Origin of the sequence: Sphaerisporangium sp. NPDC005288, from assembly GCF_040607475.1 — a bacterium.
Taxonomy (GTDB): Bacteria; Actinomycetota; Actinomycetes; order Streptosporangiales; family Streptosporangiaceae; genus Sphaerisporangium; species Sphaerisporangium rhizosphaerae.
This window is the reverse complement of the sequence record NZ_JBEXGT010000032.1, coordinates 1-57,290: the sequence shown is the minus strand read 5'-3', so window position 1 is coordinate 57,290 and position 57,290 is coordinate 1. Positions and strand designations below refer to the sequence as shown.

Annotated in this window: 49 protein-coding genes and 1 pseudogene; 31 read left to right on the top strand and 19 right to left on the bottom strand. The window is 72.6% G+C overall.

From position 1 onward, the window contains the following. Positions 1-213: 213 nt before the first annotated feature. A complete protein-coding gene (locus ABZU32_RS27225) occupies positions 214-930 on the bottom strand; it encodes an ABC transporter permease (protein WP_354926349.1) in 717 nt (238 codons plus the stop codon). A 284-nt stretch (positions 931-1,214) separates the two neighbouring features. Between ABZU32_RS27225 and ABZU32_RS27220 the strand changes: the two genes are divergently transcribed. Beyond that, on the top strand, positions 1,215-2,069 hold the full coding sequence (locus tag ABZU32_RS27220) for an NAD(P)H-binding protein (RefSeq protein ID WP_354926347.1): 855 nt from the start codon (positions 1,215-1,217) through the stop codon (positions 2,067-2,069). 63 nt (positions 2,070-2,132) lie between these two features. Here ABZU32_RS27220 and ABZU32_RS27215 read toward each other — a convergent pair whose 3' ends face one another. Next, positions 2,133-3,011: an alpha/beta fold hydrolase gene (locus ABZU32_RS27215; RefSeq protein WP_354926345.1), complete on the bottom strand. Its 879-nt coding sequence runs from the start codon at positions 3,009-3,011 to the stop codon at positions 2,133-2,135. A gap of 333 nt (positions 3,012-3,344) precedes the next feature. Between ABZU32_RS27215 and ABZU32_RS27210 the strand changes: the two genes are divergently transcribed. After that, positions 3,345-5,603: a BTAD domain-containing putative transcriptional regulator gene (locus ABZU32_RS27210; protein WP_354926343.1), complete on the top strand. Its 2,259-nt coding sequence runs from the start codon at positions 3,345-3,347 to the stop codon at positions 5,601-5,603. 161 nt (positions 5,604-5,764) lie between these two features. After that, positions 5,765-6,184: a DUF4158 domain-containing protein gene (locus ABZU32_RS27205; protein WP_354926341.1), complete on the top strand. Its 420-nt coding sequence runs from the start codon at positions 5,765-5,767 to the stop codon at positions 6,182-6,184. Between the two features lie 167 nt (positions 6,185-6,351). Here the strand turns inward: ABZU32_RS27205 and ABZU32_RS27200 are convergent, their stop codons facing one another. Beyond that, the gene (locus ABZU32_RS27200) at positions 6,352-7,185 is read right to left on the bottom strand and encodes a helix-turn-helix transcriptional regulator (RefSeq protein ID WP_354926339.1); all 834 of its coding nucleotides are present in this window, start codon (positions 7,183-7,185) and stop codon (positions 6,352-6,354) included. 167 nt (positions 7,186-7,352) lie between these two features. Between ABZU32_RS27200 and ABZU32_RS27195 the strand changes: the two genes are divergently transcribed. The 3 genes from ABZU32_RS27195 (at position 7,353) to ABZU32_RS27185 (ending at position 9,432) form a co-directional block, all read left to right on the top strand. Then, a complete protein-coding gene (locus ABZU32_RS27195; protein WP_354926337.1) occupies positions 7,353-8,372 on the top strand; it encodes an aldo/keto reductase in 1,020 nt (339 codons plus the stop codon). Between the two features lie 61 nt (positions 8,373-8,433). Further along, complete coding sequence (locus ABZU32_RS27190) at positions 8,434-8,805, top strand: WD40 repeat domain-containing protein (RefSeq protein ID WP_354926335.1); 372 nt, start codon at positions 8,434-8,436, stop codon at positions 8,803-8,805. A gap of 105 nt (positions 8,806-8,910) precedes the next feature. Further along, positions 8,911-9,432, top strand: a complete 522-nt coding sequence (locus ABZU32_RS27185; protein WP_354926333.1) for an N-acetyltransferase family protein — start codon at positions 8,911-8,913, stop codon at positions 9,430-9,432. A 206-nt stretch (positions 9,433-9,638) separates the two neighbouring features. Here the strand turns inward: ABZU32_RS27185 and metE are convergent, their stop codons facing one another. Beyond that, on the bottom strand, positions 9,639-11,975 hold the full coding sequence (metE, locus tag ABZU32_RS27180; protein WP_354926331.1) for a 5-methyltetrahydropteroyltriglutamate--homocysteine S-methyltransferase: 2,337 nt from the start codon (positions 11,973-11,975) through the stop codon (positions 9,639-9,641). A gap of 498 nt (positions 11,976-12,473) precedes the next feature. Here metE and ABZU32_RS27175 point away from each other — a divergent pair, with 498 nt between their 5' ends. Both ABZU32_RS27175 and ABZU32_RS27170 read left to right on the top strand, forming a co-directional pair. Next, entirely contained in the window at positions 12,474-12,839 is a 366-nt protein-coding gene (locus ABZU32_RS27175) for a hypothetical protein (RefSeq protein WP_354926329.1), read from the top strand. A 39-nt stretch (positions 12,840-12,878) separates the two neighbouring features. Then, the gene (locus ABZU32_RS27170; RefSeq protein WP_354926446.1) at positions 12,879-13,175 is read left to right on the top strand and encodes a dihydrofolate reductase family protein; all 297 of its coding nucleotides are present in this window, start codon (positions 12,879-12,881) and stop codon (positions 13,173-13,175) included. Positions 13,176-13,249: 74 nt separating this feature from the next. On the opposite strand, the gene ABZU32_RS27165 is transcribed toward ABZU32_RS27170, so the two are convergent. Further along, the gene (locus tag ABZU32_RS27165; RefSeq protein WP_354926328.1) at positions 13,250-13,639 is read right to left on the bottom strand and encodes a helix-turn-helix domain-containing protein; all 390 of its coding nucleotides are present in this window, start codon (positions 13,637-13,639) and stop codon (positions 13,250-13,252) included. Between the two features lie 102 nt (positions 13,640-13,741). On the opposite strand from ABZU32_RS27165, the gene ABZU32_RS27160 reads away from it, so the two are divergent. From ABZU32_RS27160 to ABZU32_RS27150, 3 genes are all read left to right on the top strand, one after another. Then, positions 13,742-14,383 carry an NAD(P)H-binding protein gene (locus tag ABZU32_RS27160; protein WP_354926326.1) on the top strand — a complete coding sequence of 214 codons (642 nt, stop codon included), beginning with the start codon at positions 13,742-13,744 and terminating at the stop codon, positions 14,381-14,383. 56 nt (positions 14,384-14,439) lie between these two features. Continuing rightward, on the top strand, positions 14,440-15,339 hold the full coding sequence (locus tag ABZU32_RS27155) for a LysR family transcriptional regulator (RefSeq protein ID WP_354926324.1): 900 nt from the start codon (positions 14,440-14,442) through the stop codon (positions 15,337-15,339). A gap of 133 nt (positions 15,340-15,472) precedes the next feature. Continuing rightward, positions 15,473-17,023, top strand: coding sequence for a PLP-dependent aminotransferase family protein (locus tag ABZU32_RS27150; protein ID WP_354926322.1), 1,551 nt, complete (start codon positions 15,473-15,475; stop codon positions 17,021-17,023). A gap of 124 nt (positions 17,024-17,147) precedes the next feature. Here ABZU32_RS27150 and ABZU32_RS27145 read toward each other — a convergent pair whose 3' ends face one another. Continuing rightward, the gene (locus tag ABZU32_RS27145) at positions 17,148-18,395 is read right to left on the bottom strand and encodes a glycosyltransferase (protein WP_354926320.1); all 1,248 of its coding nucleotides are present in this window, start codon (positions 18,393-18,395) and stop codon (positions 17,148-17,150) included. 1,232 nt (positions 18,396-19,627) lie between these two features. Here ABZU32_RS27145 and ABZU32_RS27140 point away from each other — a divergent pair. After that, on the top strand, positions 19,628-20,608 hold the full coding sequence (locus tag ABZU32_RS27140; RefSeq protein WP_354926444.1) for a tyrosine-type recombinase/integrase: 981 nt from the start codon (positions 19,628-19,630) through the stop codon (positions 20,606-20,608). A gap of 35 nt (positions 20,609-20,643) precedes the next feature. Here ABZU32_RS27140 and ABZU32_RS27135 read toward each other — a convergent pair whose 3' ends face one another. Continuing rightward, positions 20,644-21,531, bottom strand: coding sequence for a LysR substrate-binding domain-containing protein (locus ABZU32_RS27135; protein ID WP_354926318.1), 888 nt, complete (start codon positions 21,529-21,531; stop codon positions 20,644-20,646). Positions 21,532-21,856: 325 nt separating this feature from the next. Between ABZU32_RS27135 and ABZU32_RS27130 the strand changes: the two genes are divergently transcribed. Next, positions 21,857-22,741, top strand: coding sequence for an NAD-dependent epimerase/dehydratase family protein (locus ABZU32_RS27130; protein ID WP_354926316.1), 885 nt, complete (start codon positions 21,857-21,859; stop codon positions 22,739-22,741). Between the two features lie 79 nt (positions 22,742-22,820). On the opposite strand, the gene ABZU32_RS27125 is transcribed toward ABZU32_RS27130, so the two are convergent. Beyond that, positions 22,821-23,219, bottom strand: a complete 399-nt coding sequence (locus ABZU32_RS27125; RefSeq protein ID WP_354926314.1) for a RidA family protein — start codon at positions 23,217-23,219, stop codon at positions 22,821-22,823. Positions 23,220-23,622: 403 nt separating this feature from the next. On the opposite strand from ABZU32_RS27125, the gene ABZU32_RS27120 reads away from it, so the two are divergent. Next, positions 23,623-24,639 carry a tyrosine-type recombinase/integrase gene (locus ABZU32_RS27120; protein ID WP_354849375.1) on the top strand — a complete coding sequence of 339 codons (1,017 nt, stop codon included), beginning with the start codon at positions 23,623-23,625 and terminating at the stop codon, positions 24,637-24,639. A gap of 55 nt (positions 24,640-24,694) precedes the next feature. Beyond that, a complete protein-coding gene (locus ABZU32_RS27115; protein ID WP_354926312.1) occupies positions 24,695-25,672 on the top strand; it encodes an aldo/keto reductase in 978 nt (325 codons plus the stop codon). Between the two features lie 89 nt (positions 25,673-25,761). Here ABZU32_RS27115 and ABZU32_RS27110 read toward each other — a convergent pair whose 3' ends face one another. The 3 genes from ABZU32_RS27110 to ABZU32_RS27100 all read right to left on the bottom strand — a co-directional run bounded on the left by ABZU32_RS27110 (position 25,762) and on the right by ABZU32_RS27100 (position 28,009). Then, on the bottom strand, positions 25,762-26,583 hold the full coding sequence (locus ABZU32_RS27110; protein WP_354926310.1) for an alpha/beta hydrolase: 822 nt from the start codon (positions 26,581-26,583) through the stop codon (positions 25,762-25,764). 19 nt (positions 26,584-26,602) lie between these two features. After that, positions 26,603-27,172: a DJ-1/PfpI family protein gene (locus ABZU32_RS27105; protein ID WP_138666282.1), complete on the bottom strand. Its 570-nt coding sequence runs from the start codon at positions 27,170-27,172 to the stop codon at positions 26,603-26,605. 93 nt (positions 27,173-27,265) lie between these two features. Next, positions 27,266-28,009 (bottom strand): GntR family transcriptional regulator, encoded by a 744-nt coding sequence (locus ABZU32_RS27100; protein ID WP_354926308.1) that lies wholly within the window; start codon positions 28,007-28,009, stop codon positions 27,266-27,268. A gap of 433 nt (positions 28,010-28,442) precedes the next feature. Here ABZU32_RS27100 and ABZU32_RS27095 point away from each other — a divergent pair, with 433 nt between their 5' ends. The 8 genes from ABZU32_RS27095 (at position 28,443) to ABZU32_RS27060 (ending at position 36,901) form a co-directional block, all read left to right on the top strand. Continuing rightward, positions 28,443-29,825: an extracellular solute-binding protein gene (locus tag ABZU32_RS27095; protein WP_354926306.1), complete on the top strand. Its 1,383-nt coding sequence runs from the start codon at positions 28,443-28,445 to the stop codon at positions 29,823-29,825. An 80-nt stretch (positions 29,826-29,905) separates the two neighbouring features. Beyond that, positions 29,906-30,772 carry a sugar ABC transporter permease gene (locus tag ABZU32_RS27090; RefSeq protein WP_354926304.1) on the top strand — a complete coding sequence of 289 codons (867 nt, stop codon included), beginning with the start codon at positions 29,906-29,908 and terminating at the stop codon, positions 30,770-30,772. Next, a complete protein-coding gene (locus ABZU32_RS27085; protein ID WP_354926302.1) occupies positions 30,772-31,683 on the top strand; it encodes a carbohydrate ABC transporter permease in 912 nt (303 codons plus the stop codon). Before ABZU32_RS27090 ends, ABZU32_RS27085 begins: the two co-directional genes overlap by 1 nt. After that, positions 31,683-32,750: an ATP-binding cassette domain-containing protein gene (locus ABZU32_RS27080; protein WP_354926300.1), complete on the top strand. Its 1,068-nt coding sequence runs from the start codon at positions 31,683-31,685 to the stop codon at positions 32,748-32,750. The genes ABZU32_RS27085 and ABZU32_RS27080 overlap by 1 nt, the downstream gene beginning before the upstream one ends. After that, positions 32,750-33,826, top strand: a complete 1,077-nt coding sequence (locus tag ABZU32_RS27075; protein ID WP_354926298.1) for an ABC transporter ATP-binding protein — start codon at positions 32,750-32,752, stop codon at positions 33,824-33,826. The genes ABZU32_RS27080 and ABZU32_RS27075 overlap by 1 nt, the downstream gene beginning before the upstream one ends. 43 nt (positions 33,827-33,869) lie before the next feature. Then, positions 33,870-34,046, top strand: a complete 177-nt coding sequence (locus tag ABZU32_RS27070) for a hypothetical protein (RefSeq protein WP_354926296.1) — start codon at positions 33,870-33,872, stop codon at positions 34,044-34,046. A gap of 76 nt (positions 34,047-34,122) precedes the next feature. Beyond that, the gene (locus ABZU32_RS27065; RefSeq protein ID WP_354926442.1) at positions 34,123-35,583 is read left to right on the top strand and encodes an NAD-dependent succinate-semialdehyde dehydrogenase; all 1,461 of its coding nucleotides are present in this window, start codon (positions 34,123-34,125) and stop codon (positions 35,581-35,583) included. Between the two features lie 82 nt (positions 35,584-35,665). Next, a complete protein-coding gene (locus tag ABZU32_RS27060) occupies positions 35,666-36,901 on the top strand; it encodes an iron-containing alcohol dehydrogenase (protein WP_354926294.1) in 1,236 nt (411 codons plus the stop codon). A 114-nt stretch (positions 36,902-37,015) separates the two neighbouring features. On the opposite strand, the gene ABZU32_RS27055 is transcribed toward ABZU32_RS27060, so the two are convergent. Further along, positions 37,016-38,065 carry a DUF4037 domain-containing protein gene (locus ABZU32_RS27055; protein WP_354926440.1) on the bottom strand — a complete coding sequence of 350 codons (1,050 nt, stop codon included), beginning with the start codon at positions 38,063-38,065 and terminating at the stop codon, positions 37,016-37,018. Between the two features lie 366 nt (positions 38,066-38,431). Between ABZU32_RS27055 and ABZU32_RS27050 the strand changes: the two genes are divergently transcribed. The 3 genes from ABZU32_RS27050 to ABZU32_RS27040 all read left to right on the top strand — a co-directional run bounded on the left by ABZU32_RS27050 (position 38,432) and on the right by ABZU32_RS27040 (position 43,279). Continuing rightward, positions 38,432-39,073, top strand: a complete 642-nt coding sequence (locus ABZU32_RS27050) for a helix-turn-helix domain-containing protein (protein WP_354926292.1) — start codon at positions 38,432-38,434, stop codon at positions 39,071-39,073. Then, positions 39,070-40,428, top strand: a complete 1,359-nt coding sequence (locus tag ABZU32_RS27045) for a hypothetical protein (RefSeq protein WP_354926290.1) — start codon at positions 39,070-39,072, stop codon at positions 40,426-40,428. Before ABZU32_RS27050 ends, ABZU32_RS27045 begins: the two co-directional genes overlap by 4 nt. A 298-nt stretch (positions 40,429-40,726) precedes the next feature. Further along, positions 40,727-43,279 carry an ATP-binding domain-containing protein gene (locus tag ABZU32_RS27040; RefSeq protein WP_354926288.1) on the top strand — a complete coding sequence of 851 codons (2,553 nt, stop codon included), beginning with the start codon at positions 40,727-40,729 and terminating at the stop codon, positions 43,277-43,279. A gap of 121 nt (positions 43,280-43,400) precedes the next feature. On the opposite strand, the gene ABZU32_RS27035 is transcribed toward ABZU32_RS27040, so the two are convergent. From ABZU32_RS27035 to purB, 3 genes are all read right to left on the bottom strand, one after another. After that, positions 43,401-44,201 carry an SAM-dependent methyltransferase gene (locus ABZU32_RS27035; RefSeq protein WP_354926286.1) on the bottom strand — a complete coding sequence of 267 codons (801 nt, stop codon included), beginning with the start codon at positions 44,199-44,201 and terminating at the stop codon, positions 43,401-43,403. A 102-nt stretch (positions 44,202-44,303) separates the two neighbouring features. Then, on the bottom strand, positions 44,304-44,825 hold the full coding sequence (locus ABZU32_RS27030; RefSeq protein WP_354849328.1) for a GNAT family N-acetyltransferase: 522 nt from the start codon (positions 44,823-44,825) through the stop codon (positions 44,304-44,306). A gap of 220 nt (positions 44,826-45,045) precedes the next feature. Continuing rightward, a complete protein-coding gene (purB, locus tag ABZU32_RS27025; protein ID WP_354926284.1) occupies positions 45,046-46,473 on the bottom strand; it encodes an adenylosuccinate lyase in 1,428 nt (475 codons plus the stop codon). Positions 46,474-46,921: 448 nt separating this feature from the next. Here purB and ABZU32_RS27020 point away from each other — a divergent pair, with 448 nt between their 5' ends. After that, entirely contained in the window at positions 46,922-48,046 is a 1,125-nt protein-coding gene (locus tag ABZU32_RS27020) for a lipase family protein (RefSeq protein WP_354926282.1), read from the top strand. A 110-nt stretch (positions 48,047-48,156) separates the two neighbouring features. Here the strand turns inward: ABZU32_RS27020 and ABZU32_RS27015 are convergent, their stop codons facing one another. Continuing rightward, complete coding sequence (locus ABZU32_RS27015; protein ID WP_354926280.1) at positions 48,157-51,441, bottom strand: efflux RND transporter permease subunit; 3,285 nt, start codon at positions 51,439-51,441, stop codon at positions 48,157-48,159. Between the two features lie 130 nt (positions 51,442-51,571). Between ABZU32_RS27015 and ABZU32_RS27010 the strand changes: the two genes are divergently transcribed. The 3 genes from ABZU32_RS27010 (at position 51,572) to ABZU32_RS27000 (ending at position 53,979) form a co-directional block, all read left to right on the top strand. Then, a complete protein-coding gene (locus tag ABZU32_RS27010; RefSeq protein ID WP_354849317.1) occupies positions 51,572-52,021 on the top strand; it encodes a MarR family transcriptional regulator in 450 nt (149 codons plus the stop codon). A gap of 34 nt (positions 52,022-52,055) precedes the next feature. After that, complete coding sequence (locus ABZU32_RS27005; RefSeq protein ID WP_354926278.1) at positions 52,056-52,862, top strand: SDR family oxidoreductase; 807 nt, start codon at positions 52,056-52,058, stop codon at positions 52,860-52,862. Positions 52,863-52,995: 133 nt separating this feature from the next. Further along, entirely contained in the window at positions 52,996-53,979 is a 984-nt protein-coding gene (locus ABZU32_RS27000) for an aldo/keto reductase (protein ID WP_354926276.1), read from the top strand. 81 nt (positions 53,980-54,060) lie between these two features. Here ABZU32_RS27000 and ABZU32_RS26995 read toward each other — a convergent pair whose 3' ends face one another. Beyond that, positions 54,061-55,167 carry an epoxide hydrolase family protein gene (locus ABZU32_RS26995; RefSeq protein WP_354926274.1) on the bottom strand — a complete coding sequence of 369 codons (1,107 nt, stop codon included), beginning with the start codon at positions 55,165-55,167 and terminating at the stop codon, positions 54,061-54,063. 114 nt (positions 55,168-55,281) lie between these two features. Between ABZU32_RS26995 and ABZU32_RS26990 the strand changes: the two genes are divergently transcribed. Then, the gene (locus ABZU32_RS26990) at positions 55,282-55,755 is read left to right on the top strand and encodes a MarR family transcriptional regulator (RefSeq protein ID WP_354926272.1); all 474 of its coding nucleotides are present in this window, start codon (positions 55,282-55,284) and stop codon (positions 55,753-55,755) included. 275 nt (positions 55,756-56,030) lie between these two features. Here the strand turns inward: ABZU32_RS26990 and ABZU32_RS26985 are convergent, their stop codons facing one another. After that, complete coding sequence (locus ABZU32_RS26985; RefSeq protein WP_354926271.1) at positions 56,031-56,648, bottom strand: NUDIX domain-containing protein; 618 nt, start codon at positions 56,646-56,648, stop codon at positions 56,031-56,033. Between the two features lie 228 nt (positions 56,649-56,876). Beyond that, positions 56,877-57,290: pseudogene (locus tag ABZU32_RS26980) on the bottom strand (RNA polymerase subunit sigma-24); the annotation flags it as partial.

Below are 57,290 nucleotides of genomic sequence, written 5' to 3'. Positions count from 1 at the left end.
TCGACCAGGCCACCGTCGCGCCGTCAGAGTCAGCAGCGCCACGGCGAGGGTGACGGTCGCCGCGGCGACCAGTTTGCGGCGGATCACGTGGCCGTGTAGCCCACGCCGCGGACCGTGACGATCGCCGAGGGTTATCCGATTTCGGCGAGTTTTCGGCGGATGCGCATCAGGTAGGAGTCGAGGGTGTTGGCGAGGACGCGAGAGGCGGGTGGCTCACGTAAAGCACCCACGCGCGACCATCTCGGTCGTCACCAGGGTCGCCACCGCCTCGGCGGCCAGCAGAGCCACCAGGACAACGAGTTGCACGACTCCGGCCTCGACCGGGCTCGCCCCACCGAGCAGCACCCCCACGAAGGCGCCAGGAAGAGTGACCAGCCCCACAGTCCGGGTCTGATCCAGCGCGGGTAGCAGTGCCTGGGCCGCCGCCGGGCGGCAGATCTCCACCGCCGCCTCCCTGGGGAGGAAGCCCAGCGCCAGCGCCGCCTCCACTTCTCCTCTTCGCTGGACCAGCTCCTCCACGGCTCGGCGTCCGGCGAGGGAGGTAGCGCTCAGACAGCCACCCAGCACGATCCCCGCGATCGGGATCACCACGATGCCGTCCATGGAGATCGTCCCGCTCGCGGCGAGCATCGACAGCACCGGCGCGGCGCCCGCCGCGATCGGCACCGCCGCCCACCATGCCTTCCGGCCGCGAGTGATGCGCCGGCCCGCGGTGAACGCGGCCACGCCGTACATGAGCACGACGAACCCCGCCGCGTCCGTGAAGGAGGCGACCACCCAGGCGATCAGCACCGATACCGCGCCGAGTTGGGCGGCCGCCCGCAGGCAGGCGGTGAGGACCGCTCGTCCATGTCCGAGCCGGCCGAGCCAGGCCGCCAGGGCGCCCGTCACGACCAGGGCGATCAGGACCACCGGCAGGAGAGGGGTCACAGAGATCAACGCAGAGGAACGCACAGCAGGTAGTGTGCCGCGGTTCATCATCTCGGCGACCGCCGCGGCGGTTCCCACAGCACCTTGACCCAGAGAGCACCTCCCGCATGCACAGGCGGCCGCCGGGCCGGCCCCGGGCGGCCAGGGGCGGCCAGGGGCGGGGGCGTGGTAGGTTCTGCCGCGTAAGGTGCGGCGCCCGTTCGCGGGCGTGTCGGGACATCCGGCCGGCACGGCGGCTCCCTTTGACGGGCCGTCTGATCTCTCACGAGAGAGCGTGCTTCGTCATGTCCGAGAACACCTGCCCGATCCTTCTCACCGGCGGCCGCGGCGCGGTCGCCACCCACCTGCTGGCCCTGCTGCACGCCGGCGGGCACCCCGTGCGCGTCGCCTCCCGCGCCCCCGAACGGCTGCGGGTCCCCGCCGGAGTCCCGGCCGTCGCCTGCGACCTGCGGGATCCGGCGACCTTCCCCGCCGCCCTGTCCGGCGTCGGCGCGGTCTTCCTGTACGCCGAGGCCGCCCGCATCGGCGAGTTCGTCGACGCCGCCGTCACCGCCGGCGTCCAGCACATCGTCCTGCTGTCCTCCGCGTCGGTCCTCGGAGCGGGCGCCGCCGGCGACCCGCTGGCGAGGGCGCATCTGGACGTGGAGACCGCCCTGCTGGCCGCGCCGATCGCCACCACGCTCCTGCGCCCGGGCTCGTTCGCCTCCAACGCCGCCGCGTGGTCCTGGCCCATCAGGGCCGGCCGCCCGGTCAGCCTGCCCTACCCCGACGCCCACACCGACCCTCTGCACGAACGCGACCTGGCCGAGGCCGCCCGCACGGTGCTCACCGACCCGCGCCACCGGGGCGGGCACTTCCACCTGACCGGCCCGCAGTCGCTCACCTTCCGCCGGCAACTCGACATGATCGGCGCGATCACCGGCCGGTCCGCCACGATCGCGCACGTCAGTCCCCAAGAGTGGAAGCGTGAGATGTCCGACCACATCCCCGGCCCCTACGCCGACGCCCTGGTCAACTTCTGGCGCTCCCATGACGGCCGTCCCGTCCCCCTCACCGACGCCGTCGAACGGCTCACCGGCCACACCCCTCGCACCTTCGCCACCTGGGTGGGCGACCACGTGGCCGACTTCACCGGCTGACCGGCCGGGCACCGCCGTCCCGCCCCCGTCCTCGCCGCCGCGCGCGCGAACCGGTCCCGCCGGTCAGCGCGACAGCAGATCGCGCAGCGCCCCGGCGACGCCGGCGGGGGCCTCCTCGGCCATGAAGTGGCCCCAGCCGACCGTGCTGTGCCGCAGGTCGGCGGCCCAGGCGCCCCACAGGGCCGCCGCGTCGAACCCCAGCGCGGCCCCCCAGTCCTGCTGAAGCACGGCGACCGGCATCCCCAGCCGGTGACCGGCGTCCCGATCGGCCTGGTCGTGGACGACATCGATGCCGGCGGAAGCGCGGTAGTCGGCCACGATCGAGTCGACGGCGCCCCGGGACGCCTCCAGGTAGGCCGCGCGGACCTCGGCCGGGATCGCCCCCGGGTCGCCGGCCCAGATGTCGAGAAAGTGGCCGAAGAACGCGTCCGCGGCACCGGCGATCATCCGCTCCGGCAGGCCGGGCGGCTGGGACATCAGATAGAGGTGGAAGCCGACGGCGGCGCCGACGCCGTGCATCGCCTCCCACATGTCCAAGGTCGGCAGCACGTCCAGGCAGGCCAGGTGGGTGATCGCCTGAGGGTGGTCGAGCCCGGCGCGGAAGGCGACCAACGCCCCGCGGTCGTGCCCGGCCAGCGCGAAACGCTCGTGACCGAGCGCGCGGGCCAGGGCGACGATGTCGGCGGCCATGGTGCGCTTGGCGTAGACGGCCGGGCCGGTCTCGGCGGGCTTGTCGCTGGCGCCGTAACCTCGCAGGTCGGGACAGATCACGGTGTGGCCGGCCGCCAGGTCGGCGGCGACGTGCCGCCACATCAGATGGGTCTGCGGGAAGCCGTGCAGAAGCACGACGGGACTGCCCGAGCCGCCGACGGCGACGTTGAGATGGACGCCGTCGGCGACGGGGACGCGCTGGTAGTCGAAACCGGAGATGACAGGGACCATGATCGAGCCCTTTTCTGTTGACGACCGGTGCCGGTCGGGGTGAGCGGTGGACGCCGTGTCCACGCGGCGGCCGCCGATCGGCCCGCTGCCGATCGGTCTGCGAGGGCGATGGCCGCCGCCGGGTGGAACGGGTGCCGGTCGATCCGCGGAGGGATGGACCCCGTTCGGCTGATCGCACCCCGGGGGACCGGCACTGACCAGCGTGCCGGGCCCGGATGAGCATCCGGTCAGCGCGCTACCGTGGCCAGGGGCGACACCCCCGGAGGGGGCCGGACGCCTGGAAGGACGGGAGACTCCAGGCCAGGTGGATGTCCAAGGAAGGACGGTCGGAAGGTGCGGGTCGTGTTCGGGGTGCTCGGGCCGGTGACGGCCTGGGACGGCGCTGGGTCCGCGATCGCCCTGAAGGGCCCCCGGCACCGCGCGGTGCTGGCCCGGCTGGTCGTCGCCCGCCGCCGCGTCGTCCCGGTCACCCATCTGGTCGACGACCTGTGGGAGGACCCGCCCGCGGGCGCGGTCGGCGCCGTGCGCACGTTCGTCGCCGCGTTGCGCCGCGCCCTTGAGCCCGAACGCCCGCCCCGCGCGCCCTCCCGGCTGCTGGTCACCGAGGGCCCGGGGTACGCGCTGCGCGCCGATCCCGGTTCGGTGGACGCCTGGCGCTTCGAACAGGCGGTGGCCGCCGCCGCCACGCTGCCCCCCACGCAGGCTCTCGTCCGGCTGGAGGAGGCGCTCGGCTGGTGGCGTGGCCCTGCCTACGCCGACTTCACCGCCGAGCACTGGGCCCGCGCCGAGCGTGCCCGCCTGGCCGAGCTGCGGCTGCACGCCGTGGAACGCCAGGCCGAGACCCGCCTGGCGCTGGGGCCGGCCGCCGAGGCGGTGCCCGATCTGGACGCCCACGTGACCGAGCACCCCTGGCGCGAGGACGCCTGGCGGCTGCTGGCCCTGGCGCTGTACCGCGCCGGCCGGCAAGGCGACGCCCTGGCCGTCCTGCGGCGGGCACGCACACTGCTGGTCGAGCAACTCGGCGTGGACCCGGGCCCCGCGCTCCGCCGGCTCGAAGCCGACATCCTCCACCAGGCCGACCACCTCACTCCCGCACCACCTGCCCTGGACGTGGCGCCGCCTCCAGCGCCCGGTTCGCCGCAAGAGCCGCCCTCGACCCCGGACGAGCCCTTCGACGCGGTCCCCGCTGCGGCGCCTGCGGCGATCACCGATCCGGTCCTCGATGCGGCACCTGACGCGGCGTCCGATGCGGCGTCCGATGCGATCGCGATGACCGATGCGATGACCGGTGGGGCGGCCGTTGGTGCCGCCGGGGCGGCCGAGCCGCCCGATCCCCCGGGAGTGTCCGGCTCGGCGGCGGAGGTGTGGGCGCGGACGGCCGCGGTGTACGACCGCGCCGTGCCCTCCGGTGCCCGGGCCCGCCTGGAGTCGACGGTGGGCCTGCTGCGCAGCCTCGCGGTCACCGGAGGCGGCGGCCTCCAGGCCGCCCGCAGGCACCGGGTGGCCGCCGTGACGGCGGCGGAGGAACTGGGCGACCCCGAGCTGACCGCCCGGGTCATAGGCGCCTACGACGTCCCGGCCATCTGGACCCGTCTGGACGACCCGCCGCAGGCGGCGCGGGTCGTGGCGGCGGCCGAGCGCACGCTGGCCGCCCTGCCGCCGGGAGCGCACGAGGCGGCCCGGGCCCGTCTGCTGGCCACGATCGCGCTGGAGTCACGCGGCACCCGCGCGGCGCGGGGCCCCGAGGCCGCGCGCCAGGCCGAGCGGATCGCCCGCCGTCTGGACGATCCCGCCCTGCTGGCCTTCGCGCTCAACGGCGCGTTCATGCAGAGTTTCGCGCGTGCGGGGCTGGCACCGCGCCGCGACGAGATCGGCGCCGAACTGGTCACCCTGGCGGCCCGGCACGGTCTGGCCACCTACGAGGTGCTCGGGCACCTCATCCGCCTGCAGGCCCGGTGCGCGCTCGCCGACTTCGCGGCGGCCGACGCCCACGCTCGCGCCGCGGACCGCCTGGCCGAACGCCACGAGCTGCCGCTGCTGGGCGTGTTCACCGAGTGGTACCGGGCGCTGCGGCTGGATGTGACCGGGCAGGCGCCGGTGGCCGAGGTGGAGGCGGCCTACCTGCGGGCCGCCACCCGGCTGGAGGGCGCGGGGATGCCGGGGCTGGAGCGGGGACTGCTGCCGCTGGCGCTTCTGTGCCTGCGCGTGCGGCATGGGCTGCCGCCTGTGGCCGCCGGCGAACGCGCCGGCTGGGGCCCGTACGCTCCCTGGGCCCGTCCGGTGGTCCTGGTGGCCGAGGGCCGGTGCCAGGAGGCCGCCGCGGCGTTGCGCGAGATGCCCGACCCGCCCCGCGACCTGCTGTTCGAGGCCCTGTGGTGCCTGGCCGCACGCGCGGCCGCCGCCGTGGGTGATCGGCCGTTGATGCGCCGCGCCATCGCCGAGCTCACCCCGGCGGCGGCCGAGTCGGCCGGCGCGGGCAGCGGGCTGCTCACCCTGGGCCCGGTCTCCCGGCACCTCGCCGACCTGACCACCGCCCTGGCGCACGATGCCCCCCACCCCGGGGAGCGGACCAAGTACGGGAGAAAGGGATAGTGGAGCGTTGAGGCGCTGCTCAGAGGGCTCGTTCGTCCGATGATGTGACCCTCCGCTTGGGGTTGGTTGCGGTTTGGTGAACACGCCATCCGGTGGGGGTTGATCGTCGCTACGGTTCCGGCGTCTTGGATGCCGGGATCGATGCGAGGGACGGCCCTGGGATGACGTGGATCGAGCGGACCGCCTATCCGCAGTTCAAGCGGCTGACGTCGGCGCGGATGCTGCACGTGTTCTTCACGCCCTCGCCGGAAGAGGTGGCCTGGGCCGAAAAGCGCACTGGCAGCCCCGAATCGTGCTTTGCGCTGGTGCTGGCGTTGAAGTGTTTTCAGAAGATGGCGCGCTTCCCGTCCCCGGACGAGATCCCCGAGGTGGTGGTCGACCACGTCCGGCGTTGCCTGGAGTCGGCCGAGGACGTCTGGCCGGACCATGGCTCTTCCGGCAGCGCGAAGGCGCATCGCAAGCTGGTGCGCCAGCGTCAGGCTTCGCCACGATCCTGCGGCGGATGGGCGAGGCCGGCCAGGCCCGGATGGAAGGTCTGCTCGTCGTCGGGCCGGACGGCGAGTCGACGTTCAACCGGCTGAAGAAGCCCGCCCGGCGGGCCACCTGGTCGCGCTTCCGTGAGCAGGTGAGATGGCTGGATCAGGTGGATGCGCTCGGCGACACCGACGCAGCTATCTGGCCGACCCGGCGCTGCGGGCCCACATCTGTCCGTTCCGGCGCCCGTCGAGCCCGGACGCGACGACGCCCGTCAGCCCTGGACGCCGACGACCTCCAGTAGCCGCAGCCGCTCGGCGGTCTCGCTACCCTCCGCCACGGTGAAGGCCATGATCCGCAGATCGGTGCCGAGCGCCGCGAGGATGTCGCAGTCGAGGGTGAGTTCGCCGACGCTCGAGTGCCGGACCGTCTTGGTCAGGGGCTCGTGCACACCTACCACCCCGGAGCCCCACAGCGCCGCGAAGTCACCGCTCCGGGCAAGGAGCTCATCGATCAGTGCGGCCAGTCCGGCATCCTTCGGATAGCGAGCCGACGCCGCTCTCAGGTCGGACATGAAGGCGGCGCGGTGACCCGTCTCCCTGCTCACCGCCCGGGGGTATCCGGCGGGTGGTTCCACGAAGGACCACCACACCGCATTCCTCCCGAAGCCGCGTGACGCGGGCGGGTTGCCGAACAGCGCGGCCCACAACCGGTTCCACGTGATGAGGTTCCATGCGGCGTCGTACACGCTCAGCGGTGTGCCGGTCAGCCGATCCAGCAGGCGCTGGACGCCTGCCGGCACATGGTCGGAAATCTGCCCGGGGCCCGGCACCGCCTGACCGGCGAGCACGAAGAGGTGCTCACGCTCCGCCGTCGTCAGCCGCAACGCCCGAGCCAGCGCGGACAGTACTTGGGGGGACGGATTCGTCGACCTGCTCTGTTCGAGCCGCACGATGTAGTCGACGGACAAGCCGGTGAGCAGGGCGAGCTCCTCACGCCGTAGTCCCGGCGCGCGCCGGCGTCCGTCGTCCGGCAGACCGGCCTCGGCCGGCTTCGTGCGATCCCGCCAGGCGTGCAAGGACCTGCCAAGATCGGTGGATCCGGTCATCTCCCCAGTATGGGCAATCGGCCGCGTCCCGTCGTGGTACTCCGGGTCCACTGGCTGCGGCGGGTACTGGTTGATGCCCGCGGGTCCGCGGAAGGTGGATGTACCGGCCGACGGGCGGTGGTCGGCGGGGGGACCCACTCGCCGGTCGGGACCGAAGGAGCACGTTCATGAAGTATCGCAACCTCGGGCGGACCGGGATCAAGGTCAGCCCCTACGCACTTGGCACGTTGATGTTCGCCAGCCAGATGGGCAACGACCCGGACGAGTCGGTCCGGATCATCCACAAGGCGACCGACGCCGGGATCAACCTCATCGATACCGCCGACCGCTACGCCGACTCCGAGGACATCGTCGGAAAGGCCCTCAAGGGCCGCCGCGACGAGGTGGTCCTGGCCACCAAGGTCGGCATGCCCATGGGCGAGGGCGTCAACCAGCAGGGTGCCTCCCGCCGCTGGATCACCACCGCCGTCGAGAACTCCCTGCGCCGGCTCGGCACCGACTACATCGACATTTATCAGCTCCAGCGGCCTGACCCGGACACCGACCTGGAGGAGACCCTTTCCGTTCTGACCGACCTCGTCAGGGCCGGCAAGGTGCGCGTGATCGGTTCCTCGACGACGCCCGCCTCGGTGATCGTCCAGGCGCAGTGGGCCGCCGAACGCGCCGGCCTGCAGCGGTTCCGCACCGAGCAGCCGCCGTACTCGATCCTGAACCGCGGCATCGAACGGGAGGTCCTGCCGCTGGCGCAGGAGTACGGCATGGGCGTCATGGCGTGGGGTCCATTCGGCCAGGGCCTGCTGACCGGCCGGGTGCGCAAGGGCGGTGAGAACGACCTCAAACGCGTCCGGTTCTCCCGCCACCTCACCGACGAGCGCCGCATCGACGTCGTCGAACAGCTCATCCCGCTCGCCGAGGAGGCCGGCCTGCCCATGACCCACCTGGCCATGGCGTTCGCCATCGCCCACCCGGGCGTCACCGCCGCGCTCCTCGGCCCGCGCACCATGGAACACCTCGACGACCTTCTGGCCGGGGCCGACGTCGAGCTGTCCGACGACATCCTCGACCGGATCGACAAGATCGTCCCGCCGGGCACCGAGGTCAGCGCGCTCGACCAGGAGTACAAGCCCCCGGCATTGCTCGACCCCACTCTCCGGCGTCGTCCCGCCGGGCTCCGGTCGGCGGCCTGAGCCCGGAGGCCAGGCGGCGGCCTGCCCGGGAGGTGGTCCGGCCCTGGCACACCGCAGGCGGGTGCACGAGGAAGGCTCAGCGCGCCCCGCTCACCGTGGCGCCCCCCTCACCGGCCACACCAACACGGTGTACGCGGTGGCGTTCAGCCCGGACGGCAAACGCCTGGCCAGCGCCGGCCACGACAAGACGGTGCGGATGTGGGACGTCGCCTTGCCACCCGATCATCTTCCGCTTCTTCGAGAGGCCTGTGGCATCGCGATCCGGTCGTTCACGCCTCACCGGAGCCTATGCCGCGCCGGCCGACCCGAGCCCTGCGTCCTTTACCGGGAAGCGCTGGAACCGGCCGGCACCGAACTCGAACGGGAGCAGACGTGCCGCGGGCTCCAGGCCGTGCGGGCCGCACTTGCCGGCGAGCCCGGCCGCCCTCCGTGACCCCTGCCAAGCGCCCTTCGGTCGTGGGGCGCGCGGGCAGGCCCGCGCGCGTCTGCTATATCGGTCATGTTTGTGATGTCCGGTCAAGTGAGGAGCGGGAGCGCCGTGCCCGAGGTACACGCGACGATCCGGGCGGCGACGCTCGGCGACCTTCCGGCCGTCGCGGCCATCTACACCCACTACGTCCTGGGAGGCGTCGCCACCTTCGAGGAGACGCCGCCGGGCCTTGAGGACTGGCGGCGGCGCCTGGACGACCTGGCCGGGCGCGCGCTGCCGTTCCTGGTGGCCGAACTGGACGGGACGGTGGCCGGGTACGCCTACGCCGGGCCGTTCCGGCCCAAGCCCGCCTACCGGCACACCGTCGAGGACAGCATCTACCTGGCCCCCGGCCACACCGGGCGAGGGCTCGGCCGGGCGCTGATGGGCCCGCTGCTGTCCGGGTGCACCCGGGCGGGCGCCCGCCAGATGGTGGCCGTCATCGCCGACACCGGCGACCCCGGCTCGATCGCGCTGCACGAGGCCTTCGGGTTCACCCGGGCGGGGCTGCTGAAGGAGGTCGGCCACAAGCACGGCCGCTGGATCGACACCGTGCTGATGCAGCGCGCCCTGACCCCCACCGGCGACTGACCGGCGACCGACCTGTCCTGCCGGACGCCGGCACCCGCCTGGCAGGCCCAACGCCGGCACCCCGCCTGACAGGCCCACCCACCCGTTCGCAGGGCCGGCCGCCGGGTCCCCTCACCTCCGGTCGAACCCCGCCCACACGGGGGACCGGGACGCCGGCGCGCACGACCACCCGGCCCGTCAGGTCGCACGAGAGGACACCGGCTCTGTCAGCGACGCTCGGCGCCGGCCCCCGCCGCAGGCGGCCGGGCCGCCCCGGACTGACCGGCCGCCGTCGCGCCGGCCCCCGCCCGCGAGAGCGGCACGACGGCGGCGCGGACCTGGCGGGCGGCCTCGACCATGGCGGCCAGCGCGGACTCCACCTGCCGGTAGGTGCGGGTCTTCAGCCCGCAGTCGGGATTGACCCACACCTGGGCGGCCGGCAGCGCGCGCAGCGCCGCCTCGATCCCACCGGCCACCTCCGCGGCGTCCGGCACCCGCGGAGAGTGGATGTCGTACACCCCCGGCCCCAGGCCGCGGGCGAAGGCGGCCACGGCCGGTTCGGCGAGCAGCCGCCCGTGGGAGCGGGCCGACTCCACGGTGGTGACGTCGGCGTCCAGCGCGTCGATCGCCTGCAGGATCTGCCCGGCGTCGGAGTAGCACAGGTGGGTGTGGATCTGGGTGCGGTCACCGGCGCCGCCGGTCGCCCGCCGGTAGGCGCCGACGGCCCATGCGAGGTAGGCGGCCTGCCCGGCGGCGCGCAGCGGCATCAGCTCGCGCAGGGCGGGCTCGTCGACCTGGATGACGGCGGTGCCGGCGGCCTCCAGGTCGGCCACCTCCTGGCGGACGGCGTCGGCGATCTGGGCGACCACCCGGGCCAGCGGCAGGTCCTCGCGGACGAACGACCAGGCGGCGATGGTGACCGGGCCGGTGAGCATGCCCTTGACCGGCCGGGTGGTCAGCGACTGGGCGTAGCGGGTCCAGCGCACGGTGATCGGCTCGGGACGGCGCACGTCGCCGTGCAAGATAGGCGGGCGCGTGCAGCGCGAGCCGTAGGATTGGACCCAGCCGTGCCGGGTGACGGCGAACCCCTCCAGGTGCTCGGCGAAGTACTGCACCATGTCGTTGCGTTCGGGCTCCCCGTGCACCAGCACGTCCAGGCCGAGCCGCTCCTGCAGCCCGATCACCTGGTGGATCTCCCGCCGCACCCGCTCCTCGTAGTCCTCTACGCTCAGGCGCCCGGCGGCCAGCGCGGCGCGGGCCGCGCGCAGCTCACCGGTCTGGGGGAAGGAGCCGATGGTCGTGGTCGCCAGCGGCGGCAGCCCGAGATGGGCCTGCTGGGCCGCCGCGCGCACCGGGTAGGGGCTGCGGGCGGGCGCCGCAGGGACGGGGGAGGGGTCGGCCGCGGCCTGCCGGGACGCGGGGTCGTGCCGGTCGGGAGCGGGGGCGCCGGCGGGGACGCCGGCCAGGCGCCCGGCGAGTTCGACCACCTCGGAGACCTTCTGCTCGGCGAAGGCCAGGCGGGCGCGCAGCCGGGGGTCCAGCCCGTCTTCCCGTTCGACGTCGTAGGGCAGGTGCAGCAGCGAGCAGGACGTGGAGACCACGACCCGGGCGGCGGCGGGGCGCAGGGCCAGCAGGGTGGCAAGGGCCCGCCGCTGGTCGGTGCGCCACACCTCACGCCCGCCGACCACTCCGGCCACCACGGTCTTGGCGGCCAGTCCGGGCGTCCGCAGCGCGGCGTCCAGGCCGGCGGCTCCGCGCACCAGGTCCAGGCCGATCGCCTCGACCGGAGTGCCGGCCAGGACGGGCAGCGCCGCGCCGAGCTCTCCGTAGGCGGAGGCGACCAGCAGCGCGGGACGGTCGGTGAGGGCGCCGAGCCTCCGGTAGGCCTCCCCGGTGGCGGCCAGTTCGGCGGGGGTGCGGTCGGCCACCAGCGCCGGTTCGTCCAGCTGCACCCATGGGACGCCTTCGGCCGCCAGCGCCGACAGCACCCGCTCGTAGACCTCCAGCAGGTCCCGCAGGCGCTCCAGCGGGCGGAACCCGGCCGGGGCGCCGGGCCCGGACTGCGACAGCAGCAGGAAGGTGACCGGGCCGAGCAGGACGGGCCGGGTGGTGAGGCCCAGAGCGCGGGCCTGGCGGACCTCGGCCACCGGCTTGTCGCACACGGCGCGAAAGACGGTGTCCGGGCCGATCTCCGGGACGATGTAGTGGTAGTTGGTGTCGAACCACTTGGTCATGCGCAACGGGGTGGCGTGCTCGTCCCCGCGCGCCATGGCGAAGGCGGTGTCCTCGGCCTGCGGGCGGCGATGACGGCCGGGCACCGCGTCGACCATGATCGCGGTGTCCAGGACGTGGTCGTAGAAGGAGAAGGTGTTGGAGGGCAGGGCGGCCAGGCCGAGCTCGGCCAGGCGCAGCCAGGTCCGCTCGCGCAGGCCCGCGCCCGTGGCGCGCAGCTCCCGCAGGCCGATGTCCTGCCGCCAGTACGCCTCCAGGGCGCGTTTGAGCTCCCGGTCCGGGCCGATGCGGGGATACCCGAGCACGGTGGAGGCGGGGAAGGGGGCTGTCATTGGTGGCTCCTGGTTCACGAGTCCGGCACGACCTCCGGCATCCTGCCCACCCCACTCCCCGCGCGGCCAGATCAATCGACAACACTTATAGATCATGTGAACGCGTAGGCCGCCGGCCCGGATGGTGGGGGAGGGCCGGCACGCCCGCGCCGCCTGGACGAGTCGCCCGGTGAAGACCCGAAGCACTCCGAAGGACCCTATTCATGGGCCTTATCGATCTGACCGCGGACCGCCTCGGCTACTGGTCACGTATCCCGGAGTTCCGGCGTGATCGAGGTCATGGCCCAGCCGGGGCGCCCGGCTCGCCGGCCGGTACCACCGGCTCCTCCCGCCCCGGCGGCGCCGATCCCACCGCCACGACGGACCGAACCGCGGACCGAACCCGCGGCGTGGCGGGCACCTCACATTCTCGAGGGTTGTGTCGTCGGGCCATTGAGACACCCTTGCGCGCGCCGATCGCCGCCGTCTCACCCGTCCGCAGCCGTCAAGGAGCCACCCATGTTCGTGCGTGTCGCGATCACCCTGCAAACGCTGGTCCTGTTCGTCCAGACGATCACCGCCGGGCTGTTGCTGTCCTTGCCCGGCGGCCACACCTTCCACAGCGCCGGGGCGTACACCATGTTCACCGTGGCGGTCATCAACGTGGCCGGCACGATTTTGGCCTGGCGGCCCGGCGGCGGCTCACCCCGGCCCATCCTGCACACGGCCGGGTTCCTCGGCCTCACGCTGGCGCAGGTGGCGCTCGGCATCGCGCACATGAAAACCCTGCACGTCCCCCTCGGCGCGCTGATGTTCGGGATCAGCCTCGTCCAGCTCAGCCAGGCCTGGTCCGGCCGCCGCACCCGCGCGACCGGCACGGCCTGACCGCGCCCCTGCCGTCCGCGTCGCCGGGGTCGCAACACCCTGAAAACGGCCGGCGACTGGCCGAAGACCCGCAGCGCCGGCGGTGACACCGCCGAGGAGATCGCCGAACTCAAGGCCGAGCCCCGCAAGGACCTCGTCGCCGCCGGCGGCACCGAGTTCATGCACTCCCTGATCAAGCTCGGCGTGGTCGACGAGTACCGCCTGTGGGTGCTGCCCGCCGTCACAGGCAAGAGCACGCCGCTGTTCCCCGAGCTGGATCAGGCCGTGAACCTGCGCTTGGTGAAGAGCACGGCCTTCCCGTCCGGAATCCTCGAACGGGTGTACACCCCGGCCTGACCGTCACAGGCGTGATCCCTTCCCGGCGTGATCCGGCCGCCCCAAGACGGCCACACCCGCCCCGGAAAGCGAGATCAGCCGGCCCGGTCCAGAGAAGCGGCGTCATGGGACTCGCGCGCCTCCAGCAGCTCATCCCAGTGATCCTCGGCCCACGCGCACGCCGCCGCCATCGGCGCCAGCATGCTGCGGCCCAGCGGCGTCAGCTCGTACTCCACACGCGACCCCGCCCCGGCGACAACGGTGCGCCGGACCAGGCCACCCCGCTCCAACGACCGCAGCGACCGCGTCAAACCCTTGGCGGTGACCCGGCCGAGCGGCACGCGCAGCTCCGAGAACCGGCGCGGCCCGTCCTGCAGACAGCGGATCACCAGCGCCGCCCACTTGTCGCCGAACCCGAACCGGATCGGATTCAGCGACGACGGGCACAGCTCGTCGTACATGTCGGCGGGCAAGGGTTGCCTCATGGCCCCACGATAACCGGTATCCCCGAGGAAACCGGGCCCCCCGATAGCGTCCACGAAACCGGCCGGGCACAACCGCCCGGCCCTGGTGAAAGGGCGCACCCCATGAACATCGTGATCTTCGGAGCGGGCGGCCGGGCCGGACGGCGGGCCGTCGCCGAGGCCACCCGCCGCGGCCACCACGTCACCGCCGTCGTGCGTGACCCGCACGGCCACCCCGACCTGCACAGTCACCCCGACCTGCGCCAGGCACACCTGGTGGCGGGCGACGTCACCGACCAGGCGAGCGTCGAACGCGCCGCCGCCGGGCACGACGCCGCCATCAGCGCCGCGGTGGACCTGTCGGCCCCCGCCCACGACTTCTTCACCACCGCCGCCCGCGCCCTGACCACGGCGGCCGCCCGCACCGGCGTGCGCCGGCTGGTGGTCGTCGGCCTGGCCTCCATCCTGCCCGGAGCCTCCGGCGCCCCACTCATGGACCAACCCGGCTACCCCAACGAGTACCGCTCCTTCTACCTCGGCCACGCCGCCGGCCTCCACGAACTGCGAAACAGCGACCTCGACTGGGCCTATGTCGCCCCGACCGGCGACTTCGACCACCTCGGCACCCCCACCGGCCACTACCGGATCACCGAGCACGCCGACCCCGCCGGCCGGATCACCTACGCCGACTTCGCCATCGCGCTGCTCGACGAGATCGACACACCCCGCTGCCACCGCGCCGCCATCACCGTCCAGCAAGCCTGAACGACGGTTCCCCCGCCCTGACCACCCCACCCGCGCGCGGCGGCCATACTGGGGCGGTGGAACCGGCACCGACGCTGCGCGAGATCGGCTGCTTCGCCCGCGTGGCCCAGACCCTCAGCTTCTCCCGTGCCGCCACCGACCTCGGACTGTCCCAACCGGCGATCAGCCAGGCCATCGGCAGGGCCGAACGGGCGCTCGGCGTGCGACTGTTCGAACGCACCAGCCGCGACGTGCGCCTGTCACCGGCCGGCACGGCCCTGCTGCCCTACGCCGAAGCGCTGCTGGAGACCGCCTCCGCCCTGCGCGCCGAGGCGGCCCGCCAGGCCACGCCACCCCGGACGCTCATCACCCTGGCCTACCCGCCCCCGGCCGGCGCCCTGGTCGCCCAAGCCGCCCGGCGACTGGCCCGCCGCCGCCCCGCCGTGCAACTCCAACTGCGCCCCGCCGGCCGCCGCGCCGCCATGGCGGCCTTGGCCACGGGCGAAGTGGCGGCCGCCGTGGTCGGCGCGCCGTTCCCCACCGGCTACACCACCGGCGCCCGCTTCAGCGTCGCCGTCGCCCACCTGGCCGTACCGGCCGGCGACCCCCTGGCCGCGGCCCCCGCCGTCCGCCCCGCCCAACTCGCCTCCCACAAGATCCTCATGCCCGCCCACCGGCCGCGCGGCGGCATGTGGGCACAACTGGCCGCCGCCCTGCACGGCCCCCACCAGCACCACATCGTGGGGGAGGAGATCGACGACTTCGCCGCCCTGCTCGACCAGGTGGCCGCCGGCGCCGGCCTGCTGCCGGTACCCCACCTGGTGGCCTCCTCCATCCGGCGGCCCGACATCGGCTTCGTCCCCCTGGCGGCCGGACGGCTGCGCCTGACCTACGGCCTGGCCTGGCCGCCCGACCGCGCCACTCCCGAGCTGATGACCGTGGTCCACGCCGTCCAGGAGTCCCTGTGGACCCGATGACATCCCCGCACGCGACAACGCCGCGGCCGAGCGCGCGGCCTCGACGGTCACGATCCCCCCGCCGCCCGGCGGTGCTCACGCACGGGCCGGCCGCGTCGCCCATACGGCCACCACGTCACGTCACAATGGCCCGATGAACAGGACCACCCCCGCCACCGGCAACCGGTCCACAACCCCGCCCCCCGGCGACCCGCCACCCCACCAGCCCCTGCCGCAGGACCCGCACGACCTGCACGGCTCGGACTTCCTGCAACTCACCATCACCGACGCACCCCCACGCGGCCGCTCCGAATGGCTCGCCACCCAACTACGGCACGCCATCTCCGACGGCCGCCTGCCCATCGGCACCCGCCTGCCCGCCACCCGCGTCCTGGCCACCGAACTGCGCGTCTCCCGCGGCCTGATCACCGCCGCCTACCAGCGCCTCATCGACGACGGCCACATCGCCGGCCGAGGACGAGCCGGAACCATCGTCGTCGCCGCCCCCATCACCGCGCCCCGCCCACCCACCCCACCAACCGGCCCCCGCCACCACGGCCACCCCACCGGCCTGTTCGACACCACACCCGGCCAGACCGTCTTCGACGCCCTGCGCGCCGCCCCCGCCCGCATCGACCTGTCTCCCGGCGTCCCCGACCTCGCCGCCTTCCCCCGCACCGCCTGGCTCCGCGCCGAACGCACCATCCTGGCCGGCCTGTCGGCCACCCAACTCGGCTACGGAGACCCCCGCGGCACCTCCGCCCTGCGCCTGGCCGTCGCCAACTGGCTCGCCCGCAACCGCGGCATCAGAACCGACCCCGCCCACGTCCTCATCGTCGCCGGCGTCGCCCAAGCCCTCGCCCTCATCGCCCAGACCCTCCGCGACCGCGGCATCGACCAGATCGCCGTCGAAGACCCCGGATCCCTCGGCGCCGCCCAGCAACTACGCAACTGGGGCCTCACCACCCCACCCATCCCCGTCGACGCCGACGGCCTGCGCGTCACCGACCTCACCGCCACCACCGCACCCGCCGTCCTGCTCACCCCCGCCCACCAGTTCCCGACCGGCGTCGTCCTGTCCGGCCACCGGCGCCGCGACCTCATGCGCTGGGCCGCCGACGGCGGCCTGATCATCGAAGACGACTACGACGCCGAACACCGCTACGACCGCCCGCCCGTCCCCGCCCTGCGATCGATGCTCGGCGACCACGTCTTCTACGCCGGCAGCGTCTCCAAGCTCCTCGCCCCCGCCCTGCGCGTCGGATGGCTGCTCGCCCCGCCCGAGCACCGCGACGCCCTCATCACCGCCAAACGCAACGCCGACCTCGGCAACGCCGTCCTCACCCAGCTCGTCCTGGCCCACGTCATGGCCTCGGGGGAGATGGAACGCCAACTCCGCTACATCCGCAGACGACACCGCCGCCGCCGCGACGCCATGATCGACGCCATCACCGCCCACCTGCCGCAGGCCACCGTGCACGGCGCCGCCGCCGGCCTGCACCTCATGATCACCTTCCCCGAGGACGTCAGCGACACCGCCCTCGCCGCGGCCTGCCTGGAACGCGGAGTCAAGGTCCAGCCCCTGTCATGGCACCGCCACCGCCCCGGCCCCCCGGGCCTGGTCCTCGGATACGCCGCCACCGCCCCCGGCGACATCACCGAAGGCATCACCGTGATCGCCGGCCTGCTGCCTCACCCGTCCTGAACACCGCACCCCAGACCACGACACCGCCACGCGGCGAACAACCCCCACCACAGATGACCGGCCCCCGGCGGCGGCCCCCGCGGACAGGCACGGCCGCCGTCCACGCGGGCCCCCGTCCGGGGAATCAGCCCGCGGACCCGCCCTCGCCGCCCTCGCCGGCCATGTCCAGCACAAGCCCGGCGGCCACCTCCGCCCCGTCCACGCGAACCGTCTCGGCCACAACGGCCGCACGGGCAACGGTCTCAGCGGCAAGAGCCACCTTCAGCGCGGCCGACAGGGACCCGGCCCCCGGCGTCGGACCCTCGTGCCCCGTCCCGATGCCCAGCTCGGTCACCCGCCCCGCCCAGTACGGCTGGTCGGCCACCTGCGGCACGATCACCTGCGGCGCCCCGGCACGGGCCGCCGTCACCGTGGTACCCGCACCGCCATGGTGCACGACCGCCGCCACCCGGCCGAACAACTCCTGCTGGTTCACCTCACCCACCACGAAACAGTCGTCCCGCTCATCGACCAACGCCAGATCGGCCCAGCCGCTCCCCAGCACCACGCGACGGCCCTGCGACCGCACCGCGTCGATGACGGCCCGCGAGACCTCCCGCGCGCTCGCCCCCCGCACGAGCATGCTCCCGAAACCCACGTACACCGGCTCCGCACCGGCCGCGAGAAACGCCTCCAGATCGGCGGGGAGCGGGCGCCCGTCCGGCCGGATCCACGCACCGGTCTGCGCCACGTCCAGCTCCGAGGTCTCCTGCCACGGACCAAGGACCGGGTCGGCCGCCAGGAACGGGCGGCGAGTGAAGACATGATCACGGACGCCGTCGACCGGCGCCAGCCCGACCGAGGCCCGGTGAGCGTTGATCGTCTCACCGAACATCGCGTCCATGTGCGCGGCGTTGAGATCCCACAGCGCCCGGTTGCCGGTCACCTCCGCCGGTACCACCTGACCCGGCCAGGGACGAGGCGCATGGTGCGGCGACGGCAGGTAACTGGGGGAGAAGGAGGCGAACGCGTAGGGCACGCCCAGCTTCTCGGCCGCCGCCCGCGCACCGGCCACCGCCGGGAACGACCCGGTGGCCACCACCGCGGCGCACCCCTCCGCCACCCCCGCGACCGCCTCATAGGCCATGGCGGTCAGCTCGGCGGCGATGTCGGACAGACGCGGCTGCGCCATGCCGGGGACCGCCCCGGTCGCCAGCGCGCGGATCGGCCAGCCGAGCGGGGTCAGCGGCACGTCGATGCCGTCCAGCAGTTCCGCGAAGTCCGGCGGCGCGCACACCCGCACCTCGGCGCCGTGAGCCTTCAGCCGCAGCGCCAGCGCCGTCATCGGCTCGACGTCCCCGCGTGACCCGTAGGTCTCCAATACGACCCGCATTCCACGACCCCCCGTTTCGGTGTGTTCCGGCGTCGAGGGGTGATTGTGCGGCACGACCGGGGCCTTGTGGCAAGGCCCCCCATGCGCTATAGCTTGGAAATGCAAGGAGTGGGCATTCCTCCTTGTCCCTTCCGCAGCTCCGCCGCTCAGCAGGCGCCCCCCTCGTCGCGCCGGGGGACGGGCGCGTCCGGCACCGCTCGGCGAGCGCCGTCGTGTCCGCGCACCCCGGCGAGCCCTCGCAGGGCGTCCTCGATGATCACCACAGCACATGCGCGGCCGGGGGAGGGGCGCCCACTCAGACGATCTCCAAGGCGTCCCGTACTCCATTCGCGGAACGCCGGCCGGCGGCTCGTCCGCACGTGAAGCTCGATCGAACGGCGATGGCTCGGCGCGATATCTCGAAGGAGGGAATGGGACGGTTATGGGCACTTCTAAGCCCTATGTCTCATACCAGACAGAATTGAGCTTCTGTCTGGTATGAGACATCTTTGGGTAGAAGGGCGGGTGGAGGGCTGGGTGGTGCCGGCCGCCGCTGGACCGCCATCCGGATCGTCCGCGTACCGAACCGCGTGCCCGAACGGCGTGCCGCGCGTCGCGTGCGCGCCGGTGCGGGACATGCCGCGGCGGGCGGCCTCGAGGCCCGCCGCCCCTCAAGATCGTTTCACGGATGATCGTCCCGCAGGTGCGCCCGATCGTCACGTCGCGCGAACACCCGCCATGCGCGGCGATGCGCCGGCGCCGGCGGGCGGTCACCCGCTGTACCTGCGGCACGCGACACATACGCCAAGCCGCGGCGTGACCATGCGCGAGCCCTGGCCGGCGGCGCGGTGCGGCGGCCGTCACGGAACACCATCACGGGAACACCGCGAACATGCCCGCCCGGAAACCCTCTCGGCAGCGCCCTCATCGCTGTTTGATGCATAATCGCACTTATGCATCACTGGGTAGGAACTCCTCTTCCGCGCTCTCCCGCCGCGGCCCCTGACGTCGGCGGTCCCCGGCGTCACCTCGACGCGCGCGACGCGCGTGACGACGCCGCAGGTCACCGGCCCCTCACGCGCCGGTGAACGCCCGCCGGCCCGGCGGGCGCCGGGTCCCAGCGGCCGGTCCGGCGTGTCGGCGGGCCACTTGTGCGGGTTTGATGCATAATCGCAGCCACGTGCGCCGCGTCCGAGGAGGTCGCCGCTTTCCGGAGGGTGAAAGCCGTGGATGACCGCGATCCGCTGGTGCTGATGCGCCTGCCCGAAGCCGCGGCGGAGTTCGTCTCCTCGCTGCGCACCAAGAAGCTCTCCCCGCACACGATCGCCGGGTACGAGCGCGACCTGCGGTCGGTGGCCGCCGCGGCGGCGGAGCTGGCCGGTGTGCCGGCGGCCGATCTGGAGGTGCGCCGCCTGAGCGGCCGCCTGGTGCGGGGCGCGTTCGCCGAGTTCGCCGGTCCGCGTTCGGCGGCGAGCGTCAACCGCGCGTGGAGCGCGTGGAACCAGTTCCTGACGTTCTGCGTCGCCGAGGGGATGCTGGAGGGCAATCCGATGGCGGCGGTCCCCCGTCCCAAGCAGCCGGCCAAGGCGCCCAAGCCGTTGCTGGGCGATGGGACGGCGTCGCAGACGCTGCTGGAGCAGGTGGCGGCCGGGGCGCGCAGGGCCCGCGATCCGTGGGTGGAGCGCGACCTGGTGGTGCTGGCGCTGGCCCTGGTGACCGGGATGCGTTCGGCGGAGCTGCTGGGGCTGACGCTGGGGTCGGTGGGCGGGTCCGCGGGTGACCGCCGGATCCAGGTGGTGGGCAAGGGCGGCAAGACCCGGTCGCTGCCGATCGAGCCGCCGATCGAGCGGCTGATCGAGGAGTATCTGGCGAGCCGGTCGCGGCGGTTCGGGCCGGCGGCACTCCCCCGGTCGGCGGCGTTGCTGGTCGACACCAGAAACGAGCCGCTGCGGCGTGGTGGCCTGCAGTATCTGGTGCGTCAGTGTTACCGGTACGCCGGTGTTCATGATCGGGTGCAGCGGGGGACGCTGGTGCACGCGCTGCGGCACGAGTTCGCGACCCGGCTGGCCGAGCGGGGCGCTTCGGCGCACGAGTTGATGGAGTTGCTGGGCCATTCGTCGATCGTGACCGGGCAGGCGTATGTGGCATCGACGGCGCGGGAGGTGCGGGCGGCGGCGCGGGGCAATCCGGCGTACGGGGTGCTGGACCGGCTGCGGCCGGATCCGGGGCCGTAGGACGACGCCGACCGGCGGCCGCGGGCCGGGCGGGGTTAGACGGGGTGCGGTCGCGGGGTGGTGGCGAAGTGGTCGGCGGCGATGTCGGCGAACTCCTGCACCAGGGGTGATCGGCGGGTGCGGCTCCAGGCCAGGCACACCTGGTTGGGCGGGATGTCATCGACGGGCACGTGGGTGACGTCGGGGCGGGTGTAGTAGGCGGCGACCGACAGCGGCAGCACGATGACGCCGTGGGAGGCGGCGACGTGTTCGAGTTTCTCCTCCACGCTGTGGAACACCGGCCGTGGCGTCGCGGGGTGGCCGGTGAGGCGGCCGGGCAGGTCGCGCCATTCGGGGACGGCGTCGGGGTCTTGGAGCATGGGTTCGCCGGCGAGGTCGGCCACCTTGATCGTGGTCTTGCCCGCCAGGCGGTGTTCGGTGGAGACGACGGCGACGCGTGGCTCGGTGTAGAGGGGCAGCAGGCGCAGGCCGCGTTGTTCGACGGGCATGCGCACGAGGCCGGCGTCGGCTCGGCCGTCGTGGAGGACGTCGGTCTGGTCGTCCCAGGTGGTGCGCATCAGGTTGACGGTCAGGCCGGGGTGGCGGGCGGTGAGGGTGCGCACGGCGGCGGTCACGGTGGTGCCGGGCATGAAGGCGATGGTGAAGGCGGGGGCGCCGTGGGCGGCGCGGGTGAGGCGGCGGGTCAGCGCGATGGCCGAGGCCAGCAGGGGGCGGGCTTCTTCCAGGAGCACCTGGCCGGTGGGGGTGAGTTCGGTGGATCGCCGGTTCCTGGCGAACAGGGTGGTGCCGAGGTCTTGCTCGAGGGCGCGGATCTGCCGGGACAGGACGGGCTGGGTGATGTAGAGGCGTTCGGCGGCGCGTCCGAAGTGCAGTTCTTCGGCCACGGCGACGAAGTAGCGCAGTTTGCGCAGGTCGATGTCCATCGCACCCTCCTGGCCGGGGGCCGGCGTGGTCTGCCGGCGGTGTCGCGGGAGTGTCTTCGGGGTGTCCTCAGCGTAGGCCGGGCCGGGTGGTGCGGGCTGCGCGCGGTCCTGCCTGTCCCCCGGTCCCCCTCTCTGGTCCTGCCTGTCCTCTGGTCCTCTTCTCCCCTGGTCCGCGACTTGGCCGGGGTGGGCGGGTGACCGTGGTGGGGGTGATGCCCGGTGGGCATCACCGGTGCTGGAGAAGGTGTTGGACGCCCAGTCGGTCCCCGGGTGATGGTGGATCGCGGCGGGGGTTCCCGCCGCGGTTGGAAGGGATCTGGGAACGATGAAGGTGTTCATCACCGGCGGGTCGGGATACATCGGCCGGGTCACGATCGCGGCGCTGCGGCGGCGTGGCGTGCGGGTGGCGGCGCTGGCGCGCGGCGAGCGTTCGGCGTCGGTCGTCGCGGAGCTCGGGGCGCGGCCGGTGCGGGGCGCTCTGGGCGACCTTGAGGTGCTGCGCGAGGCGGCGGCCGAGGCGGACGGGGTGATCCATCTGGGGGCGGACTACGCCGGGGACACCGCGCGGGTGGACCTGGCGGCGGCCGAGGCGCTGCTGGACGGCGCCGGGGGGCGGCCGTATGTGCACACCGGCGGGGTGTGGGTGTACGGGGACACCGATGGGGTGGTCGGTGAGGAGGCGCCGCTGCGTCCGCCGGCGATCACGGCGTGGCGGCTGGAGAACGAGAGGCGGGTGCTGGCCAGGGCGCGGTGCGGGGGGCGTCCGGTGGTGGTGATGCCGGGTCTGGTGTACGGCCGGGGTGGCGGGCTGACGCAGGGGTTCTTCGTGGAGCCGGGGCTCGCGGCGGGTGCGGTGCCGTGCATCGGGGACGGGGCCAATCATTGGGCGCTGGTGCATGTGGACGACGTCGCCGAGCTGTACGTGCTGGCGCTCGGTGCGCCGGCGGGTGCGGTGTACGCGGGGGTGAGCGGCCAGAACGTGCCGTTGGCGGAGGTCACGCGGGCGTTGAGCCGCGGGGCGGGACTCGGGGGGCGGACGGAGTCGATCGGTTTGGCGCGAGCGGTGGAGCGGATGGGGCCGATCGCCGAGGCGTTCGCGCTGGACCAGCGGATGACCGGGGCCAGGGCGCGGCGGGAGCTGGGGTGGCGGCCCACGCGGGTCGACGCGCTGGCTGAGCTGTCCGGGCCGCGCGATCCGGTGGCGCGGTGACAGGGCGTGCCCGGGGGCCGGGTGGCCGCCGTCCCCGATGACGGCGGCGGGCGGGTCGGCGCGTGAGCGGCGGGGCCGGTCAGGGGATGACGGCGGTGGCGGTGATCTCGACGAGCTGGCCGGTGTAGCCGAGGAAGGAGACGCCGAGCAGTGTGGAGGTGTGCGGGCCGTCGGACAGTTCGCTGGCGCGCACGACCTCCCATACCTCGAGCAGGTCCTGGTGGCGGGTGGTGGCGACGTAGACGGTGCTGGCGATGACGTGCCGCAGGCCGGTGCCGACGTCGTGCAGGGCGGTGGCGAGGTTGGCCAGGACCTGGCGGGTCTGGGCGGCGGGATCGCCCTCGCCGACCAGGGCGCCGGTGGCGTCCAGGGGGACGGCTCCGGCCATGAAGGCGAGCCTCTCCCCCGCTTCGACGACGGCGGCGTGGGCGTATCCGGGCGGCGGGAGCAGGCCGGTGGTGATGGTGCGGCGTGCCATGGCGGGGCTCCTTGCCTTGGGTGGATGTGGTGATCGCGGTCATCATGGCGGGGGTGCCGGCCGGCTGTCATGTGGTTTTGCGGCCGCCCGGCCGGTGGGTCGTGCGGCGCGGGGCGGTGTGCTGCGGGCGGTGCCGTGTCAGGTGCGTGGTGTCAGCGGATGCGCGGCGCGGGTGCGTCCGCACTATCGCGCGGCGCTCGCTGTGTGCTGTCGGGCGCCGGCAAGGGGGGCGTGGACGTCGTCGACGGCCGGCTCTGGTTCGTCCCTGGCGGCGAAGTGCCCGCGTGGGTGGAAGATCGGGCCGGTGGGCGATGGTGTGATCGCGTTCGGGGAGCGCGGGCGAGCGCAATTGTCGGTGGGGGCCGGTACGGTGCCCGTGGTTGCCCTCCGGAAGGACTGATCGATGCGGCCTGTGAAGCTCAAGCGCCTCACCGTGGAGGAGTGCGTCGACCGCTATGTGGAGCTGGTGCGCGCCAAGACGGTCACCGGGGCGCTGTCCCCGGCGACGGCCGAGGTGTACGGCCGTGACGTGGCCACCTTCGCCGAGCTGGCGGGGGCCGGGCGTGTTCTGGACGATCTGACCGGTGAGGATGTCGACGCGGTGCTGCTGGCGTTCGCGCGCAAGCCCGACGGGCGGCGCTCCTCCCCCGCCGGCGCGGCGCAGAGTCCCTCTTCGCAGTCGCGGTTCCGCCGGTCGGTGTCGGCGTTCTTCAAGCACGCGACCCTGTCGGGCTGGGTGCAGGTCAATCCGATGACCACGGCCACCGTCACGGCCAAGGAACGCGGCGGGCTGCGCGCCGAGCGCCGGGCGCTGACCCGTGAGCAGGCGCAGGGGCTGGTGGGCGCGGCGCGTGAGCAGGCGGTGGCCGAGCCGCGGGGCGGGCGGCGTGACCAGCGCACCGAGGTGCGTGACGCGTTGATCGTGCTGCTGCTGTCGACGCTGGGCCCGCGGGTGTCTGAGCTGGTGCGTGCCAATGTCGAGGATTTCTACACCAATGACGGGGTGCGTTACTGGCGCATCTTCGGCAAGGGCGGCAAGACGCGTGATGTGCCGTTGCCGGGCGATGTCGCCGAGGTGCTGGAGGTCTACCTTGCGGCCGCCCGGCCGGCCACGGCCGAGAAGGCGTTGCTGCTGTCGTGGCGGGGGCGGCGGCTGGCGCGGGGTGATGTGCAGGCGGTGATCGACCGGGTGCAGCGGCGGGTCGATCCGGCGCAGCGGCGTTCGGTGACCCCGCACGGGCTGCGGCACACGACCGCGACGCATCTGCTGGCCGACGCGGTCGACATGGACGCGGTGCGCCGGGTGCTGGGGCACAGCGACCTGGCGACGCTGGGCCGCTACCGTGACGAGCTGCCCGGGGAGCTGGAGGTGGCGATGCGGGCGCATCCGCTGCTGCGGGGGCGTGCGGCGGGCGGCTGACCGCGTTGGTCACCCGCCGTCCTCGGGGGCGGGTGCGGGCCCGTACGATCGGGCTGTGCAAAAGCGTGAGTTGGGAAGAACGGGCAGGCAGGTCGGGGTCGTCGGCCTGGGGGCGTGGCAGCTGGGCGCCGACTGGGGTGAGGTGGGCGAGGACGACGCGCTGGCGACGCTGCACGCCGCCGTCGAGGCGGGGGTGACGTTCATCGACACGGCCGACGTGTACGGTGACGGGCGCAGCGAGCAGATCGTCGGCCGGTTGCTCAAGGAGCGGCCGGGGCTGACGGTGGCCACCAAGATGGGCCGCCGGGTGGCGCAGGTGCCGTCGGCGTACACGCTGGACAATTTCCGGGCCTGGAACGACCGGTCGCGGCAGAACCTCGGCGTCGACACCATCGACCTGGTGCAGCTGCACTGCCCGCCGACCCCGGTCTTCAGCGATCAGGCGGTGTACGACGCGCTGGACACCCTGGTGCAGGAGGGCAGGATCGCCGCTTACGGGGTGAGCGTGGAGACCTGCCAGGAGGCGCTGACCGCGATCGCGCGGCCGGGTGTGGCCAGTGTGCAGATCATCTTCAACGCCTTCCGGCTCAAGCCGCTGGAGCAGGTGCTTCCGGCGGCGGCCGAGGCCGGGGTGGGCATCATCGCGCGGGTGCCGCTGGCCAGCGGCCTGCTGTCGGGCCGTTACGACGAGCACACCAGTTTCGGCACTGACGACCACCGGGCCTTCAACCGGCACGGGGAGTCCTTCGACGTCGGGGAGACCTTCTCGGGCGTGGATTACGCCACGGGTCTGGCGGCGGTGGAGCGGCTCAAGCCGCTGGTCCCCGAGGGGATGACGACGGCCCAGTTCGCGCTGCGCTGGATCATCGACCACCCGGCGGTCAGCGTGGTGATCCCCGGCGCCCGCAATGAGCGGCAGGCCGCGGCCAACGCCGCCGCCGCGCGGCTGGCGCCGCTGTCGGAGCCGACCCATGCCGCCGTGGCGTCGGTGTACGACGAGCTGATCCGCCCGCTGGTCCACCACCGCTGGTGATCCCCCAAGGGTCCGGCCCGTCGGGGTCGGACCCGGTCACGTCCGTATGCTGGTCTGCTTGAGCACGGGCTGCGGATCCGTCGCGGCGATCAGTGACCTTGTTCGGGGCCGAGGAAGCACGTCAGGAGTCGCCTGAAGTCGTGCGGGTGCTCCAGCGCCGGCACGTGGCCGCATCGGCCGAGCACGTGCAGACGGACATCGGGCAGGTGTTCGAGCAGGGGCAGGGCTGCGGTGCTGAGCGGGGTGACTCGGTCCTCGGCGCCGTGGACGAGCAGCACGGGCGCGCGGATCCCTGCCAGCGTTCGCGCCGGGAGGGTGAGCTCGTCGGCCCAGCGTGCCCTGGGTGGAGGGAACAACGACGCGAACGCGGCCGCCCCCGCTCGCATCGCGGCCGCACGGGCGGCGACGGCCGATTCGGTGACGAGCGCTTGGTCCAGGACGAGGCGACTCAACATGTCTCGTGCCCCGTGCGGGCCGGCGGGGGCGGCCCAGATCGCGTCGAGCTCGGCGGACAGCGGCGCCCCGGGGGCGCCCATCGTCGAGACCGCCACGACACGGGTGACCTGCTGTGGACGCGCGGCCGCCAACGCCAGCGCCACGGCACCGCCCATGGAGTGGCCCACCACGGCGTAGTGCTCGGCGCCGAGAGCGTCCATCAGGCCCGCGGCCTGCTCCGTCCACAGCCGCAGCCCGCCCCTGGAGTGCGCAGGGATCGGTGTACGGCCGAATCCCGCCTGGTCGGGAGCCACCAGGTGCCAGGACGTGCCGAGCGCCTGTGCCGTCGCCGCCCAGGCGCCGGATCCGGTCGTACCGGGTCCGGAGCCGTGCAGCATCAGCACCGCGGGCCCGGTGCCGCTCTCCAGGACGTGGACGGGGGAGCCGTCGACGGTGACGGTCCGAAGTGCCGTCACCGAGACGGCTCCGGTGTGCTCATGCCGATGCGGAGTTGATGGACTTCGAGAAGACCTCCATCATCGCCCTGCCGAACTGCGGCATGTCGGGCCACCCCCGGCAGGAGACGAGGTTGCCGTCCACGACGTCGGGAGCGTCGATGACCGTCGCGCCCGCGTTCTCCATGTCACCGGTGATGGGCGGGAAGCACGCCGTCTTTCGACCCTTCAGCAGCCCGTACACGGCCGGCACCTGCGCGCCGTGGCACACCAGCGCGATGGGGAGGTTGCGCGCGAAGAAGTGCTCGGTGATGCGCCTGACGTCGGCGTCGACGCGGATCCACTCGGGGGCGCGTCCTCCGGGGATGATGAGGGCGTCATAGCGCTCGACGTCGACCTCGGCCCAGGGCACGTCGACCGGCAGCTTGCGGCCGTTCTTCTCCACGTAGGCGTCGGAGTTGGGGTCGAACTCGTGGATGACCAGCTGCACGTCACGCATCGTCCGTGACGAGACGTCAACGTCCCAGCCGCCCTCCTGCACGCGATAGTAGGGATACATGGTGTCGAGCTCCTCGGCGGCGTCGCCGGTCAGGAGCAGTGCTCTGGGCACCTGCTTCTCCTCACATCTGGGGGCGGGTGAGGTGGATCCAGTCCGATCCAATCCGATCCGATTGGGTTAGCATTCCTCGGCCCAGGCCGCCCGTCAAGCCTCCACCGCCATTCCGTCCGCGTCCTTGGCCTCGTCGAACAATCGCCGGAACCGCTCGCCGGACAGCAGGATGTGCCGGCGCATGGCGTAGGCGGCGGCGTCGGGGTCACGCGCGGCGATCGCGGCCAGGACCTCTTCGTGCTCGGCCATGGCCAGGTGGGTGACCTGGGTGTCGTGGAGAAGCCGGAACAGGTGCACGTGGGTGTGCAGGCGTGCGAGCGCTTCGCGGATGACCTGGTTCTCCGCGCTCAGGGCGACGAGGTCGTGGAAAGCGGCGTCGCGCAGCCCGAAGGCGCCATAGGCCATGGCCCCGTCGCCCCCCTCCAGTTCCGCCATCTCCTCCAGCATTCGCCGCAGACCGGCCACCTGCCCCGAGGATGCGCGTTCGGCGGATCTGCGCGCCGCCGCCGGCTCCAGGAGCAGGCGGACCTCGAGCATGTCCTCGAATCGGTGACGGGTGATCTGGGGGGGAATGCGATAGCCGGCATGGGGCACACGCACGACCAGGCCCTCGGCCTCCATGCGGTTCAGAGCGTCTCGGATCGGCGTCTGCGAGACCCCCAGCTCTCGCGCCAGGACGTCGATCGTGACGCGGGAGCCGGGCTCGATCCGTAGCGACATCAGCTGTCCGAGCAGCGTGTCGTACACCTCGTCGGCGAGCCGGCCGCGAGATCTCCCCGGCGGCTTTCCGCCCGTCATGGCCCCACGGCGCCGCGCGATCATCGCTTCGTCGTCCATCGTGACGTGAGGTCCTTTCCTGCGTCTTCGGGGGACCTGTTGACATCGGTCGCAACGCTGCGGGATGCTGCCCCCACTCGGATCGTATAGGAAACGTGACGGATGCCGGCCATCCTTCACCCATCGGGGAACCGCCCGCCATCGCTCCGCTTCGATCGGTTGGAGCTCCCATGAGCATGCTCGACGTCCTCCTCGGTTCGCCACCGGGCCGCACGAGGACCGAAGGACCTCTCGACCGCTCCAAGTCCCATCACGTCGCGGCGCACGCGTGACGCCGGTCCGCGGGTCGGCCCGCGACAGCCGGCGACACGCCTGAACAATCCGGCAACCGCTCGGCGAAGCACGCAGCAAGCCTCCAGACACCCCCCAGAAAGCAGGCATGAAGGTGCGGTATCCACAGCGAATAGGACGACTGTCCATTCCCGGTCGAAAGGTGCAGCTGGCGACGGCGGCCATGTTGCTGGCCACGACCGTGGCGGCTTGCGGCGGCGGCTCGGACGACGGCGCGAAGGCGAGCGCCCCCAAGGCGCCGGCGACCATCCCCGAGCTCACCAAGGACCCGCTGACCCTCAGCTTCATCTGGTTCGACTGGCCCCCCGCCCACGCGCTGGAAGCCTTCGCGAACGCCGAGTACAAAAAGGATCGGCCGAATGTGACCGTCAAGGTCAACACCGTGCCGAACGCGAACTGGCACGACGCGATGTTCACCCAGTTCGCGGCGCACAAGACCGACTTCGACATCCCGATCCTGGACTCGCAGCACATCGGCGAGGCCGTGACGAACGGCAACATCCTCGACATCACCGACTTCGTCAAGAAGAACATCGACGTCAACGCCTACAACCCGTACCTGCTGGCGGCCTACGGCCAGTTCCCCCAGGCGGAGACCGGCAAGCGCGACGAGAACGCCAGCATGTACGGACTGCCGCTGCTCGGCGACACCTGGACGATGATCTACCGCAAGGACCTGATCGGCGACAAGCCGCCGCAGACCTGGGACGAGATGATCTCAGCCGCCCAGAAGTGCCAGACGGAGAACCCCGGCGTCAGCGGGCTGGCCTTCCACCAGGCCAACGGCTCCGACGCCGCGGCCGTGACCTACAACACGGTCAACGGCGTCTACGGCGGCAACCTCTGGGACCCCAAGACGCGCAAGATCGACGGCGTCCTCAACGACCCCGCGGGCCAGGAGGCGATGGACGTCCTGGTCAACAAGATGAAGCCGCTGACCGCCAAGGGCTCGGGCAACTGGTTCATCGACGAGGTGAACGCGGCGGTCGCCCAGGGCAAGGCGTGCATCGCGTTCAACTGGATCGCCGCGAGCGGCGGCCTGCTCGACCCCAAGCAGTCGACGCTCGGCACCACGCGGGAGCAGATCCTCGACAAGCTGGGTTTCGCCACCCTGCCGACCCAGAAGACCAACCTGGTGCCTCTCGGCGGCATGGGGATGCACGTGTCGGCCTACTCCCCCGAGGCGAACCAGGCCGAGGCCCTGAACTTCATGAAGTGGTTCGAGCAGGCCGACATCCAGAAGAAGTGGGCCGCGGCCGGTGGCGTGCCGTCGCGTACCGACGCCCTGGCGTCGCCCGAGTTCCTCAACGCCGGGCCGTTCAACAAGGTGTACGCCGACTCGGTGCCGCGGATGCGGGACATGTGGAATGTCCCGGAGTACGCGCGCCTGGTCGACATTGAGAACACCAACGTGAACGCGGCTCTCAACGGCGCGAAGAAGCCGAAGGACGCGCTCGACGACATCGCCAAGGGGCAGCAGGGCGTGCTCGACTCCGGCAAGGGCAAGGGCGGCGGCGGACTGTGAGTGACCCCGCCCCTCTGACGACCGACCGCCCCGGGCAGGTGGCGTCCGCGACGCCGCCTGCACCGGGCCGGTCCCGCCGGTTGAGCGACCGCGGGCTCGCGGTGGCCTTCATCTCCCCCGCGCTGCTGCTGTTGCTGGCGATGTCGGTGTTCCCGTTGCTGTGGGCGTTGTACCTGTCGTTCACCGACTACTCGGCCACCCGCGGGGGGCCGGCCCATTTCATCTGGTTCGAGAACTACACCGCCGTCCTGGCTTCGGCGCAGGTGCACCTGAGGGCCCTGACGACGTTGATCTACGTGGTCGGCGCGGTCGCCCTGCAGACGGTGCTCGGTTTCGCCATCGCCTACCTGATCTCACGGCGCACGCACGGGCGAGGAGTGCTGACCACTCTGTTCCTGGTTCCGATGATGCTGTCGCCGGTCGTGGTCGGGCTGTTCTGGCGGTTCATGCTCGACGCGCAGTTCGGCGTGGTCAACAGCATGCTCGGCTCGCTCGGCCTGGGGCAGGTGGAGTGGCTCACCCGGCAGCGGACGGCACTGATCTCCCTGATCGTGGTCGACACCTGGCAATGGACGCCGTTCATCATGCTCATCGCACTCGCCGGCCTCACCGCGGTTCCCAAGTACCTGTACGAGGCCGCGTCGATCGACCGGGCGTCGGAGTGGTTCCGGTTCCGCACCATCACCCTTCCGCTGGTGTGGCCGCTGCTCCTCATCGCCGTGTTGTTCAGGGCCATCGAGGCCTTCCGGCTGTTCGACCTCGTCTACATTCTCACCAGCGGAGGTCCGGGGGTCTCCACCGAGACGTTGTCGTTCCACGTCTACAAGGTCGCGTTCCTGGGCTTCAACACCGGAACCGCCTCGGCGTACGGGATCCTCATGGTCCTGGTCGTGATCGTCCTCACGCAGCTCTACCTGCGCTACTTGAACAAGCTCAAGGAGGACTGATGGCCGTCTCCGTCGACGAGGCCGTGTCCACAGGTCCTGCCCGGGATCACACGCCCCCCGCGCGCCGCTTCGGCGGCCGGGGCCGCGCCGTGCTGGAGGTCGCGCTGCTGGCCGTGCTGGCCGTCGTGATGCTCTTCCCGGTGCTGTGGATGATCGAGACCTCCATCAAGGAGAACCGGGACGTCTACGCCATCCCGGCCAAGTTCTTCGACTTCAAGGTCACTCTGGACCATTTCAAGGACGTGTTCGTCGCCTCCGGCGGCGGTCGCTCGCCCTTGTCGGTCTCCTTCCTCAACTCCGTCGTGGTCGCCGGGGTCTCCACGGCGCTGGCCACCGTGCTGGGGGTCCCGGCGGCCTGGGCCTACTCACGCTTCGCCGTGAAGGCCAAGAAGGACCAGCTGTTCTTCATCCTGTCCACCCGCTTCATGCCGCCCGTGGTGGTCGTGATCCCGATCTTCCTCATGTACCGCCAAGCCGGGCTCATCAACACCCAGCTCGGCCTGATCCTCATCTACGCCGCGTTCAACGTCCCCTTCACGATCTGGATGATGAAGGGGTTCGTCGACGAGGTGCCCGCAGAGTACGAGGATGCCGCCATGCTCGACGGCTACACCCGCCTGCAGGCGTTCCGGCGATTCACCCTTCCCCTGCTCCTGCCCGGCATCGCCGCGACGGCGGTGTTCGCCCTCATCTTCTCGTGGAACGAGTTCGTGTTCGCCATCTTCCTCACCTCCAGCGACAACGTGCGCACGGCCCCACCCGCCATCGCCGGCCTCATCGGTGGCACCACCGTGGACTGGGGCCTGGTGGCCGCCGCCTCCGTGGTGTTCGCCCTGCCGGTGCTCGTCTTCGCCTACCTGGTGCGCAAGCACCTGGTCGCCGGTGTGACGCTCGGGGCGGTGCGACGCTGATGGCGGGCATCGAGGTGACCGCCCTGCACAAGCGCTACCCGGACGGGACGGTCGCGGTCGAGCACGTGGACCTGTCCATCGGCGACGGCGAGCTGTTCGTGATGCTCGGCCCTTCGGGGTGCGGCAAGACGACCACGCTGCGGGCCATAGCCGGCCTGGAGAGGCAGACGACGGGCGACATCCGCATCGGCGACACGCTGGTCAACGACCTGCCGCCCGCCGAGCGCGACATCGCCATGGTGTTCCAGTTCTACGCTCTCTACCCGCATCTGCGAACCCGCGACAACCTGGCGTTCCCCCTGCGGGCCGAGGGACTGCCCAAGGCGGAGGTGCGCGAACGGGTCGACGAGGCCGCCCGGCTGATGCGGCTCGGTCCGCTCCTGGACCGGCGGCCGCGCCGGCTGTCCGGCGGGGAGCAGCAGCGCGTCGCGCTCGCCCGCGCCCTGGTGCGACGACCGCGCGCATTCCTCATGGACGAACCTCTCACCAATCTGGACGCGGAGCTGAGGGCGGACATGCGCACGGAGATCAAGCACCTGCAGGGCGAACTGGGGACGACGATGGTCTACGTCACCCACGACCAGGTCGAGGCGATGTCGCTCGGTCACAGAATCGCCATCCTCAACAAGGGCCGCGTCGAGCAGATCGGCACGCCGCTGGAGGTCTACGACCGCCCGGCGAGTCTCTTCTGCGCCGCTTTCATCGGCTCCCCGCCGATGAACCTGATCGAGGTGGAGGTGGCCGACGGGAAGCTGCGCGCCAAGGGCGGACTGGATCTCACGCCACCGCCAGGCCTGCCGCGCGACCGTAGCCTGGTCGCGGGCGTCCGGCCGGAGGCGCTGGAAGTCACAGAACCAGGAGCGGAACGTTCGGTCCCGGCCCGCGTGGTCTCGGCGGAGTGGCTGGGCGACGAGATCATCTACGTGGTCGACCACGGCGGCCAGCGCGACGTGCGGGTCCGGATGCCACCGACCCTCCGTTTCGCCGCGGACGCATCGGTCGGGCTGCGGCACACCGGCGCGACCCCGGCGGTCTACGACGTGAGCACGGAAGAGCTGGTGGCCTGATGGGAACCGTGGCAGCGCACGGGCTGTGCAAGTCCTTCGGCAAAGTCCAGGCCCTGGACGGGGTGACACTGGAGGTGCCGGACGGATCGTTCTTCGTCGTGCTCGGACCCTCCGGGGCGGGCAAGACGACGACCCTGCGAGCGATCGCCGGCCTTGAGAAGCTCGACGCCGGGTCGGTGCATCTGGACGGCAGGGACGCCACCGGTGACTCCCCGGCCGCACGCGACCTGGCCATGGTCTTCCAGAACTACGCCCTCTACCCGCGGCACACGGCGTACGAGAACATCGCTTCGCCATTGCGGGCACGCCGCTGTTCCTCCAGCGAGATCGCCGCCGCCGTCGAGCGGATGTCGAGCCTGCTGCACATCGAACGCCTGCTGCAGCGCCGTCCCGCGCAGCTGTCGGGCGGTGAGATGCAGCGTGTCGCCCTGGCCCGGGCGCTGGTCCGTAGCCCGCGCGCGTTCCTCATGGACGAGCCGCTGACCAACCTCGACCTCAAGCTCCGCGTCGAGATGCGCACCGAGCTCACCCGCATCCACCGCAGCCTCGGAGCGACCTTCGTCTACGTGACCAACGACCAGGTCGAGGCCCTGTCCATGGCCGACCAGGTCGCGGTTTTGAAGGAGGGGAAGGTGCAACAGGTCGGAACACCGACCGAGGTGTACGAGCGGCCGGCCAACCAGTGGGTCGCGGGCTTCGTCGGCAGCCCGCAGATCAGCCTGCTCGCCTGCCACGCCGAGGGAGATCGTCTGATCGGGACGGAAGGCTGGACGCTGCCGCGGCCCCGCTGGACCACCGCCGAGGACGGCCGTCCGCTGCTGCTGGGCCTGCGCGCGGAGGACCTGTCGGTCGAGCGGCGCGGGAACGCGTCGTTGCCGGGCGAGCTCTACGGCCTTGAGCCGCTCGGTGACCGAACGGTGGTCGACGTCCGAGTGGGGACACAGATCCTCAAGGTCAAGGCACGACCCACCCTCACCGGTACGCCGGGCGAGCGGCTGCACGTCACGGTCGACCTGGACCGTGCGCACCTGTTCGACGCGGGCACCGGGCTGGCGCTGTCACAGGCCGGGAGATAACCGCGCGGGGCGGCGACGTCACCATGTGCCCGCGTGCGCCCGCATGCGCCCGCACGCGGCGATCGAGCCTTCGCGGACGGTCACCGGTGAGCACGGCCTCACGACGCCGAAGCGGCCATGGCCCGAGAAGGCGATCGGTGGCGCGCTGCGTCGCCCCGCGGCCGGGGCCGAGGCCACGTCCGACCCGCTCGGCGACCTTGACCCCGACGAGGTCGTGTGACCCGTTCGTCACCGCGCGTGGCGCGATCGCCGAGGTCACGCTGGACATCACCGAGAACATCACAGGAGGCGACGCGATGAGTGACCCGATGAACGTCCTGGCCCCCGAGCACCGGCGGCTGCGGATCGGCGACGCCTGGCGCGACGCCGCCGGCGCAGCCACCTTCGCCGTCGAGGACCCGGCCACCGGCAAGACCATCGCCGAGGTGGCGGACGCCGACGCCGCTGACGGGCTCGCCGCTCTGGACGCGGCGAGCACGGCGATGGCGCAGTGGGCGGCGACCCCGCCGCGGAAACGGTCAGAGCTGTTGACCGCCACCTACCGGGCACTGACCGAGCGATCCGAGCAGGTCGCCCGGCTGATAACGCTCGAGATGGGCAAGCCGCTCGCCGAGGCTCGGGCAGAGGTGGCCTACGGCGCCGAGTTCTTCCGCTGGTTCGCCGAGGAGGCGGTGCGCGTCGAGGGACGCTACAACACCGCTCCCGCAGGTGGATATCGCATCCTCACCGTCCCGAAGCCGGTCGGACCGTGCGTCTTTGTGACGCCCTGGAACTTTCCGTTGGCCATGGGTGCCCGCAAGATCGCTCCCGCACTGGCGGCGGGCTGCACGACGATCACCAAGCCGGCATCCCAGACCCCGCTCACCATGCTGCTCCTGGCCCGCATCATGGAGGAGGTCGGCGTTCCCCCGGGCGTCGTCAACGTCGTGACGACCGAGCGTGCCGGCGAGGTGGTCTCAGCACTGCTGGCCGACCGCCGGACCCGCAAGCTCTCCTTCACCGGGTCCACCGAGGTCGGACGCGTGCTGCTACGACAGGCGGCGGACAACGTGCTGCGCACCTCCATGGAACTGGGCGGCAACGCGGCCTTGATCGTGTGTGCCGACGCGGACCTGGACGTCGCGCTCGACGGAGCCATGGTGGCCAAGATGCGCAACATCGGGGAGTCCTGCATCGCGGCCAACCGCATCTACGTCGAGGAGCCGGTACGCGAGGAGTTCACGGCGCGCTTCGCCGAGCGGATGGGCGCGCTCTCGGTGGGCCACGGCCTCGACGACGGCGTGGACGTCGGGGCGCTGATCGACGAGGCCTCGGTCACCAAGATCGACGAACTCGTCGCCGACGCGGTCGATCGCGGCGCCCGCGTCCTGGTGGGCGGCGAGCGTCCGGAGGGGCCGGGCCACTTCTACCCGCCCACGGTCCTCGCCGACGTGCCCGAAGACGCGCGGATGCTGCAGGCGGAGATCTTCGGCCCGGTGGCGCCGATCATCTCCTTCACCTCCGACGAGGAGGTGATCGCGAAGGCCAACGACACCGAGCACGGCCTGGTCGCATACGTCTTCACCCGTGACCTCCAGCGGGCGCTGCGGTTCACCGAGGGACTGGAGACGGGGATGCTCGGCATCAACCGTGGCCTGATCTCCGACCCGTCGGCTCCGTTCGGAGGCGTGAAGCAGTCCGGGATCGGCAAGGAGGGGTCGCACGAGGGCATCCTCGAGTACCTCGACGTCACCTACGCGGCCATCGACCTACCGTGACCGGCCTGCGCCGTCCCGGGCTCGCAGGCGACCTCGACGTCCGCCCGGCAACTCACCGCCAACGTTCCAGAGAGGCACTGACATGCTTGAGACCGTCCGCGGACCACGCCAGCTGATAGTGGGAGAAGGGGTCGCGCAGAACATCCCACGAGTGGTGGCCGAGTGTGGCTCGCGCGTCCTCATCGTGACCGACCGGGTTCTTCTGGGGCAGCCGGGCGTGGCCGAGATCGTGGCCGCCGTGCGGGAGAAGGTCGACGTCGCCGGGGTGTTCGCCGACGCGACTCCGGACGTGCCACTCACCGATGTCGCCCTGGCCGTCTCGGTCGCCGCAGAGGTGAACGCCGACGTGATCCTCGCCATCGGGGGTGGCACGGTGATCGACCTGGCCAAAATCGTCGGCGTCATCCGGCGCCACGGTGGGACGCCGCGCGACTTCTACGGCGAGTCGAAGGTGCCGGGGCCGACGATCCCTCTCGTCGCGGTCCCGACGACGTCGGGCACCGGCTCCGAGCTCACGCCCGTCTCGGTGTTGACCGACCCGGACCGCGAGCTGAAGGTGGGGGTCTCCAGCGTCCACATCGTGCCCGACTTCGCCATCGTCGACCCCGAGCTCACCTACACCTGCCCTGCGACCGTCACCGCCCACTCCGGCATCGACGCGTTCTGCCACGCGGTGGAGAGCTACACCGCGCGACCCCGGGCCCACGGACCGCGCGACCCGGTGGAGCAGGTCTTCCTCGGCCGCAACCCGATCACCGATCACTACGCGCTCCTGGCCGCGGAGCGGATCGCCCGCAGCCTGCCCCGTGTCGTCAGGGACGGAGGCGACAAGGACGCGCGCGCGGACATGTCCTACGGGTCCATGCTGGCCGGACTCGCGTTCTCCCACGCGGGCAACGGGGCTCCGCACGCCCTCCAGTACCCCATCGGCGCGGCCACCCACACACCGCACGGCCTGGGCGTCGGACTTCTGCTGCCCTACGCGCTGGACGCGGCCAGGGATGCCATCGAAGACCGGTTGACCACCCTCGCCCGAGTGTGCGGGCTCGACGTGACCGGCGCCTCGGATGCCGAGGCCGCAGATACGTTCCTCACCTGGCTCGACGGGCTCCTCGCCGACATCGGCATCCCTGCCACCTTGGCGGACATCGGCGTGGCACGCGCCGACCTCCCGCGCTTCGCGGAGATGGCCGGTGGCGTCACCCGCTTGATCCAGAACCATCCAGGCCCCACCGACACCGCCAGCCTGACCGCGATCCTCGAAGCGGCCTGGATCGGAGACCGGACCCGGCACGTCCTGACTCCGGAGCAGCGATAGCGACGGGAGACACTGGAGCTCATCCAGTTCCTCAGAGACGAGACCCGCGCGATGATGCGCCGCCGGCACGAGCGCAAAGCGGCACCGCGCACACCGCCGGTGTGAGACATGGGCTCAGGTGCCGGCCGGGTCGCGCAGCGCGCGGACGACGGCCACAGAACGGGTGCTGTCGCCCAGCACCTGCACGCTGTCGCAGAACTGGTCCACCGACCCGTCGGCGCGCGAGGCCCGCAGCGCGGGGTCCACCGTGCCCAGCAGCGCGTCGGCGAAGCGGCCGGCGCCGATCACCCGGAACGGCCGGTCGTGGAACTCCCGCACCGACGCCTGCAACGGTTCGGTCAGCCCGAGACGGTTGTGCAGCGCGGCCACCCGTTCGTAGGCGCGGCACAGGTGCTCCTCGCGCTCCCGCCAGCCGCGCGCCGCCAGCGCCGCGGCGAACATCTCCCCCAGCTCCGCCGACCCGCCCAGACGGGCGAACGCGCTGCCCAGCCACTTGGCGTAGGGCGGGTAGCGGCGGCGCATCAGCAGGCACAGCCGCATCAGCTCCTCGACCAGGCGGGCGGTGACCAGCAGTGACCCCAGGTCGTCGCCGACCTCGCCGCACCGCCCGGGGAAGCTCTCCAGCTCTGCGACCCGCCGCCACTGACAGGCCAGCACGTACCGCCACACCTGCTGGGGGTACCAGCGCAGGTTGGCCCGGGCGGCCTCCAGCTCACCCAGCCCGTCGTGGAACACCTCGCCGCTGGTCATCTCGGCCAGCCGCTGCCAGGACACCCCGAGCCAGTCGGCCGTGCCGATCGGGCCGCGCGGGTCGAACCCGAGCCGCGAGCGCGCCCATTGCTCGAACACGGTGACCACCACCCCGTGCCGGGGCGGGTTGCGGTCGGACCCGAAAACGGTCGGGTAGCCGCGGAACCGCTCGGGCAGCGCGGCGCCGAGCCGCTCCGCCAGACCGGCCTCGAACCCGGGCCGGACGAACACCAGCACCCGCGGCCCCCAGTCGTGGTCGGCCGAGCGTTCGGTGTCGAAGGCCAGTACCTCCGAGCCCGGGCCGATCAGCGCGGCGCCGTGCGGCACCTGGCCGATCAGGGGGTGGACGACTTCTGTATAGAACGCGCGTGACAGGGGCAGACCCGGCACGAAACCAGCAGCGTAATCGGACATCACTCAACAACTGTGCCTCGCGGACCGCTCCGCTTCACCTGGTTTTCCTCACACACCTCTGCCCCGGCCTCTTCGTTTGGTTGAGAGGTTTTGGAGGGTGAATAGTGTGGGTTCGTTCCATCCACCCTTCTTTACAAAGTAAGTCAAAACGGACAGCAGGCCAGTGGCGCTCGACACTGTCAACGGGATCACGCCAGGCACCGCTCCGTAGTCCCCGTGGCGTGACCGGCTCCAGAGCATCCGCAGCCCCGGTGGCCGATTTTCGCCACTCCCCCGCCCCCGTCTCCGCGCCCACTGCAGCACTTTCCCAAACAATTTTTGCATAAATACTTTGGGAAAGACGGTTCGTGGATCTACTCTTCAGCCATGGCAGGCGAACAGCACAAGCGCGTTCTGGACCCTGAGCAGGATGCCGCCGCACTGAAGGCGCTCACGCACCCCTTGCGCATCCGGCTGCTGGGGTTGCTGCGGCAAGACGGGCCCGCCACAGCGAGCGAACTCGCCGTCAGAACCGGGCAGACCTCCTCCTCCACCAGCTACCACCTGCGGGTTCTGGCGAGATACGCGTTCGTCGCCGAAGCCGAGCACCGCGACAGGCGAGAGCGCCGCTGGCGGGCGGTGCACTCGGTGACGTCGTGGAGCAACACCGCGATGGACACCGCCCCGCAAAGCCGCGCCTTCGTCGGCTTCGCACGCAGGCGGCAGATCGAACACCTGCAAGCGTCCCTCGCCCGGCATGAGGCCGACATCGCCGCCGGGCGACTCGGCCAAGAGTGGCTCGAACCATCGGACATGACAGACCTGCTGCTCCGGCTGACCCCCGAGTCCCTCACCGAGCTGCGGCAGGTGGTCGATCGGAAGGTGGCGGAACTGACCGGCCGCGACGCCGACGACCCACGCGCCGCGCAGATCGTCTTCCTCATCGCCGGACTGCCTCTCGCACCCTACGATCCCGCCGCGGATCCCGGCACCCCCCTCCCGTCGCGCCCGGAGGACGACGCGCCATGACCGAGCCGCTGGACACGCGCGCCGCCCGCCGCCGCTACGTCACAGCCTGTGCGCTCTTCTGGCTCGCGGCCGGTCTGACCATCGCGCCTTTGATCCTTCTGTTCACCGAACGCGGTCTGTCCCTGGCGGCCATCGCCGGCTTGTTCGCCGCGCACTCCTTCACCGCCGCCGGGCTGGAGCTTCCCACAGGAGGGCTGTCCGACGTCCTAGGCCGCCGCACCGTCCTGGCCGCCGCCGGGCTGCTGAATCTGGCCGCTCTCATACTCGTGGGCCTGGGCGCCGCATCTTGGGTCCTCACCTGCGGCATGGTGCTCATGGGCGCCGGCCGCGCCCTGTCCAGCGGGCCCGCCGAGGCCTGGTACGTGGACATCGCCCAGGCACATAGCGGCCCCGGCGCCGACCTGCACACCGGTCTGGCCCGGGGGAAGACCGCGACCTCGGCCGCGCTCGCCACCGGCACCCTGCTCGGCGGCGCCGTGCCCTGGCTGCTGACGACCGGCCCGCAGATGGGCAGATGGCTCACAGAGGCGACCTCGGGCCTGGTCGTTCCTCTGTCCATCCCGCTACTGCTGGCCGCCCCCATCGAGATCGTCTTCGTGCTGTACGTCCTGACGGCCCTGCGCGAGCAGCCTCGGCCGGCGGCCACGGTGCGCGGCGTACTGCGCGGCATCCCCGCCACCATCGCGGGCGGACTGCGCCTGGGCGCACGTGACGGGCTGGTGCGCCGCGTCCTGCTCAGCGCGGGAGCCGCCGGCGGCACCCTGGCCGCCGTCGAGCTGCTCTCGCCGGGCCGCGTCGCGGCCCTGACCGGCGCATCGGAGTCGGGCGCGGTGGTCTTCGCCTCGCTCGCCTGCGCCGGTTTTCTGTGCTCGGGCCTCGGCAGCCACCTCGCACCGTTCACCGCGCGCCTCACCGGCGGCGGCGAACGCGCCGTCCTGGCAGGTCTTGCGACCAGCGCCTGCGGACTGCTCCTGCTCGGCGTCACCGCGGCATCCACCGCCGCGCCCGCGACGATCCTCGCGGTCACCGGCTACGCCCTGGTGTACCTGGGGCGCGGCTGCGCCGGACCGAGCGAGAACGACCTGCTGCACCGCCGTGTCACCCGCGCGGGCCGCGCGACCGCCCTGTCGGTCCAGTCTCTGGCCTTGCAACTGGCCGGCGCCCTCACCGGCCTGCTCATCGGTGTCCTGCCGCCCGGCCCGGTTCCCTGGCTGTTCGCAGGCGCCGTGTCGGCCACAGGAGCGCTGCTGTGGAGTCACCGCGGCGCATCGTCTCCCGCGACCGCCACGGTCACATCCCCGCACACCACCACGGTGCCGCCCGGTCAGAGCACGGACGCCCCCTCCCCCACCTGACCCGACGGATCTTCAGGTCCGCGCGTCCGTAACTCCACTGGCCTCTCCCCCGCCCCCGATCCGCCGCCAACGACGCGGCGAGGCCTTCCGCGTCGTATGCCGGCGGCCCGGCCAAAGCGCCGTCCGGCTGGGGCGGGCTCTCGACTACCAGGCCATGAGCTGCGGAAACGCGAGGCGGCTGACGCGGCGCGCAAGAACAAGACTGGTCTTCGGCGCCTCTCATCCCGCACCCTGGGCTGACCCCCGGCGGCCCCTCACAGGCACGCCCCAGGGACAGCGGACGAACAGGACGGACCCGGTGACCCACGACGACGACAGCATGCGCGCGCAGATCGACGGCGAACAGCGCCACCTGCGCACACTGTACGAACGACTCGACGCGCTGCGCGGCCAGGCGGCGGCGCGCCTGGCCGCGGCGTTACGGGAGGGCGGCGGCACCCCCCAGGCCCACGCCGAACGCGACGCCGCCGTCCAGCGCCACGCCGGGCGGCTGGCCCGGCTGGAGGCCGCCGAGAACGGCCTGTGCTTCGGCCGGCTGGACCTCGACGACGGCGAGCACCGCTACATCGGCCGCATCGGACTGCGCCAGGAGCACGACGACAGCGACGACACCGGCCAGACCGGGCCACCGCTGATCGACTGGCGCGCCCCGGCCGCACGCCCGTTCTACACCGCCACCGCCGCCGCCCCCCACGGAGTGCGGCGACGCCGCCACATCGCCACCCGCGGCCGGCAGGTGGCCGGCCTGGACGACGAGATCCTCGGCCGGCCGCCCGCCGACGGCCAAGACCTGCCCGTGGTGGGCCAGGCCGCGCTGCTGGCCGCCCTCGGCGCCGAACGGACCGGCCGCATGCACGACATCGTGGCCACCCTGCAAGCCGAACAGGACGCCGTCATCCGCGCCCCCCACCGCGGCGTGCTGGTCGTCCAGGGCGGCCCGGGCACCGGCAAGACCGCCGTCGCCCTGCACCGCGCCGCCTACCTGCTCTACACCCAGCCCCGCCTGGCCGCAGGCGGCGTGCTCGTCATCGGCCCCAGCGCCGCCTTCCTCACCTACATCGAGCAGGTGCTGCCCGGCCTCGGCGAGACCGGCGCGGTGCCGGCCACCGTGGCGGACCTGTTCCCCGGCGTGAGCGCCGACCGCGTGGAGGACCCCACCGTGGCCGCGCTGAAAGGCAGAGCCGAGATGGCCGCCGTGGTGGCCGCCGCCGTGCGCGAGCACCAGACCCCGCCCGCTGAAGGCCTCACCGTCGAGGTTGCAGGCGAACCGCTGCACCTGGACGGCGCGACCTGCGGGCGGGCCGCCGAACGCGCCCGTGCCACCGGCCTGCCGCACAACCAGGCCCGGCGGGTCCTGGCCCGCGAGATCACCGTCCACCTGGCCCGCGAACTGGCCGAGACCACCCGCCGCCTGGCCGACCGCCTGGAAGCCGACATCGCCGACGTGCTGGCCGAGTCCGGCGTCGGCGCCGCCATCGACGCCGACCTCGCGGCCATGGACGGCGTCTTCGACCCCACCACCGGCCCCGCCGGCCCGGGAGACCTGCTCGGCCCCCGCGACGCGCCGGCCCTGGAACGGGAACTGCGCGAGGACCCCGGCGTCCAGGCCGCGGTGCAGGTCCTGTGGCCAGCGCTGACCCCCCAGCGGCTGCTGGCCCGGCTGTACGCCGACCCCGACCGGCTGCGCCGCGCCGCCCCCGGCCTCACCGCCGCCGAACGCTCCCTGCTCGCCCGGGCACCCGGCGGCGGCTGGAGCCCCGCCGATGTGCCGCTCCTGGACGAGGCGGCCGACCTGCTCGGCGAAGACGACCAGGCCACGCGGGCCCGGGCGGCCCGCGAACACGCCCGGCAGGTCGCCTACGCCCAAGGCGTGCTCGACATCACCGCCGACGGCGCCGACCACCCCGCCAGGAACAGCGGCAACGGCGGGGACGGTGGCGATGACAGCGGGGACCACGGGCTGAGCGCCGCCGACCTGATCGACGCCGGCGCGCTGGCCGAGCGCCACCGCCACGCCACGACCTCCACGCTCGCCGAACGCGCACGCGCCGACCGCACCTGGGCCTTCGGCCACCTCATCGTGGACGAGGCACAAGAACTGTCCCCGATGGCCTGGCGGACGGTGATGCGACGCTGCCCCGGACGATCGATGACCGTGGTCGGCGACCTTGCCCAGACCGGCGACCCGGCCGGCGCCTCAAGCTGGGAGCAGGTCCTCGCCCCGCACGTCGGCCACCGGTTCCGCCTGGCACGGCTGTCGGTCAACTACCGCACCCCCGCCGAGATCATGGCAGCCGCCGAGGACCTGCTGGCCGCCATCAGCCCCGCCACACCCCCGCCCCGGTCGGTGCGCAGCACCGGCGTGCCGCCCTGGCGGATGGGCACCACCCCGGCCGAACTGCCCCGGGTGCTGGCCGAACTCGCCGCCGCCGAGACGGCCGCGGGCGGACGGCTGGCGGTGATCGTCCCCCCGGAGCGCATCGCCGAACTCGGCGCCGCGATCGCCCAGACGGTACCCGCCGTCTGCTACGGCCCCCATCCCGACCTGACCCGCCCGGCGGTCGTGCTCAGCGCCCGGCAGGCCAAAGGGCTGGAGTTCGACGCCGTGCTCATCGCCGACCCGGCCGCCATCGCGACCGGATCGGCGCAGGGCCGCAACGACCTGTACGTGGCGCTGACCCGCGCCACCTCCCGCCTGGGCGTCGTCCACACCGGACCCCCGCCCGCCGAACTCGCCCGCGTCACCCCCGTGCGTCGCGGCCATCGGACGGCCGCGGCCCAGCCCGCCGGTGACGCGCACGTGAAACCGGCCGGACGGCCGGACACGGCTGACCGGCCGGCTCGCCCATGACGCGGCCCCACCCGGCCACCGGCCCTTCCTCGTACTCCTCGGCCCGCCCCTCAGCCGTGTGATCGCGTGCGACCTGCCTCCCGCGCCTTCCCACAGCCGCTGGAGCACGCCGAGCGGCCCCCTACGGCTTGACCGCGACCCCGCAGAACGCGGTGACCTCCTCCGGCAACCCCCACGCGCTGGGCTCCGGCCGCCACCGCGACACCGACACCACCCCCGGCTCCAGCAGCCGCAACCCCTCGAAGAACGCCGCGATCTGCCGCGGCGTGCGCAACTTGTACGGATCCCCCGCCTCGGCGCGGGTCTTCTCCGCCTGGGCCGCCGCCTCCGGGTCCACCGCGTCGGTGCCGTCCTCCAAAACCAGATAACTGCCCGGCGGCAGCGCCGCCACCAGCCGATCGCGGACGGCGCTCGCCTCCGCGTCGTCCCACACGTTGCCCAAGATGCCCAGCATCATCAACCCGATCGGCCGGGTGAAGTCCAGCGTGCGAGCCGCCTCGGCCAAGATACGATCCGGATCGCGGACATCGGCGTTCACGTAATCGCACACGCCCTCCAGCGTGCCGGCGAGCAGAGCCCGCGCGTGCACCAGCACCAGTGGGTCGTTGTCGACGTAGACGACGCGGCTGGCCGGGTTCACCCGCTGGGCCACCTCGTGGGTGTTGTCCACCGTCGGCAACCCCGTCCCGATGTCCAGGAACTGCGCGATGCCCGCCTCACCCGCCAGATGACGCACCGCCCGGCCCAGAAACGCCCGCGAATGCCGGGCCACCTCCACGATGCCCGGATACACCTGGCGAACCTGGTCACCCACCTGCCGGTCGATGGGGTAGTTGTCCTTGCCGCCCAGCCAGTAGTTCCACACCCTCGCCGAATGCGGCGTCGTGGTGTCGATCGGCCCTAACCTCTGCTCCTCGGTCATGGCAGCACCCTCGTCGTGAAGTCGGAACGCCACCGGCGGCGGGCGCCGGCGGCACGCGGTCGGCCACGATCATCGCAGCACCCGCCGCCCCCGGCACGCCCCTCAGCGCAACTCGCCCTCCAGCAGACCCATCACGACCTTGTCGTGCCACACCCCGTCCCGCCGGAACGCCTCGCGCATCCGCCCCTCCTCCACGAACCCCACCTTCTCGTAGACCCGGCGCGCGGCGGTGTTCTCTGCGACCGCCGTCAGCGTGATCCGGTGCAGCCGCATCTGCCCGAACCCGTACCGGCAGATCAGCCGCATCGCCTCGGTCGCATACCCCTTACCCCAGGTGTCCTTCTCCCCCAGATAGATGTCCAGCCTGGCGTCACCGACCTCCGGCTCGGCCTCCCGCAGCGCCACGATGCCGATCGTCCGCCCCTCCAGGGTCTCGATGATCAGCGTGAGGTCCCCGAAGGTGTCGGCCGCGCGCTCGCTCAGCTCCTTGGTCAGGTGAGCCAGCGAGGGCGGGTAGCCGTCGCTCATCCATCGCATGACCTCGGGGTCGTTGTGCCAGCGCCACAGCGTCTCGGCGTCCGACGGTTCCAGGGCGCGCATCCGCACGCGTTCTCCAGTGATCACGCCTGCGTTCCTAGCAGACGCTCCGCCACCGCCGGTACCGGTTATCCCCCCTTACCGGCCGCCGCGCGGAGCCCACGGCGAGCGACACGCGACACGCGGCGAGGCCTTCCGACCGCTGAGAAGGGTGTGATGGTGATGGGGTGGTTTTTGTCCACGCCAGATGGCTTTACAAAGTAAGTCATCTGGTATGGCTAGGGGCGGGCGGAGCCGTGTTCGCCTGTTACAGGATGGCGCCGGGGCGGTAGGCGGCGGCCTCCGGGTGGCGGGCGGTGACCTCTCCGGCCCGCTCCACCACCTGCGCGACCTGGGCCGCCGCGGCGCCGGTGAACGGCGCCGGATCGGCCAGCAGGGCCTCCAGCGCGGCGCGGTCCAGCGGAAACCGCTCGTCGGCGGCGAGCCGGTCGAGCAGCGGGTTGGCCGAGCCGGTCTCGCGCATCGCCAGCGCCGCGGCCACCGCGTGCTCCTTGATGACCTCGTGGGCGCTCTCGCGGCCCACCCCCGCCCGCACCGCGGCCATCAGCATCTTGGTCGTCGCCAGGAACGGCAGATAGCGCTCCAGCTCGGCGCCGATCACCGCCGGGAACGCGCCGAACTCCGCCAGCACGGTCAGCATGGTCTCCACCAGCCCGTCGAAGGCGAAGAACGCGTCGGGCAGCGCCACCCGGCGCACCACCGAGCACGAGACGTCGCCCTCGTTCCACTGGTCGCCGGCCAGCTCTCCCGCCATCGAGGCGTACCCGCGCAGCACGACGGTCAGCCCGTTGACCCGCTCGCACGAGCGGGTGTTCATCTTGTGCGGCATGGCGCTGGACCCCACCTGGCCCTTCTTGAACCCCTCGGTGACCAGCTCGTGCCCGGCCATCAGCCGGATCGTCTTGGCCAGGCTGGAGGGCGCCGCCGCCAGCTGCACCAGCGCCGTCAGCACCTCGTAGTCCAGCGAGCGCGGATAGACCTGGCCGACGCTGGTGAACCCGGCGGTGAACCCCAGATGGCTGGCCACCCGCTCCTCGAGGGCCGCCAGCTTGGCCGCGTCCCCGCCCAGCAGGTCCAGCATGTCCTGCGCGGTGCCGACCGGGCCCTTGATGCCGCGCAGCGGGTAGCGGGCGATGAGCTCCTCCAGCCGGGCCAGGCCCACCAGCAGCTCGTCGGCCGTCGTGGCGAACCGCTTGCCCAGCGTGGTGGCCTGCGCGGCCACATTGTGGGAGCGTCCGGCCATCACCAGGCCGGAGTGCTGGGCGGCCAGCTCCGCCAGGCGGGCCAGCAGCGCCACGCAGCGGTCGCGCACCAGTAGCAGGCTGTCGCGGATCTGCAGCTGCTCGACGTTCTCGGTCAGGTCGCGGGAGGTCATGCCCTTGTGCACGTGCTCGTGCCCGGCCAGGGCGTTGAACTCCTCGATGCGGGCCTTGACGTCGTGGCGGGTCAGCCGCTCGCGTTCGGCGATGGAGTCCAGGTCGACCTTCCCGGCCACCGCCTCGTAGTCCTCGGCCACCCCCGCCGGCACCGGGACGCCGAGCTCGGCCTGGGCGCGCAGCACGGCCAGCCACAGGCGGCGCTCGGCCACCACCTTGTGCTCGGGCGACCATAGGCGGGCCAGGTCGGGCGAGGCGTAGCGGGCGGCCAGGACATTGGGAATACGCGGCTTGGTCACGTCGCCCCAGTGTAGAGGGCCCGGGGACGGCCATCGGCGGGCGAGGCCCCGCTCGCCGCGGACCCCTCACCTCCCGGGGCGCCACCCGGCCGTCGCGACGCCCGAAACGCCCCTTGAGGCAGGCGACGATCGGGTACAGCGTCGGCACGCCGAACCCCGAAATCCTGCGACAACAACGCGACCTGCCATGGCATCCCCGGCCGATCCCCGCATGCGGCGCCGATGCTCCAGCCGCCCGCGCCACACCGGGACCCGGGGCCGACGCCGTAGGTGGCGCCGGGCGAGCAGAGGGAGCCCTGGCCATGGAAGTTTCACCACTCGGCCCGTCCCGCCGGACAGCGGCCGGTGGGTTCGCCCGCCGCGACGCCCGGACGCGGCGGGCGCCTTGACGCCCCCGCGCCGCTTGGGAGACTACCTCCAGCCGGTCCGTACGACCTCTGGAGGCGCCGTGCCGATCCTCCGCACACTGACCGCGCTCGCCTCGGCCCTCGTGCTGCTCGCCGGCGCCACACCCGCGCACGCGGCCGCGGCGCGGGAGGGCGGCGGGGAGTGGCGGGGCACCCCGGTGCGGCTGGAGCCGCTGCCCGAGCCATCGCGGCTCGCCGGCGCCGGGCCGTCGTGGTCGCTGCGGTACCTGTCCACCTCCTGGAACGGCGGGCCCGCGGTCGTCGGCGGCACCCTGTCCCTGCCGTCGGGCCGCCCGCCGTCCGGCGGCTGGCCGGTGGTGTCCTTCGGGCACGGGTTCGACGGCCTGGGCGACGCGTGCGCGCCGTCCCGCACCGGGCCGAGCCCGTGGGAACGGGCGGTGCAGGAGGCGCTGATCGCCGCCGGGTACGCGGTCGCGGTCACCGACGGCGAGGGCCTGGGCACCCCGGCGGAAAGCCCCGGAGTCGACGGCGCGTCCGAGGCGTACAACATGATCGACATCGTGCGGGCCGCCCGGAACATCGCCCCGGTCTCCCGGTCGTGGGTCGCGGCCGGGTACTCGCTGGGCGGGCACGCCGCGCTGTTCGCCGCGGCGCTGGCCCACCGGTACGCGCCCACGCTGCGGCACGCCGGCACCATCGCCCTGGCCCCGATCACCCAGTGGGGCGTCCAACTGGCGAGCCCGGCCTTCCGCGACCCGGCCGCGCAACTCCCCTTCACCGTGCCCTACACCGGGCACACCCTCGCGCTCACCGAACCCGGTTTCCGGCCCTCCGACTGGTTCACCCCCGCCGGGCTGGAGCTGGTGCGCCTGGCCGGGCGGGCGTGCGTGCAGGAGATGCTCGGGGCCGCCACCGGGCGCACCAACGGCGAGGTGGTCAAGGAGCCCGCGGCGCTGGCGGAGGTTATGACCCGCGCCCTCGCCGACGACGAGGTCATCGCGGCCCGCTACCCGAAGCCGGTGTACATCGCGCACGGCACCGCCGACACCGGGGTGCCGCTCGCCCTCACCGAGCTGACCGTGCGGCAGCTGTCCGCCGCCGGGACCGACGTCACCTTCCTGCTGGTGCCCGGCGCCGACCACATCACCCTGCTCCCCGCGATCGCCCGGCAGGTGACCGAGTGGACGGACTCACTCCTGCGGTAGGCCCATCACCCCACGCCGCGGCGTCCCCGGTAGGAGTGTGAGGTCCACCTCGTTCGACGCGTCCACCACGACCGCCCACAGTAGCCGGCCGCCCGGGCCGGGACCGTCCGTCAGCGGCCGGCCAGCGCCTCGGCGTCGTAGACCTTGACCTCGGGCGCGCCGTGGGCGCCTCGGCCGCCGCGACGCGAGAAACGCTCCTTGGTGCGCTCGACGATCGTGTACAGCGTCGGCACCAGGACCAGGGTGAGCAGGGTGGAGGACACCAGGCCGCCGATCACGACGATGGCCAGGGGCTGGGAGATGAACCCTCCCGACCCGGTCAGGCCCACCGCCATCGGGGTCAGCGCGCAGATCGTGGCGATCGCGGTCATCAGGATCGGCCGCAGTCGCCGCCGGCCGCCCTCCACGACCGCCTCCACCACGCCCAGCCCCTGCTCGCGGTACTGGTTGATCAGGTCGATCAGCACGATCGCGTTGGTCACCACGATGCCGATCAGCATGAGCATGCCGATCAGCGCCGGCACGCCGAGCGGGGTGCCGGTGAGGCGCAGCAGGCCGATGGCGCCGGTCGCCGCGAACGGGATGGACACCAGCAGGATCAGCGGCTGGGCGAAGCTGCGGAAGGTCGCCACCATGATCATGAAGACGATGGCGATGGCGGCCAGCATCGCCAGGCCGAGCTGGGAGAACGCCTCGTTCTGGTCCGCGCTCACCCCGCCGATGCTGTAGGCGACCCCGGCGGGCAGGGTCAGCGACCGCATCCGCTCGGTGATCTTGGCGGTGACGGCGCCCAGGTCGCTGGCCTCGGCCGCGGCCGACACCGAAGCGGTGCGGTCGCCGTCCTTGCGCGTGATCTGCGTCGGCCCGGCGACCTGACGCACCTGCGCCACGCTGGACAGCTTCACCATCCCCGCGGCCGTGGGGAGGCGGAGCCCCCGCACCGCGGCCAGATCGTCGGGCGCCCCGGTGCCGGCGCGCAGGATGACGTCGCTGGTGCGGCCGTCCAAGGTGAGCCGGCCGATGGTGGCGCCGCGGAACGCCTGCGCGACGCTCTGCCCGATGCCCGCCTCGGTGAGGCCCGCGGCCGCCGCCTTGCGCCGGTCGACCTTGACCTCCACCCGAGGCGCGCTGTCCTCCAGGTTGGAGGACACATCGCGCAGCCCGTCGATGCCGCGCATCGCCGAGGCCACCGCGTCGGCGCCCGACCGCAGCGCCGCCAGGTCGGGGCCCTGCAGGATCACCTCGGCGCGGTCGGAGGCGAACCCGCCGCCCTGCCCGCCGACGGTCACCTCCCCCACGCCGCTCAGCCCCGCCAGCCGGTCGCGCAGCGTCTTCTCCAGCGCGGCGGCGTCGCCGCCCTCGGCGACGGTCACCGAGTAGGACGCCCGGTCGGCCGAGCCGCCCACCCCGCCGGCGAAGGTGCCGCCCGACCCCACGTTGACCTGGTAGGAGGCGACCTCGCCGATGGAGGACAGCACCCGTTCGACCTTCTTGGCCGCCGCGTCGGTGGTGGCCAGGTCGGTGCCGGCCGGCATCTTCTGGGTCAGGTTGACGGTGTCGTTGCCCGAGGAGTCGATGAAGTTGGTCTTCAGCCCGGGTGCCAGCCCCAGCGTCCCGGCGAACACCAGCAGGCCGGCGACGAGCGTGACCAGGCGGTGGCGGGTGGCGAAGCGCAGCACCGGCAGGTACATGCGCTGCAGCGGGCTGCGCAGCTCCTTGGCCTCGGCCTCCGCCCGCACCCGCAGCGCCTCCTGCGGCGACAGGCGCGGCGTCTTGAGGAACCAGTACGCCAGGACGGGGATGACGGTCAGCGACACCAGCAGTGAGGCCAGCAGCGCCACCGTCACCGTGATCGCGAACGGGGCGAAAAGCTGGCCGATCATGCCGCCGACGAAGGCGATCGGCAGGAACACCGCCACCGTGGTCAGGGTGGAGGCCGTCACCGCGCCGCTCACCTCGCGCACCGCGGCCAGCACCGCCTCGCGTTTGGGCTCGCCGTAGCCCAGGTGCCGCTTGATGTTCTCCAGCACCACGATCGAGTCGTCCACCACCCGGCCGATCGCGATGGTCAGCGCGCCGAGGGTGAGCAGGTTCAGCGAGTAGTCCCCCGCCCACAGCGCGATCAGCGCGATGACCACCGACATGGGGATGGACACCGCGGTGACCAGCGTCGAACGCAGCGACAGCAGGAACAGCAGGATGACCAGCACCGCGAAGACCAGGCCGAGCAGCCCCTCGGTGGACAGGTCCTCGATCGAGCGCTCCACGTAGGGGGCCTGGTCGAACACCACGGTGATCGCGGCGGCGTCGCCCAGCGCCCGGGTGAGCCCAGGGAGCTTGGCGCGCACGTCGTGGGAGATGCGCACGGCGTTGCCGTCGGGGGTCATGGTCAGCGACATGCCGAGGCTCGGCGTGCCGTTGGTGCGGGTGATGGTGGTGGCGTCGGCCGGCTTCTCCTCGACGGTGGCCACCTCGCCGAGCTTGACCGGCTTGGGCTTGGGCGCCGCCGCGGCGCCCGCCGTGCCCGCCGGTCCGCTCGCCCCGGCGCGCTGTCCTCCGGCGGGGCCCGCCTGTCCCCCGGCGCCGCCCGCGGCACCGGCGCCGCCGGGCCCGCCCTGCCCGGCGGCCGGGATCTGGGCCTGCGCCGCCGGCGCCTGCGGGGTCAGGTACAGCTCGCGCAGATCCTCCACCGAGGAGATGCGCCGCCCGATCTGCACGGTGAGCGTCTTGCCGTCCTCGGTGAGGCTGCCGGCCGGGATGGGCGTGCCGTTGGCCCGCAGCACCTCGGGGATCGACAGCGGAGACACCCCGTGCAACGCCATGCTGAGCAGGTTGGGAGTGATGACGACCGTCCGCTCGCGCGCCCCCGTCACCGACACCTCCCGCACGCCGGTGAGGCCCCGCAGCTCGGGCACCGCGATGCGGTCCAGCTTGTCGGCCATGGCGCGCTGGTCGCCGCCGTCGCCCACCGCGAGCACCATCACCGGGATGTCGTCGGTGTTGCCCGCCACGACCGTCGGCTCCACCCCGGCCGGCAGGCGCCCGCTCAGCCGGCCGACCGCCTGCTGCAGCTTGGCCACCGCCGCCTCGATGTCGGTGCCGTACTCGAACGACACCTGGATCTGCGCCATCCCCTCACGGGAGGTGGAGGTCACCTCGGTGACGCCGGCGATGCCCTGGAAACCGCTCTCGATCGGCTTGGTGACCTGCTCCTCGACGATGTCGGGAGCCGCGCCGGCGTACGGCGCCACCACGAACGCCCCGGGGAACGACAGCGAGGGCAGCAGCTGTTGCTTCAGCGAGGGGATCGCGAAGGCACCGAACGCGCTGATCACGACCGCCACCAGGATGACGAGGCTGCGGTTGGCGAGGCTGAGCCTGGCCAGAGCGGTCATGGGCGTGGACCTTCCGGTTGCGGGAGAAGAAGCCAAAAGTTTCCGGCAATGCTAACACTTCGCGTAGAACGAATATTTAGCGCTGCCATGAACTCCTGGTAACCTGACCGGGCCCGCGCGGAAGGTGAAAGTGGACGACAGAGAAGAGCTGATCGCTCGGATCGGCGAGGCGCAGCACGCCCTGGGACGCGCCTTCTCCCACGACCGCTCGCTGCCGCTGCTGGCCCTCAACCTCACCATGCAGCAGCTCAAGGTCGCCCTGATCCTGTCCGGCAGCGGCTCGGCCTCCGGGCAGGAACTCGCCGCCGCCCTCGGCACCGGTCTTGGCACCGTCACCGGCATCGTCGACCGGCTCGTCGCCCAGGGCCTGGTCACCCGCCGCGAGGACCCCGCCGACCGCCGCATCCGCCGCGTCGAGCTCACCGACGCCGGACGGCGCATGACCGAGGAGCTCGTCGACGCCGGCCTGGCCGGCTACCGGCGCCTGCTCGACCGGCTGGACACCGCCACCCTGCGCAGCCTGGACGAGGTGATGACCAAGCTCCGGGCGGCCGCCGCCGAGTTGTACGGCCCCTGCTGAGCCGGCCCGCCCGCCGCTGGTAGCTTCGGGCCCCATGCACACTGGGGACGACACCACCCGCCCGGCGCCCGGCGGGCACCTCCAAGCCCTGTTCTCCCTGGCCGGCCGCACGGCCCTGGTCACCGGCGGCAGCTCCGGCATCGGGCTGGCCATGGCCGAGGCGATCGGCCGCGCGGGCGCCGCCGTCGTCATCGTCGCCCGCCGCAGGCCCGAGCTGGAGGCCGCCGCCGAACGCCTGCGCGGCCACGGCGTCCCGGTCGCCGTCCTTTCCGCCGACCTCGGCGACCCGGGCCAGGTGCGCCGGGTGTGCGACCAGGCCGCCGGCTTCTTCGGCGAGATCGACATTCTGGTCAACGTCGCCGCCAACAACATCCGCCGGCCCATGCACGAGCTCACCCCCGAGGACTACGAGGCGACGATGCGCCTCAACATCACCGCCCCCTACACCCTGGGCCAGCACTTCGGCCCCCGCATGGCCGCGCGCGGCTGGGGGCGCATCATCAACGTCGGCTCCCAGCAGTCGATCAGCGCCTTCGGCGACAGCGGCGCCTACGGGGTCAGCAAGGCCGCCGTCACCGGGCTCACCCGCTCGCAGGCCGAGGCGTGGTCACCCCACGGGGTGCGCAGCAACACCGTCGTGCCCGGGTTCGTGCTCACCCCTCTCACCGAGCCCGCCCAGGCGATCCCCGGCCGGGTGGAGGCCCTGGCCGCGCGTTCCATGGTGGGCCGCAACGGCGAGCCGTCCGACTTCGCCGGCATCGCGGTGCTGCTGGCGAGCGACGCCGCCGAGTACATCACCGGTCAGACGATCTGCGTCGATGGCGGCTTCTCGGTTCATTGACCCGACCATCCGGCTTTACAAAGTAAGTCACAGGGACGGGATTTGACCTGGAGCGTGGTCCAGGAACGACTATGGGAGGCGCCGGAAACCCCCGACGCCGGCGCCACCGCCAGAGCATCGAGGAGGACCAGCCATGAAACAGCGCACCCTCGGCCGGAGCCTGACCGTCTCCGCTCTCGGACTCGGCTGCATGGGAATGAGCGAGTTCTACGGGCAGGGCGACGACGGCGAGTCCACCGCGACCCTCCACCGGGCGCTGGACCTCGGCGTCACCTTCCTTGACACCGCCGACATCTACGGCCCGTTCACCAACGAGCGCCTGGTCGGCGCCGCGATCGCCGGGCGCAGGGACCAGGTCGTCCTCGCCACCAAGTTCGGAATCGAGCGCCGGCCCGACGGCACGCGCGTCGGCGTCAACGGCCACCCCGACTACCTGCGCAAGGCCTGCGACGCCTCGCTCCAGCGGCTCGGCGTCGACCACATCGACCTGTACTACCAGCACCGCGTCGACCCCTCGGTGCCGATCGAGGACACCTGGGGCGCCATGGCCGAACTGGTCGCCGCCGGCAAGGTGGGCCACCTCGGCATCTCCGAGGCCGCCCCCGACGTGGTGCGCCGCGCCCACGCCGTCCACCCGATCACGGCCGGACAGTACGAGTACTCCCTGTTCACCCGGGACATCGAGGACGAACTGCTCCCGCTGTTCCGCGAGCTCGGCATCGGCCTGGTCGCCTACAGCCCGCTCGGCCGAGGCTTCCTCACCGGCGCGATCACCAGCACCGACCAACTGGGCCCGGAGGACTTCCGCGCATCCAACCCGCGCTTCCAGGGCGAGAACTTCACCGCCAACCGCGCGCTGGCCGCGGGATTGGAGCAGATCGCCCGCGACAAGGGCGTCACCCCGGCCCAGCTGGCCCTGGCCTGGGTGCTGGTGCAGGGCGAGGACATCGTGCCCATCCCCGGCACCAAGCGGCGCGCCTACCTGGAGCAGAACGTCGCCGCGCTCGACATCGCGCTGACGCGCGAAGAGCTGGCGTTGCTGGAGAAGGCCGCCCCCAAGGGCGCCGCCGCCGGAGCCCGCTACCCCGCGGCCACCCTCCCCCGCATCACCTCCTGAACCCGCCGCGGCCGCGGCCCCCGCCAACCCCGCCAACCCCGCTCACCCTCCCGGCCCGCGGAGCGGGGCAGGCGGGGTCTTCTAGCGGGTGGTGGCCGGAGGGTCGTACTCGACGCGGGTGAGAAAGAAGTGCCGGACGTCCTCGGCGAGCAGTTCCGGCACCTCCATCGCGGCGAAGTGACCGCCACGCCGGAACTCCGACCAGTGCCTGATGTCGTACAGCCGCTCGGCCAGCGGTCGCACGGGCTGGGTGATGTCGTGCGCGAACACCGCCACGCCGACCGGCACCGGGCACGGCGGCGTTCCCCGCGGAGTGTCGTGGTGCAGCCGCGCCGAGGAGGCCGCGGTGGCGGTCAGCCAGTACAGCGAGATGCCGGTGAGCATCCGCTCGTCGCTGACGGGAGAGTCCGGGCCGGTCCACTGGGCGAAGCGCTCGGCGATCCAGACCAGCTGGCCGACCGGCGAGTCGGTCAGCGCGTAGCCGATGGTCTGCGGAGTGAGGGCCTGCAGGGCCTGGTAGGGCGGACGGTTCGCCATCATCCGCCGGACCTTGTCCAACCGGGCTTCGTCGGTCTGCGACAGCTCGATGTCGGCGTCCGGCACCGGCCGGGTCGGCAGGAAGTTGACGTGCACCCCGACGACCCGCTCGGGTGCCACCGCACCGAGCGCCATGGAGATGCCCGAGCCGAAGTCGCCGCCCTGCGCGCCATAGCGTTCGTACCCGAGCCGGCGCATCAGCTCGGCCCAGGCCCGCGCGACCCGGACGATGTCCCAGCCGCGCTCGCGGGTCGGCCCGGAGAAGCCGTACCCCGGGATCGACGGGATCACCAGGTGGAAGTCGCGCGACAGCGGCTCGATCACGTCGAGGAACTCCAGGAACGACCCGGGCCAGCCGTGGGTGAGGACCAGCGCCAGCGCGTCGGGCTTGGAGCACCGGACGTGGACGAAGTGGATGTTCTGCCCTTCGATCTCGGTGGTGAAGTGCGGAAGCTCGTTGAGCTCGGCCTCGTGCCGGCGCCAGTCGTAGCCGGTGCGCCAGTATTCGGCCAGTTCCTTGAGCCGCGCCAGGGGGAAGCCGTAGTCCCACCCGGCGCCGGCGACCTCGTTGGGCCAGCGGGTGCGGGAGAGCCGGTCGGCCAGATCGTCGAGATCGGCCTGGGGGATGGCGATGCTGAACGGCTTGATCATGGTCTCTCCTCTGGAGGTGTTCATTCGGCACCCGAATGTTTGAGGCACTAACGTTTGCCTGTCGAACGATAGCACGGTCATTAGTGCGCCGAACGATTCGTTAGACTCGGCCCCATGGAGAACCCCTCCGAGGAGACGCCCCCCCGCTGGGAGGGCCTGCCCAGCCGGCTGCTCGGCCGGACCGCCGACCACGCGCGCCGTCTGGTCGGCGAGGCGTTCTCCTCCGTCGGCGCCCGCGGCTACCACTACCGCCTGCTGGCCACACTGGAGGAGTTCGGCCCGGCCAGCCAGGCCGCTCTGGGCCGCCGTAGCGGCATCCACCTCAGCGACATGGTCGCGGCGATCAACGAACTCACCGAGCGGGAACTGGTCGAGCGCGCCCCGGACCCCTCCGATCGGCGGCGCAACATCATCTCGCTGACCGCCTCGGGCAGGCGGCAACTGCGGCGGCTGGAGAAGCGGCTGGCCGAATGCCAGGACCAACTGCTGGCGCCGCTGTCACCCGAGGAGCGACAGCGGCTGGTCGAGCTGCTGTCCAGACTGTCGGACCACCACGACCGCCGGACAGGCACCCTCATCGAGCCGTGACCCGCGACGGCCTCGGGCATCGGCGCCAAACGTCCCTCCCGCCTAGTGCGCCGTCCATGAACGTTCACCGGCTCGGGCGCCCTAGCAGGCGCCGGCATCGCCGTACCACGACCCGCCGACCCGGCGCCGATCACCTGCGGCACATGGCCGGGGGCGGAGAGCCGCGCCCGGTGAACGTACGCGGTCACCGCACCAGGCCGCACTCGCCTGGCCGGGGCCACGGCCGGCGCTTGGTGGCCGCGGTGCCGAACCGCGGTGCCGAAGCGGGGCGCCGTTCAGGGCCGGTGGCCGCCGAGAAGGCGGGCGGCGCGGGCCAGGGTCTCGCGGACGTTGGGCTCGCCGGTCAGCTCCATCGCCTCCTGGACGCTCAGCCAGCGCAGCGGCGCCTCGGGGTTCTCCGGCCGGGCGGCGTCAGGGGTGCCGGTCGCCAGCAGGAACCGCAGGTCGGCGTGCTCGTGGGCCGGTTCGCGGGGGCTCGGCGTCACCGGCACGATCACCAGGTGGGCGATCTCGGCGGCGGAGCCGGGCGGCCAGGGCCGCAGGTCGGCCAGGCCGGTCTCCTCCGCGCCCTCGCGCAGCGCCACGGCGAGCGGGTCGCTCTCGCCGGGATCGGCGTGCCCGCCGACCTGCAGCCACGCCCCCTGGCGCGCGTGCCATCGCAGCAGCACCCTGCCGGTGGGCGGGTGCAGGATCAGCGCCGACACCGTCACGTGCAGGGCGGTCGAACGGCCCCACGGATCACCGGTCGCGGCCAGCGTGCGCGTCCGCTCCAGGTCGGCGGCCTCCAGCGCGGTCGAGGGCCGGTAACGCGCCAGCGCCCCGACCAGCGCCCCGGCCGGCGGATCGGCCGGCGCCCCGCTCGGCGGATCGGAAAGTTCCACGTCCTCGCCCATGCCCTGCCCCCGTACCTCACCAGGGGTGGTGCGCGGCCCGCGCCACCGCCCCCGCGCCGATGCGACCCGCCGAGGCTCGCACATCGCCGGCGGCCCCGGCAACCGGATCACCTTCGCGGCGGACGGCACGCCGCCTGGCGCGGCCGATCACCTCGGCCATGACCCGCAGCCGCCGGTGACCAGAGCCGTGCGGCCGGCCGGCGGCCGACCATACGGCGTCACCCACCGTCACCCGGCGTCCGCCGGGGCGCAGGCGGCGGCGCGGGACAGCAGCAGGGTGCGCTCGCGGTCGTTGCGGGTGAGCGCGGCGGCGCGCTGGAACTCCTCGCGCGCCTCGGCGGTCCTGCCCAGCCGGAACAGCAGGTCGCCGCGCACGCTGGGCAGCAGGTGGTAGCCCTTCAACGCCGGATCGGCGGCCAGCTCCTCCACCAGCGCGAGCCCCGCCTCGGGTCCGAAGGCCATGGCCAGGGCGACCGCGCGGTTCAGCTCCACCACCGGGGAGGGCACCTGCCGCACCAGCGTCTCGTACAGCGCGGCGATGCGCCCCCAGTCGGTGTCACCGGCCCGGCCGGCGCGGGCGTGGCAGGCGGCGATCGCCGCCTGGTCGTCCAGGCGAAGCCGGACGCGGTGTTCAACACGCTG

Bases quoted from the DNA above. Each gene is read 5' to 3' on its own strand.
- ABZU32_RS27220 (WP_354926347.1), top strand. From the start codon at position 1,215: ATGTCCGAGAACACCTGCCCGATCCTTCTCACCGGCGGCCGCGGCGCG.
- ABZU32_RS27215 (WP_354926345.1), bottom strand. From the start codon at position 3,011: ATGGTCCCTGTCATCTCCGGTTTCGACTACCAGCGCGTCCCCGTCGCC.
- ABZU32_RS27205 (WP_354926341.1), top strand. From the start codon at position 5,765: ATGACGTGGATCGAGCGGACCGCCTATCCGCAGTTCAAGCGGCTGACG.
- ABZU32_RS27200 (WP_354926339.1), bottom strand. From the start codon at position 7,185: ATGACCGGATCCACCGATCTTGGCAGGTCCTTGCACGCCTGGCGGGAT.
- ABZU32_RS27195 (WP_354926337.1), top strand. From the start codon at position 7,353: ATGAAGTATCGCAACCTCGGGCGGACCGGGATCAAGGTCAGCCCCTAC.
- metE (WP_354926331.1), bottom strand. From the start codon at position 11,975: ATGACAGCCCCCTTCCCCGCCTCCACCGTGCTCGGGTATCCCCGCATC.
- ABZU32_RS27175 (WP_354926329.1), top strand. From the start codon at position 12,474: ATGTTCGTGCGTGTCGCGATCACCCTGCAAACGCTGGTCCTGTTCGTC.
- ABZU32_RS27165 (WP_354926328.1), bottom strand. From the start codon at position 13,639: ATGAGGCAACCCTTGCCCGCCGACATGTACGACGAGCTGTGCCCGTCG.
- ABZU32_RS27160 (WP_354926326.1), top strand. From the start codon at position 13,742: ATGAACATCGTGATCTTCGGAGCGGGCGGCCGGGCCGGACGGCGGGCC.
- ABZU32_RS27150 (WP_354926322.1), top strand. From the start codon at position 15,473: ATGAACAGGACCACCCCCGCCACCGGCAACCGGTCCACAACCCCGCCC.
- ABZU32_RS27145 (WP_354926320.1), bottom strand. From the start codon at position 18,395: ATGCGGGTCGTATTGGAGACCTACGGGTCACGCGGGGACGTCGAGCCG.
- ABZU32_RS27140 (WP_354926444.1), top strand. From the start codon at position 19,628: ATGCGCCTGCCCGAAGCCGCGGCGGAGTTCGTCTCCTCGCTGCGCACC.
- ABZU32_RS27135 (WP_354926318.1), bottom strand. From the start codon at position 21,531: ATGGACATCGACCTGCGCAAACTGCGCTACTTCGTCGCCGTGGCCGAA.
- ABZU32_RS27130 (WP_354926316.1), top strand. From the start codon at position 21,857: ATGAAGGTGTTCATCACCGGCGGGTCGGGATACATCGGCCGGGTCACG.
- ABZU32_RS27125 (WP_354926314.1), bottom strand. From the start codon at position 23,219: ATGGCACGCCGCACCATCACCACCGGCCTGCTCCCGCCGCCCGGATAC.
- ABZU32_RS27120 (WP_354849375.1), top strand. From the start codon at position 23,623: ATGCGGCCTGTGAAGCTCAAGCGCCTCACCGTGGAGGAGTGCGTCGAC.
- ABZU32_RS27100 (WP_354926308.1), bottom strand. From the start codon at position 28,009: ATGGACGACGAAGCGATGATCGCGCGGCGCCGTGGGGCCATGACGGGC.
- ABZU32_RS27085 (WP_354926302.1), top strand. From the start codon at position 30,772: ATGGCCGTCTCCGTCGACGAGGCCGTGTCCACAGGTCCTGCCCGGGAT.
- ABZU32_RS27080 (WP_354926300.1), top strand. From the start codon at position 31,683: ATGGCGGGCATCGAGGTGACCGCCCTGCACAAGCGCTACCCGGACGGG.
- ABZU32_RS27075 (WP_354926298.1), top strand. From the start codon at position 32,750: ATGGGAACCGTGGCAGCGCACGGGCTGTGCAAGTCCTTCGGCAAAGTC.
- ABZU32_RS27070 (WP_354926296.1), top strand. From the start codon at position 33,870: ATGCGCCCGCACGCGGCGATCGAGCCTTCGCGGACGGTCACCGGTGAG.
- ABZU32_RS27065 (WP_354926442.1), top strand. From the start codon at position 34,123: ATGAGTGACCCGATGAACGTCCTGGCCCCCGAGCACCGGCGGCTGCGG.
- ABZU32_RS27060 (WP_354926294.1), top strand. From the start codon at position 35,666: ATGCTTGAGACCGTCCGCGGACCACGCCAGCTGATAGTGGGAGAAGGG.
- ABZU32_RS27055 (WP_354926440.1), bottom strand. From the start codon at position 38,065: ATGTCCGATTACGCTGCTGGTTTCGTGCCGGGTCTGCCCCTGTCACGC.
- ABZU32_RS27050 (WP_354926292.1), top strand. From the start codon at position 38,432: ATGGCAGGCGAACAGCACAAGCGCGTTCTGGACCCTGAGCAGGATGCC.
- ABZU32_RS27045 (WP_354926290.1), top strand. From the start codon at position 39,070: ATGACCGAGCCGCTGGACACGCGCGCCGCCCGCCGCCGCTACGTCACA.
- ABZU32_RS27035 (WP_354926286.1), bottom strand. From the start codon at position 44,201: ATGACCGAGGAGCAGAGGTTAGGGCCGATCGACACCACGACGCCGCAT.
- ABZU32_RS27015 (WP_354926280.1), bottom strand. From the start codon at position 51,441: ATGACCGCTCTGGCCAGGCTCAGCCTCGCCAACCGCAGCCTCGTCATC.
- ABZU32_RS27005 (WP_354926278.1), top strand. From the start codon at position 52,056: ATGCACACTGGGGACGACACCACCCGCCCGGCGCCCGGCGGGCACCTC.
- ABZU32_RS27000 (WP_354926276.1), top strand. From the start codon at position 52,996: ATGAAACAGCGCACCCTCGGCCGGAGCCTGACCGTCTCCGCTCTCGGA.
- ABZU32_RS26995 (WP_354926274.1), bottom strand. From the start codon at position 55,167: ATGATCAAGCCGTTCAGCATCGCCATCCCCCAGGCCGATCTCGACGAT.
- ABZU32_RS26990 (WP_354926272.1), top strand. From the start codon at position 55,282: ATGGAGAACCCCTCCGAGGAGACGCCCCCCCGCTGGGAGGGCCTGCCC.
- ABZU32_RS26985 (WP_354926271.1), bottom strand. From the start codon at position 56,648: ATGGGCGAGGACGTGGAACTTTCCGATCCGCCGAGCGGGGCGCCGGCC.